Source organism: Sorangium sp. So ce204, assembly GCF_051526795.1.
Classification (GTDB): domain Bacteria; phylum Myxococcota_A; class Polyangia; order Polyangiales; family Polyangiaceae; genus Sorangium; species Sorangium cellulosum_B.
The window spans coordinates 6,356,959-6,414,033 of sequence record NZ_CP150317.1 but is presented as its reverse complement, the minus strand read 5'-3'; the positions used below and the strand labels follow the sequence as shown (position 1 = coordinate 6,414,033).

45 protein-coding genes (1 of these 45 only partly in view) are annotated in these 57,075 nt (G+C 72.9%); 14 read left to right on the top strand and 31 right to left on the bottom strand.

Annotated features, from left to right (window positions below; translation table 11 throughout):
• Positions 1-5: 5 nt before the first annotated feature.
• From WMF22_RS23830 to WMF22_RS23800, 7 genes are all read right to left on the bottom strand, one after another.
• Positions 6-674: a hypothetical protein gene (locus WMF22_RS23830; protein ID WP_438037133.1), complete on the bottom strand. Its 669-nt coding sequence runs from the start codon at positions 672-674 to the stop codon at positions 6-8.
• Positions 675-1,135: 461 nt separating this feature from the next.
• Positions 1,136-2,422 carry an endolytic transglycosylase MltG gene (gene mltG, locus WMF22_RS23825; protein WP_438037132.1) on the bottom strand — a complete coding sequence of 429 codons (1,287 nt, stop codon included), beginning with the start codon at positions 2,420-2,422 and terminating at the stop codon, positions 1,136-1,138.
• Positions 2,423-2,528: 106 nt separating this feature from the next.
• Positions 2,529-4,094: a vWA domain-containing protein gene (locus WMF22_RS23820; protein ID WP_438037131.1), complete on the bottom strand. Its 1,566-nt coding sequence runs from the start codon at positions 4,092-4,094 to the stop codon at positions 2,529-2,531.
• A gap of 45 nt (positions 4,095-4,139) precedes the next feature.
• Positions 4,140-6,659, bottom strand: coding sequence for an NAD(P)-binding domain-containing protein (locus tag WMF22_RS23815; protein WP_438037130.1), 2,520 nt, complete (start codon positions 6,657-6,659; stop codon positions 4,140-4,142).
• On the bottom strand, positions 6,643-8,379 hold the full coding sequence (locus WMF22_RS23810; RefSeq protein ID WP_438037129.1) for a DUF4215 domain-containing protein: 1,737 nt from the start codon (positions 8,377-8,379) through the stop codon (positions 6,643-6,645). Before WMF22_RS23810 ends, WMF22_RS23815 begins: the two co-directional genes overlap by 17 nt.
• The gene (locus tag WMF22_RS23805) at positions 8,361-11,432 is read right to left on the bottom strand and encodes a vWA domain-containing protein (RefSeq protein WP_438037128.1); all 3,072 of its coding nucleotides are present in this window, start codon (positions 11,430-11,432) and stop codon (positions 8,361-8,363) included. Before WMF22_RS23805 ends, WMF22_RS23810 begins: the two co-directional genes overlap by 19 nt.
• Positions 11,433-11,737: 305 nt before the next feature.
• Positions 11,738-14,011, bottom strand: coding sequence for a cyclic nucleotide-binding domain-containing protein (locus WMF22_RS23800; protein WP_438037127.1), 2,274 nt, complete (start codon positions 14,009-14,011; stop codon positions 11,738-11,740).
• Between the two features lie 530 nt (positions 14,012-14,541).
• Between WMF22_RS23800 and WMF22_RS23795 the strand changes: the two genes are divergently transcribed.
• On the top strand, positions 14,542-15,360 hold the full coding sequence (locus WMF22_RS23795; RefSeq protein WP_437301370.1) for a hypothetical protein: 819 nt from the start codon (positions 14,542-14,544) through the stop codon (positions 15,358-15,360).
• A gap of 181 nt (positions 15,361-15,541) precedes the next feature.
• Here WMF22_RS23795 and WMF22_RS23790 read toward each other — a convergent pair whose 3' ends face one another.
• Both WMF22_RS23790 and WMF22_RS23785 read right to left on the bottom strand, forming a co-directional pair.
• Positions 15,542-18,769 carry a serine/threonine protein kinase gene (locus WMF22_RS23790; protein WP_438037126.1) on the bottom strand — a complete coding sequence of 1,076 codons (3,228 nt, stop codon included), beginning with the start codon at positions 18,767-18,769 and terminating at the stop codon, positions 15,542-15,544.
• Positions 18,766-20,064, bottom strand: a complete 1,299-nt coding sequence (locus tag WMF22_RS23785; protein ID WP_438037125.1) for a serine/threonine protein kinase — start codon at positions 20,062-20,064, stop codon at positions 18,766-18,768. Before WMF22_RS23785 ends, WMF22_RS23790 begins: the two co-directional genes overlap by 4 nt.
• A 229-nt stretch (positions 20,065-20,293) precedes the next feature.
• Here WMF22_RS23785 and WMF22_RS23780 point away from each other — a divergent pair, with 229 nt between their 5' ends.
• The 5 genes from WMF22_RS23780 (at position 20,294) to WMF22_RS23760 (ending at position 23,447) form a co-directional block, all read left to right on the top strand.
• A complete protein-coding gene (locus WMF22_RS23780; RefSeq protein WP_438037124.1) occupies positions 20,294-20,887 on the top strand; it encodes a hypothetical protein in 594 nt (197 codons plus the stop codon).
• 72 nt (positions 20,888-20,959) lie between these two features.
• Entirely contained in the window at positions 20,960-21,193 is a 234-nt protein-coding gene (locus WMF22_RS23775; RefSeq protein WP_012236968.1) for a hypothetical protein, read from the top strand.
• 277 nt (positions 21,194-21,470) lie between these two features.
• Positions 21,471-21,665: a hypothetical protein gene (locus tag WMF22_RS23770; protein WP_437301366.1), complete on the top strand. Its 195-nt coding sequence runs from the start codon at positions 21,471-21,473 to the stop codon at positions 21,663-21,665.
• A 276-nt stretch (positions 21,666-21,941) separates the two neighbouring features.
• Positions 21,942-22,640: a DUF2914 domain-containing protein gene (locus WMF22_RS23765; RefSeq protein ID WP_438037123.1), complete on the top strand. Its 699-nt coding sequence runs from the start codon at positions 21,942-21,944 to the stop codon at positions 22,638-22,640.
• Positions 22,641-22,658: 18 nt separating this feature from the next.
• Positions 22,659-23,447: a hypothetical protein gene (locus WMF22_RS23760; protein WP_437301598.1), complete on the top strand. Its 789-nt coding sequence runs from the start codon at positions 22,659-22,661 to the stop codon at positions 23,445-23,447.
• 54 nt (positions 23,448-23,501) lie between these two features.
• On the opposite strand, the gene WMF22_RS23755 is transcribed toward WMF22_RS23760, so the two are convergent.
• From WMF22_RS23755 to WMF22_RS23730, 6 genes are all read right to left on the bottom strand, one after another.
• Positions 23,502-24,545 (bottom strand): hypothetical protein, encoded by a 1,044-nt coding sequence (locus WMF22_RS23755; protein ID WP_438037122.1) that lies wholly within the window; start codon positions 24,543-24,545, stop codon positions 23,502-23,504.
• Entirely contained in the window at positions 24,545-25,576 is a 1,032-nt protein-coding gene (locus WMF22_RS23750; RefSeq protein WP_438037121.1) for a hypothetical protein, read from the bottom strand. Before WMF22_RS23750 ends, WMF22_RS23755 begins: the two co-directional genes overlap by 1 nt.
• The gene (locus WMF22_RS23745) at positions 25,573-27,000 is read right to left on the bottom strand and encodes a serine/threonine-protein kinase (protein ID WP_437301362.1); all 1,428 of its coding nucleotides are present in this window, start codon (positions 26,998-27,000) and stop codon (positions 25,573-25,575) included. Before WMF22_RS23745 ends, WMF22_RS23750 begins: the two co-directional genes overlap by 4 nt.
• A gap of 303 nt (positions 27,001-27,303) precedes the next feature.
• On the bottom strand, positions 27,304-28,161 hold the full coding sequence (locus WMF22_RS23740) for a 1-acyl-sn-glycerol-3-phosphate acyltransferase (RefSeq protein WP_437301361.1): 858 nt from the start codon (positions 28,159-28,161) through the stop codon (positions 27,304-27,306).
• Between the two features lie 339 nt (positions 28,162-28,500).
• On the bottom strand, positions 28,501-29,430 hold the full coding sequence (locus WMF22_RS23735; RefSeq protein WP_438037120.1) for an SUMF1/EgtB/PvdO family nonheme iron enzyme: 930 nt from the start codon (positions 29,428-29,430) through the stop codon (positions 28,501-28,503).
• A 291-nt stretch (positions 29,431-29,721) separates the two neighbouring features.
• Complete coding sequence (locus tag WMF22_RS23730) at positions 29,722-31,137, bottom strand: hypothetical protein (RefSeq protein ID WP_437301359.1); 1,416 nt, start codon at positions 31,135-31,137, stop codon at positions 29,722-29,724.
• Positions 31,138-31,266: 129 nt separating this feature from the next.
• Between WMF22_RS23730 and WMF22_RS23725 the strand changes: the two genes are divergently transcribed.
• Entirely contained in the window at positions 31,267-32,118 is an 852-nt protein-coding gene (locus WMF22_RS23725) for an MBL fold metallo-hydrolase (RefSeq protein ID WP_438037119.1), read from the top strand.
• 39 nt (positions 32,119-32,157) lie between these two features.
• Here the strand turns inward: WMF22_RS23725 and WMF22_RS23720 are convergent, their stop codons facing one another.
• Positions 32,158-32,904 (bottom strand): DUF192 domain-containing protein, encoded by a 747-nt coding sequence (locus WMF22_RS23720; RefSeq protein WP_438037118.1) that lies wholly within the window; start codon positions 32,902-32,904, stop codon positions 32,158-32,160.
• 66 nt (positions 32,905-32,970) lie between these two features.
• Here WMF22_RS23720 and WMF22_RS23715 point away from each other — a divergent pair, with 66 nt between their 5' ends.
• The gene (locus WMF22_RS23715) at positions 32,971-33,768 is read left to right on the top strand and encodes a peptidylprolyl isomerase (protein WP_437301356.1); all 798 of its coding nucleotides are present in this window, start codon (positions 32,971-32,973) and stop codon (positions 33,766-33,768) included.
• Between the two features lie 61 nt (positions 33,769-33,829).
• Here the strand turns inward: WMF22_RS23715 and WMF22_RS23710 are convergent, their stop codons facing one another.
• On the bottom strand, positions 33,830-34,810 hold the full coding sequence (locus WMF22_RS23710) for a lamin tail domain-containing protein (protein ID WP_438037117.1): 981 nt from the start codon (positions 34,808-34,810) through the stop codon (positions 33,830-33,832).
• A gap of 235 nt (positions 34,811-35,045) precedes the next feature.
• Here WMF22_RS23710 and WMF22_RS23705 point away from each other — a divergent pair, with 235 nt between their 5' ends.
• Together WMF22_RS23705 and WMF22_RS23700 are read left to right on the top strand one after the other, a co-directional pair.
• Complete coding sequence (locus tag WMF22_RS23705; protein WP_437301354.1) at positions 35,046-35,507, top strand: hypothetical protein; 462 nt, start codon at positions 35,046-35,048, stop codon at positions 35,505-35,507.
• Positions 35,498-37,165: a putative metal-binding motif-containing protein gene (locus WMF22_RS23700; RefSeq protein ID WP_438037116.1), complete on the top strand. Its 1,668-nt coding sequence runs from the start codon at positions 35,498-35,500 to the stop codon at positions 37,163-37,165. Before WMF22_RS23705 ends, WMF22_RS23700 begins: the two co-directional genes overlap by 10 nt.
• Positions 37,166-37,223: 58 nt before the next feature.
• Here WMF22_RS23700 and WMF22_RS23695 read toward each other — a convergent pair whose 3' ends face one another.
• The 8 genes from WMF22_RS23695 to truD form a co-directional block, all read right to left on the bottom strand.
• Positions 37,224-38,210: a hydroxymethylglutaryl-CoA lyase gene (locus WMF22_RS23695; protein WP_437301352.1), complete on the bottom strand. Its 987-nt coding sequence runs from the start codon at positions 38,208-38,210 to the stop codon at positions 37,224-37,226.
• Positions 38,211-38,242: 32 nt separating this feature from the next.
• A complete protein-coding gene (gene purF, locus WMF22_RS23690; RefSeq protein ID WP_437301351.1) occupies positions 38,243-39,682 on the bottom strand; it encodes an amidophosphoribosyltransferase in 1,440 nt (479 codons plus the stop codon).
• A 257-nt stretch (positions 39,683-39,939) separates the two neighbouring features.
• Positions 39,940-40,626, bottom strand: coding sequence for a hypothetical protein (locus tag WMF22_RS23685; protein WP_437301350.1), 687 nt, complete (start codon positions 40,624-40,626; stop codon positions 39,940-39,942).
• 116 nt (positions 40,627-40,742) lie between these two features.
• The gene (locus WMF22_RS23680; RefSeq protein WP_012236950.1) at positions 40,743-41,216 is read right to left on the bottom strand and encodes a cyclic nucleotide-binding domain-containing protein; all 474 of its coding nucleotides are present in this window, start codon (positions 41,214-41,216) and stop codon (positions 40,743-40,745) included.
• A 68-nt stretch (positions 41,217-41,284) separates the two neighbouring features.
• On the bottom strand, positions 41,285-42,304 hold the full coding sequence (locus WMF22_RS23675; protein ID WP_437301349.1) for an energy transducer TonB: 1,020 nt from the start codon (positions 42,302-42,304) through the stop codon (positions 41,285-41,287).
• Between the two features lie 19 nt (positions 42,305-42,323).
• The gene (locus tag WMF22_RS23670; protein ID WP_437301348.1) at positions 42,324-42,827 is read right to left on the bottom strand and encodes an ExbD/TolR family protein; all 504 of its coding nucleotides are present in this window, start codon (positions 42,825-42,827) and stop codon (positions 42,324-42,326) included.
• Positions 42,827-43,594 (bottom strand): MotA/TolQ/ExbB proton channel family protein, encoded by a 768-nt coding sequence (locus tag WMF22_RS23665; RefSeq protein WP_012236947.1) that lies wholly within the window; start codon positions 43,592-43,594, stop codon positions 42,827-42,829. The genes WMF22_RS23670 and WMF22_RS23665 overlap by 1 nt, the downstream gene beginning before the upstream one ends.
• A 59-nt stretch (positions 43,595-43,653) precedes the next feature.
• The gene (gene truD / locus WMF22_RS23660) at positions 43,654-44,916 is read right to left on the bottom strand and encodes a tRNA pseudouridine(13) synthase TruD (RefSeq protein WP_438037115.1); all 1,263 of its coding nucleotides are present in this window, start codon (positions 44,914-44,916) and stop codon (positions 43,654-43,656) included.
• A gap of 148 nt (positions 44,917-45,064) precedes the next feature.
• Here truD and WMF22_RS23655 point away from each other — a divergent pair, with 148 nt between their 5' ends.
• The gene (locus WMF22_RS23655) at positions 45,065-45,856 is read left to right on the top strand and encodes an SUMF1/EgtB/PvdO family nonheme iron enzyme (protein WP_438037114.1); all 792 of its coding nucleotides are present in this window, start codon (positions 45,065-45,067) and stop codon (positions 45,854-45,856) included.
• 43 nt (positions 45,857-45,899) lie between these two features.
• On the opposite strand, the gene WMF22_RS23650 is transcribed toward WMF22_RS23655, so the two are convergent.
• Together WMF22_RS23650 and WMF22_RS23645 are read right to left on the bottom strand one after the other, a co-directional pair.
• Entirely contained in the window at positions 45,900-46,223 is a 324-nt protein-coding gene (locus tag WMF22_RS23650; RefSeq protein ID WP_438037113.1) for a hypothetical protein, read from the bottom strand.
• A 49-nt stretch (positions 46,224-46,272) separates the two neighbouring features.
• A complete protein-coding gene (locus WMF22_RS23645) occupies positions 46,273-47,832 on the bottom strand; it encodes an HAD-IG family 5'-nucleotidase (RefSeq protein ID WP_437301344.1) in 1,560 nt (519 codons plus the stop codon).
• A gap of 313 nt (positions 47,833-48,145) precedes the next feature.
• Between WMF22_RS23645 and WMF22_RS23640 the strand changes: the two genes are divergently transcribed.
• Positions 48,146-49,153 (top strand): ferritin-like domain-containing protein, encoded by a 1,008-nt coding sequence (locus WMF22_RS23640; protein WP_438037112.1) that lies wholly within the window; start codon positions 48,146-48,148, stop codon positions 49,151-49,153.
• A 182-nt stretch (positions 49,154-49,335) separates the two neighbouring features.
• Positions 49,336-51,195: a response regulator gene (locus WMF22_RS23635; protein ID WP_438037111.1), complete on the top strand. Its 1,860-nt coding sequence runs from the start codon at positions 49,336-49,338 to the stop codon at positions 51,193-51,195.
• Between the two features lie 18 nt (positions 51,196-51,213).
• Here the strand turns inward: WMF22_RS23635 and WMF22_RS23630 are convergent, their stop codons facing one another.
• Positions 51,214-52,032, bottom strand: coding sequence for an SDR family NAD(P)-dependent oxidoreductase (locus WMF22_RS23630; RefSeq protein ID WP_437301341.1), 819 nt, complete (start codon positions 52,030-52,032; stop codon positions 51,214-51,216).
• A 334-nt stretch (positions 52,033-52,366) separates the two neighbouring features.
• A complete protein-coding gene (locus WMF22_RS23625; RefSeq protein ID WP_012236939.1) occupies positions 52,367-52,681 on the bottom strand; it encodes an Mpo1-like protein in 315 nt (104 codons plus the stop codon).
• Between the two features lie 128 nt (positions 52,682-52,809).
• Here WMF22_RS23625 and WMF22_RS23620 point away from each other — a divergent pair, with 128 nt between their 5' ends.
• Positions 52,810-54,822, top strand: coding sequence for a sigma 54-interacting transcriptional regulator (locus tag WMF22_RS23620; RefSeq protein ID WP_438037110.1), 2,013 nt, complete (start codon positions 52,810-52,812; stop codon positions 54,820-54,822).
• A 75-nt stretch (positions 54,823-54,897) separates the two neighbouring features.
• On the opposite strand, the gene WMF22_RS23615 is transcribed toward WMF22_RS23620, so the two are convergent.
• Positions 54,898-56,439 (bottom strand): Glu/Leu/Phe/Val family dehydrogenase, encoded by a 1,542-nt coding sequence (locus WMF22_RS23615; RefSeq protein WP_438037109.1) that lies wholly within the window; start codon positions 56,437-56,439, stop codon positions 54,898-54,900.
• A 213-nt stretch (positions 56,440-56,652) separates the two neighbouring features.
• Positions 56,653-57,075: the 3' portion of a hypothetical protein gene (locus WMF22_RS23610; protein ID WP_437301338.1), read on the bottom strand. 384 nt of this gene lie beyond the right edge of the window; the window shows 423 of its 807 coding nt (coding positions 385-807); the start codon falls outside the window, past its right edge — the gene reads right to left on this strand; the stop codon is at positions 56,653-56,655.

Sequence of the window (57,075 nt, the reverse complement as noted above, 5' to 3'; positions counted from 1 at the left end):
CCCTGTCACGGGGTGAACCGGAGCGAGTAGCTCACCACGGTGGGGCCTTTCCTGGGCTTCAGGAAGTCGATCTGCTCGAAGACGCCGACGACGCACTTCGTGAACGCCTGGCCCTTGAGCGCCGTCCGCGGCTTGCGCACCTCGGCCTTGCCGCCGTCCTTCTCGATGCGGAGATCGATGCCGAAGTCGCCGCCCTTGGTCGGGTCTTCGGCGAGCGCGAAGCAGCGGCGGAACTCGTCGAAGTGGGGCGCGACCGAGCGCTTGATCGGCTCCTTGGTGAAGTCGTCGTGCGGGCCGCCGCCGATGTGCATGCCGATGTTGGCGACCTTGACGTTCGGGAGCGGCCCGGCGTCGGCCGGCGCCGCCGCATCGGGCGCGGCGCCGGCGGCTGGCGCGGCGCTGGCGGCAGGCGCGGCGCTGGCGGCGGCCGTCGCCTCGGCGGCGGGCGTGGCGCTGGCGGCGGCCGGTGCTGCACTGGCGGGGGCAGCGCTGGCGGCGGGAGCGGCGCTCGGGCCCGGAGCGGCGGGGTCGGGGGGAGCTGACGGCGCGGCGGTCGCGGAGGCGGCCTGCGTCACTTCGGCCGCGGGCGCGGTGCGGGGCGAGCAGCCGGCGACAGCGGCAGCGAAGGCGAGGGGAGCGGACAGCGCGAGGAGGAACGGAGCGGGGCGGCGCATGATGGCGCGCGAATCTACACGGCGGCGCGCGCAGATCCAGGAAGCGGGGCGCGGCGCGAGCGCGGCCGAGGCAACGCGAGGAACGACGATCCGATCGCTGCGCGCGGAGAGCCGCCGTGATGCGCGCGAGGGACTCCGTTGCCTGAGGGAAGGGGTCCGTCGCGCGCGAAGGCTTCCGGCGCCGGCGCGAAGGCTTCCGGCGCCGGCGCGAAGGCTTCCGGCGCGCTCCGGAAGCTTCCGGCGCGGGGCGGGATGCGGAATTTGCCGGGAAATTCGTCCCCCGGCGGGCGCCGGATGGCGCCGACGGTGCGGCCGGCGCCGCTAAGTCCGCGAAATCTCGTGCTCCGGAACGCGCGGGAAGGCTTCGTTACCGCGACGGAAGCTTCCAGAGCGCGTCGGAAGGTCTCCGGCGCGCGCCGGAAGCCGTAGTTTGTGTGCTGGATTGCGTTCGTGTCCCGCGCCTAGGGCGCCGTCGCGTCCCGGCGCTTCTGCACGGCGTTGTTGTGGTCGTCCAGGCTCTCGCTGAACCGGTGGCGGCCGCCGCCCGCGGCCACGAAATAGAGGTACTTCGTCGCCGCGGGCGCCAGCACGGCCGCGATCGACGGCGCCCCAGGGTTGGCGATCGGCCCGGGCGGCAGCCCCGGGTGCGCGTAGGTGCTGTAGCGGTTCTTGGGATCCCGCACCACGGCGGGCGTGGCCTTGCCGCTCCACTCGGCGCACGACGGCGCCTCCTCGGGCCAGGCGACGCAGCCGTAGAGCGCCGTCGCGTCGGACTGCAGCCTGCGAGAGCGGAAGCTCGGATCGAGGAGCCGGTTCAGGAACACGCTCGCGATGAGCGGCCGCTCCTCCTCGACGACCGCCTCCTTCTCGATGATGGAGGCCAGCGTGAGCACCTCGCGGCGACCCCAGCCGAGCGTCGCCTGGAGCGCCGCGAGCCCGTCCTTGCCCTGCGCCGCGAGCGCGCCCCACCGCCGGTCGGACTCGGCGACGAGGCGCCGCGCCACGTCGCGCGCGTCGGTGTCCAGCGCGATCTCGTACGTCGCCGGGAAGAGGTACCCCTCCGCGCTCTCCGCGCCCACGGCGCCGCCGCGCTCGATGCCGAGCGCGTCGAGGAACGCGCCGTCGGCGGTGGCCGCGAGGAACGTCTTGCGCCCGGCGATGCGCAGCTTCTCCAGCCGGGCGGCGATGTCGAAGCGGCTGAAGCCCTCGGGGATCGTGAGCTTCGCCGTGGGGCGCCCCTCCGCGCGCGCGAGCAGCTGCCGCAGCTCCCGCGGCGTCGCGCCCTCGAAGAGCAGGTGAGGGCCCGGCACGAACGCCTCGGTGCCGCCGGTCGCGCCGAGGTAGAGCGCCATGGCGCGCTCGCTCTCGACGAGCCCCTCGGCCGCGAGCAGCGCGGCCGCCTCGCCCGCGTCGAGCCCGTCAGGCCAGTTGATCTCCACGACGCGCCCCCGGTCCGGCGCCCTCGCGCGCCCGAAGCCGAACACAAGCGCGAGGAGCGCGGCGCACGCCACCGCGACCGCGGCCGCGAGCCCGAGGAGCAGCGCGCGCCCGGCCCGGGGCTGGGCAGGTCGTCGCGACGCCGGCGAGCGCTGCCCCGCGGCGCGCGCGCGCCGCGCGGGGGTCGCCTTCCGGGTCGACGGCGGCTCGCGCGGCGGCGAGCCCTGCGCGCCGTCGCCACCCGTCCGGCGGTTGCCGTCGCCACCCGTCCGGCGGTTTCCCGGCCGGCTCGCCCTAGGTCGAACGCCCACCGCCGGGAGTCAAAACCCGAAAGCCCGACGCGTGTCAACGCCCCGCGCCGCCGCGGGGCAGGGGCCGGAGCGCGCCGTCCGCGCCGCCCGCGCCGAGCGCCGCGCGTCAGCGCGCCAGATCGAAGGCCTCCGCCTCGTTGCGGCGGACGGCGCTCTTGCCCTGGCGGGACTGCGCCGCGGCGGGCCGCGGCGGCGCCGCCGCCGGGGCCTGCGCGAAGCCGCCCGGCCCCGCGGCGGTGGCGGGCGGCGGCGTGGCGAACGCCGGCGGCGTGGCGAAGTCCGTGCCCGCGCGCTCCAGCGCGGCGAGCTGGCCCTCGAAATCGGACGCCACGTCCTTCGCGCGGTTCGCCGGGGCGCTGCGCTTCGCCTTGTCGGCCGCCTTCTTGAGCGACGCCTGCTGCGCGTCGAGCTTGCTGCGCGCCTCGTCGAGCCGCCCCTGCTCGAACAGGAAGTTGGCCTGCTTCAGCGCCGCCGCCGTCTCGCTGCGCTGCACGCGCCCCGCGACGAGCGCGTCGAGCTCGCTCGCGTCGGCGTCGCGGTCCGCGATCGCGACGCCGAGCTTGCCCACGCACCGCGCGTCGGTCCTGGCGACGAGGTCCCGGTAGGTGAGGCCCACGTCGGCGACGGGGGCGTCGTCGCCGGGGCCGGCGAGGCCGCCGAGGCGCACCTTGAGCAGGACCGTCTTCACCTCCCCCGCCGCGAACGCGCCGAGCGGCACGATGACCTGATCGCCGGCCCGCCGGAACGAGCGATCGAAGACCCTGTCGAGCTCCACGCCGGGCGCGAGGTCGATCGCGAGCTCCGCGCCGCTCGCGACCGACGCCGTGAGCTGCTCGGCCTCCGCCTCGAAGATGCGCGCGAGCGCGGCGTCGTTCTCGACGAAGTAGTGCCGGCCGTTCGAGTCGAGCGCGATCGCCGACAGGATCTTCTCGTTGTAATCGACGTCGACCCCGATGGTCGTGATGGCGACGCCGCGATCGCGCGCCCGCTGCGCCATCGCGCGGAAGCCGGGGACGTCGCGGACCCCGTGGTTGGCGTCGCCGTCGCTGAGGACGAGCATCCGGCTCACGCCGGCGCTCGTCTGGCCGAGCAGCGAGAGGCCCTCCTCGATGCCGCACGAGATGCACGTGTCGCCGCCGAGCGAGATGCCGCGGACGCTCGCGAGGATGCGGCCGCGCGTGTCCGGCCCGACGGTGGTGGGCGGCACGACCACGCTGGTCCTCGTGTCGAAGGTGACCACCGACACGACGTCGCCGTCGTTCATGCGGCTCACGGCGGTCGTCGCCGCCTGCACGGCGTTGGTGAGGCGGGTGCCCTTCATCGAGCCGGAGCGATCGATGACGAGCGAGAGGTTCGCCTGCGCCTGCGACCTCGCGGGCGCCCCGTCGCCGCGGACCTCGAACATCAGGAACGTCTCCTGCGCCGAGCGAGGCAGGCGCGCGTGACCGACGCGCCCTTCGAGCATCAGCCTCGATCCGGTGGTGAAGCGGCTCGGATCGACCGCCGCCACGGCGCCGCCCGTCACCTCGGGGACCAGGCGGGGCGGCTCGGTGATCACCTCCGGGACCGCCGTGACGGAGCTCCCGCCCCCGGACGGAGCCAGGGAGTAGACGGAGAGGCTCGTGAACATCATGCCGAGGGCGGAGAACAGGGCGACGTGGGTCGGCTTCATGGCTCCTCCAGAGAACGGCCTGGGCCCCCCGAGCTTACGATGGACTCACGGCGCGGGGACCGCGGGCGTGGTCCCTTGTACGTCGCCGAGCTCGGAACGATCTGACGGCTCCGCGGTCGGCCGGACGCCGGCGGCGCGGAGGGCGCTCCACGGCGGGATGCTCCCGATCAGGACGAGCACCGCGTCGCAGGGGTGCGCCCGGCCCCCCGAAGGCGACGCGAGGGTCGCCACGAGCGCGCCGCCCGGATCTGCGGCGAGGGCGGAGACGTCGGTCTCGAGCAGGAGCGAGAGGCGGGACGCCGCCGCAAGCCTGCGTAACTCCTCGATGTTTCGGGTCTTCCCGCGGCGGAACCCGGCGCCCCGGTAGACGACGGTGACGTCGGTGGCCGGCTGGCGGGACAGCGCGATCGCGGCTTCCATGGCGACATCGCCGAGGCCGACGATCAGCACGCGGCTGCCGGCGAGGCTCCGGGCGTCGGCGAGGTGGTAGTACACCCGACCTTCCACCTCGGCGGATAGCTCGAACGGAAGCCGGCGCGGCGAGCCGCGCTGGCCGATGGCGAGCAGCACGCGCCGCGCACGGCGCTCGGTGCGCGGTCCGCCCTCGCGCGGCTCGGTGACGACGACGAAGCCGGCCGTCGCGTCGACAGCGTCGACAGCGGGCGCGCCTCTGCCGGCCGTCGCGCCGACGGCGGGCGCGCCGGCGCCGGCCGCGCGGGCGACCGACACCATGCGGGTGTCCTGCAGGATCGGGAGCCGCTCCTTGCGCACGATGCGGAGCCAGTGGGAGAGCAGCTCCTCCTTGGTCGACTCCTTCAGCCACAGCTTCCCGGTCATCGGCAGGTCGAGCGGCTGATCGAAGACCAGCTTGCCGCGCGGGAAGCTCTGGATGCTCTGCGCCACGCTGCCCTGCTCGATCACCTCGAACGAGAGGCCGAGCTCCCTGGCGCGCAGCGCGGCGCTGATCCCGGCGGGCCCCGCGCCCACGATGATCAGATCGAGCTCCTGACCGCTCGCGCCGCGCGGGCCGGCCTGCCGCAGGTCCTCCGCGATGCGCGTCGCGGCGTGCGCGCCCTGGTGGATGGCGTTCTTGATGAGGGGGAGCCCGGTGACGTCGCCGGCGAGGTGCAGGCCCGGCACGTCGAGGCTGCCGAGGTCGTCGCCGAGGCGCGGGCGATCGGCGATCGGCGCGCCGCCCTCGATGGTGAGCGACCCGTTGGGGCAGCGCTGCTCGCACAGGGTGAGGCCGCAGCACGCCTCCGGGCGGGCCACGACCGCGACGTACTTCTCGACGGCGAGCACGTCGTACGGGCACGCGTCGACGCACGCGTAGCAGCCGAGGCAGGTGGTCGTGTCGATCCGGGGCAGGCGCACGCGCGCCGCGGGGCGGAGCATCGCCTCGGCCGCCGCGGCGTCGCGCCCCGCGCCCCGCGCGCGCTGGTCGCGCAGCGCGCGGCGGCCGCGGGAGCCCGCGAACGCCAGCGCGCCGGCCGCGAGCCCCGCGCCGAGCCAGAGCAGCGCGCGCGCCGGCGTCGCGGCGCCGCCCGCGGCCGCGCCCGTCACGACCGGCATGGCCGCGGCCGCGTCGCGCGCTGCGTCCCACGCGAGGGCGCGATCCTCCGTGTGCTGGCCGCTGCAGACGCCCCCGCTGACGGCGCCCGTGCCGGGGCCGCTGCCCGCGCTCGTTCCTGCGCGGCGGCCGCTGCCGCCTATGCCGCCGCGGCCGGCGCCGATGCCGCCGCTGCCGGCGCCTTGCGCGGAGCCCTCGGGGAGCGCCGGGCGGTGCTCGTCGAAGCAGGTGATCGGCCGGGCGTCGCCGAGCGGCGCTTGCGCCGCGACGAGGCAGCGCGCGATCGGGTCGCGCGGCGCGCCGAGATCGTGGCACGGCGCGCAGCTGCCGGCGGTCACGATCGGGACGGTGGCCAGCTGGCTCGGGCGGAAGGCGGAGCTCGCGAGCTCCACCTCGGCGCCCGGCGCGAAGCGCAGCGGGGGCCTCGCCGGATCGAACACGACGCCCTGATCTCCGCGGTGGATGGGGTGGCAGGTGGCGCAGCTCAGCGCGCCGCTCGCGAGCAGCCGCCCGTGGCTCCTGCGGGTGGAGCCGTGGGCGCCGTGGCAGCCCACGCACACCTGGTCGAGCGGGCGCGCGGCCGTCCGGCCCCCTCGCGCGTCGTCGGGCTCCCGCGCGCCCTCGGTCGCCTGCTCTGCATGGCACGACGCGCACGCGAGCCCCGCGCGGGCGTGGGGCAGCGAGAGCGGCCCCGGCGCCGCGTGCCCCCCCGCCGGCGGGAAGAGCAGCGCCGCCGCTCCGGTCGCGACGGCGCCCGCCAGCGTGGCCGGCAGGACGCCGCGGAAGCGGGTGACGTCGGACGTCGACTCGGCGCGGCGCGCGGCCCGCCCCCGCAAGACCTCGCGCGGCTGCGCGGCGCGCTGGCGCGGATCGGACAGGTCGGCGCGGTACAGCGTCCTCGAGGCGTCGGGAGCGCGCGCCGCCTCCTCCGCGGCGCCGCCGGACGGCGCATCGTTCCGGCTCTTCCCGCCCGACGGGCTAGAGGAGCGTGACATTCAGTCGATAGAAGAAGGTCGCGTCAGGTACGATGTCCGCGGCCCTGATCTTCACGTAGACCGTGCCCGCGGCGAGGTCGCTGACCGAGGCGAAAGAGCAGTAGCCGACCCCCGAGTCGTCGTCGGAGGCAAGCACGGTGGACCCGTCGCCGCCCAGGATCTGCACGAACGTGTCGAGCTGCCCGTTCGTGCACGCCCCGGTGTCGCCGTCGTCGATGTTCACGGCCAGGGTCGAGCGCGGCCCTGGCACGCTCACGGCGATCACGTCGACGTCGCCCGCCGGAGCGATCTCCGCCATCCACGGCGCGGCATACGGATTGGCCTGCGCGGAGGTGTTGTTGGGCTCCGTCTCGCCGAGCTCGAAGCGGCAGGCGGCGCTGCACCCGTCGCCGGGCGCCGTGTTGCCGTCATCGCACTGCTCGCCGGCGGTGCGGTCCCCGTCCCCGCAGACCACGGGGACGAGCGTCACGTCGAGCCGGTACGGGAAGGTCGGCACCGCCGCGCCGCTCCCCGCCCGCACGCGGACATAGTAGTCGCCCGCCGCGAGCCCGGGCGCGACGGCGCGGGCGCAGAGGCCGGTCCCCCCGTTCTCGCTGAGGACGAGGCGCGCGCCGCTGTGGTCCAGGATCTCGATGGCGCTGTCGAGGCGGCGATCGAGGCAGTCGGAGCCCGTGATGTCGGCCGTCTCTGCGACGAGGTCCACGGGGCCGTCCGGCACCGTGACCAGCACGATGTCCTCGTCGTCGGCCGGGTCGATGGCGGCGTAGAACGGCGCGGCGTGGGGGTTCGCCGTGGCGAGGGTGCCGTTCGGCTCGACCTCGGTCGCGTCGAGCCGGCACTCGTCGGTGCAGCCGTCGTCCGGCTGGCCCAGCGCGTTGTCGCACTCCTCCGTCGGGTCCTGGATTCCGTCGCCGCAGACCGTCTCGCGGCTCCTCACGGCGAGGTTGAACGCGCCGGTCTGTCCCTCGTCGGTCCCGGTGACCACGACGGTGAACGCGTCGCCCGCACGGACGGGCACCGTGAGCCGGTGATCGATTCCCGTGCCGGCGCTCACGGGGCCACACGCGCGCTCCGTCCCGTCGCGGCAGGTGCCTCGCAGCAACGCGACGAGGGCGGCGTCGGCGCGCGGGGTGAGCACGACGTCGAGGAACCCGGTCGTCGTCGCGGTGAACGTGTAGGCGACCCCGGGGGCTCCCAGCGTGCACTCGCTCTCGACGACCGCGTGGCCGGTCGTGTCGCCGGTGACGAGCGCGGGGTCCGGGAGCGCCACGGGCGCGGCGCACAGGTCCGCGCACGCCGCATCACACGCCGTGTCGTCGCAGTCGACGCTGAGATTGCCGTCGTTGTCCCGGCCGTCCTGGCAGACCTCGACGCCGGAGCAGCGCGAGGTATCCATTCTGCAGGCGGGGCTGCACCGGAGCTCGCCGCTGTCGAACCCGAGGCTTCCGCAGTCGGCGCCCCGCAGATCGGAGCCGTCGCACAGCTCGCCCACCTCGGCGACGCCGTTCCCGCAGTCGCCGGGGGCGCCGCCCCCGCCGCCTTCGTCACCGCCGGCGCCCGAGCCGCCGCCGTCCTCGCCTCCGCCGGCGGCCGTGCCAGAGGACGCCGAGGGCCGCGGCGATCGCCTGTCATCGTCTCCGCCGCACGCCCCGGCGACGCCCGCGGCGGCGCAGAGCAGGGTGACCGCCGCGACGCCGCGCCTCATTCGGTATCCGGACATGAATAGGTGACCTCCCAGTCCTGCACTTGAACGCCGCCCCCGCCGGTGCTCGTCGGATTGAGCGTCATCCGGACCTCCAGGTAATCCTGCCGCGCGTCCGGCAGCTCCCCGAGCACGTCGAAGAGATCGACCGCGCACGGCGGCGCCGAGGTCTCGTCGCACACCCGGGTGTCGGTCGGCGTGGCGTGGGCCGTGGCGGCGAGCCGCACGGTCGCCGAGCCGAGGTCGGCGGGCGTGTCGGCCGCGCGCACGTAGAACTCGACGCTCGAGTCGCCCGGGGTCACCGTCCTGTACCGGAGGAAGCCCCACTGGACCTTCGTTCCCGGCGGGCAGACGCCCTGGTACCGCTCCCAGCTCGTCGGGAGGGACGTGAGGCCCGTGGACTCGCACGGCACGATCGCCCGGACCTTGCCGCCCGGGTTCTCGCGGACGGTGTCGCAGGTTTGCGGGCACAGCTTCACGCGCGTGCTCGCCGCGTCGGCGAAGTACCAGCCGTTGCCGCACGTGCTGGCCTCGGCCACGTGGGGCAGGGTGGTCTGCGTGCCGGCGCTGTCCACGTGGACGACGGACACCTGGGTGGGATCCGCGGCCCCGGCGACGGGGACCGTGACGTCGCAGGGCAGCGCGTCGCCGCGGATCGAGGAGAGCGCGTCGCGGAGTCCGGTCTGCAACGCCGTGCCGGTGCTGAGGTTGTAGGCCAGCCCGCCGCCCCGATCCGCGATGAGGCTGATGATCTGCGAGCTCGAGTCGCCGAAGCCGACCGCGTGCACGCGGACGCCGTGGTTCTGGAAGGCGTTCCCCGCCAGGTTCGCGATGCTGTTGGGGGCCGTGATGCAGGGAGAGGGGACAGAGGGGATGCCGTCGGTGATGAACACGACCCCGACCTCCTCCTCGGGATGGGCGTTCTTGTAGTTGATCGCCCAAGTCGTGGCGCCGTTCAGAGCCGGGTACATCGGCGTGTTGCCGGCGGCGGTCGTGGAGTCGATCACGCTGATCAGCGCGAGCTCCTGCTGATCGAACGGCGCCGGTTCGGCGGTCAACCGCCGCGCCATGCTGCCGTCGAACGGAACGATCGGCAGGGCGCAGCCGGAGGACTGGCAGACGCCCAGAGTGTCGCTGCAGGGGCCCGGGTTGTCGTACGGCCAGAACCTGAACGCGATGCCGAGCCCGGCCGACGCCGGATCCTGGAAGAACGCCTTGAGGGCGTTGGTCGCCGGTATCCACCGGTCGTTGGAGACATCGACACCCGTCCCCGTCACGACCATCGAGCCGGACCGGTCGAGCGCCACGAACAGGGTGACCGGCCTGACCGTCGAGACGCTGGCGGTCGCGATGCAGCCAGGGGACTCACACATGGCCGATTGATAGATGCTCCCGTTGTTGGCGCACTGGCACTCGGTGATCTGCCCGGCGCCCGGCGGGTTGACGAAGAGCTCCATCCCATCCGTGAGGCCGGTGCAGCCGGTGACGCTGATGCACTCGCCCGGCGCGATCGGCTGCGCCGTCGTGCACGCGAGGGTGCCTCCGGTCGGATTGCACGTCCCGACCCGGCTCGGGGCCGAGGAGGGGAGCTGGCCCGCGCCCGCGGGGTACCGGTAGATCTCGATGCCCGCGGGGGCAGCCGTGGTGCCGCGGTTGCAGACGGGGACCGTTCCGCCGCAGGGCACGCCTATCGTGAGGTCCGGGTCGCTGCAGGCGGGGTCCGTCTGGTTCGGCAGGTAGGATTTGCAGAGGCCTTGCTGGGGGCAGTCCTCCCCGCAGACGCTCTCCACGAGGTCGACGCAGCTCTCGGTCCACTCGGTCAGGCAGCAGCTCGGCCGCACCGCGCAGACATTCTGGACGCACGTGTTGCAGCTCGCGCTCAGCCTCGGGCCCGTGTAACACTTGTCGTGCGCGCAACCCATATCGGTGTCGCAGTTCGCGCCGCAGATCGACTCGGCGAGGCCGACGCAGCTCGCGTCCCAGATCGGGGGCGGTCCGCCGCACGTCTTGCCGGGGCACTGGGTGGGGACGAGGGCGGCGCACGCTGGGCCCCAGACCCCCTGGCATCGGGTGCTAGTCCAGGTGGTTCCCGGGGGGCAAGCGCCGGAGGTGGGCAGGCTGCACCTGCCGCCGGACAGACACACGCTGCCCGGCCCGATGAGCGCCTCGCAATCCGCCGCGGGGCAGTTGATCTCGCAGCAGAGCGGGTTCGCCGCGCAGATGCTCGCGATGCACGGGTCCCCGCAGGTCGGGTTCATGCCCGTCGCGGCCACGGAGCTGCCGGTCGACTGGCAGGCGTCGCGCGCGCAGTTGCTCGGCACGAGCGTCTGGGTGCAGCAGCTCGACTGCGCTTGGCAGACCTTCGTGACGCAGCCGCTGCAAGTCGATAAGAGCGACACGCCGGTCGCGCAGACATCGTGAGAGCAAGCGCCGCTCGCGGGGTTATCGCAATACTGGTCGAACTGGCAGTCTTCGCCGGTCGTGCAGGGCTGGTGCGTCCCCTGCCGCGCCACGGACTCGGGGAGCTCGTTGATGTCGCCGACCGACCATGAATACGTGACGCCGGTCGACGAGAGGTCGATCGGGCCGCCGTCCGGCGTCTCCTCGAACGACTGGCACGTCGGGTCGCACGGGTTGGTCGCGCACAGGCCGCCATCGGAAGCCACCGAGTTGGCGAGGGGGCGCCAGCCACCGCTCTCGCCGCTCCCGCCGGGCGCCGCCCCGAACGGCGATCGCTTCATCGTGATCGTGCCGTCGCAGGCGCCGAAGTGCCCGTCCTCACACCGCCGGATCCCATCCATGCACGTCAGCACGCCCTCGTGCTCGCCGACGGTGATGTGACACTCCACCTCGTCGCCGTCGGTGCACGGGTCGCCAGTCCCCGGCCCGGCGTCGGGCCCGCTCGTCCCGTCCTGCGGGCCCGGCGGGCCCATCCCATTTTCGCTGCACGCGGCGGCGATGAGCGCCGAGGCCGCAAACAGCGTGACGAGCAGCAGCGCTCTCGGCGCCCACACCTCGGCGGAGCCTGATCGGGAGAGCGCTCCCATCCACTTGGTCGAGGGACCAGCCATCGGCTTCTTCACCTTCCACTAGGGTGCTGTGGGGAAAATTGTACCTGGGCGCAGAAGGCAAAGTCCAGGCCTCTCGCCCGCGCGCGGCGGGACGCGTGAAACGCGGTAGCAACGCGCCGCGCGCGGTTCCCGCGAGCGCGCCGGGCGCCGGGCGTCGCTGCCGGCGACGCACAAAGAAATGCTGCGCCTTGCAATTGTTTCATAGCGAGTGCGACCGGCGGCCGATGATTCAGCGCGCGCCGCGGCTGTGGGTGTGAGGAGCGCCGTGTGTGCGCCCGGCCCGGCGCGCGCCGCGCGTCCCTCGCTCATCGGGGCACGCTCGTCGCTGTGATCGCGTGGAGCACGAGCAGCGCGACGGCGACGCCGAAGGTGACGATGTGCACCGGCAGGCCTGCGCGGAGCGCGCGGAGGAGCCCGCGCTGGGCCGGGAGCGCGCGCAGCTCCACGGCGATGCGGGTGAGCTCGGACAAGCCGGCGAGCCGCTCTGCGCCGCGCCCCTCGAGGACCGCGTCGATGCGGGCGCGCAGCGCGCGTTCCTCCTCGGCCAGCCCGCGCCCCGAGGCGAGGAGCGCGAGCGGGCCGAGGGGGTTTCGCAGGTAGGGCAGCAGGATCTTCTCGACGAGCTTCTTCACGAGGTCGCTGCGCCCGCTCACCGCGCGGTAGAAGCGGTCGAGGAGCTCGCGGCGGGCGGCGTCGAAGTCCTCGGGGAGCGCCGCGGTGCGCTCGATGCGCGCGAGGCGCCGCGGTGCGAGCCGGTAGGCGGTCGCCGTGAAGCCGCCGGCCGCCGCGGTCGCCCAGAAGACCAGGTGCAGCGCGGCGCCGAGCGTCGGCCGGCCGGACCGCGGCCACGGCGCGTGCGCGAGCGCGAGGCCGGCCGTGACGAGGCCGATCGCGAGGTGCCCGGACAGGTGCGGCCGCAGCCGGCTCCGCACCGGCGCGGCGTCGCCGGCGTCCGCGGGCGCGCGGCGCACCCACAGCCATCGCGCCGCGCGCTTCGGAACGGCGTACAGGAGCAGCAGCGCCATGCCCGCGGCCGCGGCGACGCCGGCCGCCCAGGCGGCGCCCTCCCCCGGGCGGGCCCCGCCGTCCGCCTGCGCGAGGAGCCCCGCCGCCCCGATCCCGACCGCGGCGAGCGCGCTCCCGGCGAGCAGCGCCGCATCGCTTCGCGGCGCGGCGGCAGCGCGCTCCTGCTCGCGCCGCGCCCCGCCGAGCAGGTCGCGCACGTCGGCGATCTCCTCCGCCGGGTTGATGCGGAAGATCGACCCCGTCGGACAGGCCTTCACGCACGCGGGCCCGTCATGATCGCGGCAGAGATCACACTTGACGGCGATGTCCGGGAATCCGGCGCCGCCCGGGCGCGGCGCGGACGCCGGGCGCGGCGCGATGGCGATGTTCTCCCACGGGCACGCCTTCGCGCAGGCCCCGCAGCCCGTGCAGAGCGCGTCCCGGATGAACACCTCACCCCCCGTGTCCTTGCCGATCGCGCCTGTCGGGCAATCGATCATGCAGGCCGGGCTCTCGCAATGCTGGCAGGAGTTCGGCAGGAGCAGGCTCTGCGGCGCCTCCGGCCGAACGGCGTGCCCGCTGCCTTCCGCGACGCGCGCGAGCACCTTGTCCCCACGGCGGACGAGCCGCGACACCCCGTGGACGTCGGCGCACGACCACGCGCAGTGGCCGCAGCGGGCGCACGTCTCCAGGTCGATGACCAGCAGCGACCGCGCGACCTGTAGCCGGTAGAGGTCCCGGAAGACATGCGCGGTGACGTGGCGCGCGTGGCCGGCGACGACCGCTTCCTGGGCCGCGTGCTGCTCGCCGGCGATGCGGCGGAGCCGAGGGATCAGGTCGGGGTGCTTGCGCGCGAGGGCCGCGAACGCCTTCGAAGGGACGGACAGGAGCGTGGCCGGGCCGCTCGCCACGGCGCTCGCAGCGCGGCAGCGGCCCTCGTCAAGCTCGACATCGCCGAAGAAATCGCCCCGGGTGAGGTAAGCGCGCACATGGATCCTGTCGCCGTCCTCGGTCTGGATCTGCACCATCCCCTCGGCGATGAGCCACAGCTCGGTCGCCGGATCCCCGGCGCGATAGACGGCTTGCCCGCGCTCGAAGCGCCGGTGGCTCACGGCGTCGAGGAGGATCTCGATGTCTTCCGGATCGAGGTCGCGCGTGAAGGCGAGGGTGCCGAGGAGGTCGCGCGTCGCGCTTCTCCGCAGGGCGCGCTCGAGCCTCTGGGCGACCTCGGCCCCGCCGGAGCGGCCCGTGGCGCGGCGGAAGAGGTGGACCGGGATCTCGGCGACCACGCTCCGCGCGAGCGCAACCGCGGTGGTCCGGCGCGGCGTGCCCACGACCGCCTCCTCGCCGAGGAGTTCGCCCTGGGCGGCGGCGCGTACCTCGGTGTCGCGGTCGTCTCCGCGGCGCCTCGCGTGGAGGCCGATGCGCCCGGAGGCCACGACAAAGAAGGCGTCTCCCGCGTCGCCCGCGCGATAAACGACCTCGTCAGGAGCAAGTGTGAGGAGCCTTCCCGCCTCGGCGAGCTCGCGTCGGGCGCGCTCGTCGAGCCCCCGCAGCAGAGGGGCATCGAACACTCCTGCTGGCCATGTGTGGCTTTGGTGAAATTCTACGCCGCGCGCGCTGCCGTGTGTGTGGTCTGATGAGGGCATCAGCAGCGCTCCCGGTCGCCGCGCAAGGCCAGCGCCAGCCGCGCCGCGGCCGCCGCGCCGATTTCGAGGCCTGCGCCGGCCCGCGTTGCCAGCGTAGCAGGCGCGGCAGGAGGCCCCTGGGTCATGGCGCAGGACATCGTCGCTCTATACCACCTCGCATCCGCGGTCTCGAGGGACGACATGGTCTTACTTCATGGTTAAAAAAACGCCACAATACGCCAAGCCACGCCAAGCCACGCCAAATAACGCCATAACACGCCAAAGAAACGCTGGAGCGCCCGAAAAAACCTTGACACCTAACCCGATTATAGGGAATATCCATCCTGCTAGACTCGGCATCTTGAGCGCCAGGGTTCGTTTCGGGGTTCAGCAAGAAATGACTAGCATCTGTTCCTGAGTGCACATGCAAGGTCATTCGAAATCTACGAGGTAATATGAGCAGGCGCACGACGAGTTTGGCTGTTGCATCCCTGGCCGCGGCATCGTTCATCACGCTTGGTTCGGCGTCCGCGAGCGCCAAGGACCACACGGACTGGGCCCTCGAGTACGTCGATCGCGCGACCAGCGACGTGTGGGGCTCCGACCCCTGCCAGCTCGACTGGACCACCATGACGGGCAAGGTCAAGGCCGCGTGCTTCTTCACGCTGACGCTGGCGAAGGCGAAGGGATACACGGACCAGGATTTCCTCGCCATGTGGGGGATGAAGAGCCCTACGTCGAATTACTATTTCGACCTGATCGACACGAGCCCGCCGGTCGGCGGTGCCCCTCCCGTGGGCGAGACGTACTTCCGCCGCGTCGACAGGGCGATTGACATCCAGAAGGGCGACATCTTTGCCGTCGGCGCCGTGATCGACCCTGGCGAGGATCCGAATAGTGAGGAAGATGATACGGTGGTCTACGCCGGCCACACGATGATGATCACGGGCGCGCCGACGGTGATCCTCCCGCAGGTCAATCCGCGCTACTCGGGGACAACGCAGTATGCGGTGCCGATCGTGGACTCGACCAACTCGACGCACGGCTGCAACGCGGCGTACCCGGACAGCCGCTGGACCGGCACGTGCAAGGACGGCTACGGTACGGCGGGCGCCGGGACGGGCTTCATCCGCGTGTACACCGACTCGCTGACGGGCGTCATGCTGGGTTACACGTGGAGCGTCACGTCGTCGATGACGAGCTACTACGCGCCCTCGAAGCGGCCGTACCGGATTGGCAGGTTGTTCAAGTTGCCTGCGCCGCTCCCGACCGAGCCGCCGCCGCCCCCTCCCTGATCTCCTGACACGTTCTTTCTGAGCGTGGCGAGCTGAGCTACCCAGCCCCCGAACAGCGAACCCCTTACCCCGCAGGCCGGGGTAGGGGCTCGCCCCTTTTTGTCGGCCGTCATGTCGAGTCCCCTGGTTCGCCGGCCGGACCACCGCGCGCCCCGCCGACCCGTCGCGGAGACCTCGGGCGTTATGGGATCTCGACCTCGGCCCGCGCGAGCTCGACGATCTCGAGGCGTTCGAGCATCGCGTCGGTGACCAGCGGGCCGGTCGGCCGCAGGCCGCGCCGCGCCTGCTCCCGCTCGTACGCGGCGAAGGCACGGATCAGGAACGGGGGAAACGCCCGGAAGAGCAGCCTCGCCTCGGCCCGGAGCGGGCCGCGCCGCTGGCCGGTGCGGACATCGTAGGTGTACCGGATCGGCACGCCGGGCGGCACGGAGCGCGTATCGATGATCGCGTCCGGCCCTTTGACGACGCCCCGGCTCGCGTCCAGCGCGCCGACCGGAAAATAGGTCTCGAGAAAGGCGTTCTGCCCGGAGAGGTTCGAGCCGCAAGCGCCGGTGTCCAGGTCGTAATCGCCGTCCGTGAACCGATCGGCGTGGTGCAGCCCCTGGCCGGGCCCGGCCTGGCAGGTGCCGTCTGCCGCCACGACGCCGATGCATCGGACACAGCGCAGAAAGCCGTTCTGAAAGTTGATGAGCCCCCGCCCCCGGAACGAGGTGCCGCCGAGCCGTGGGGGTGGGGTCCAGACGGGGACATCAGGCCCGTCGCGCACGTCCGCTCCGAACAGCCCGCCTTGAGCGCCCGCCGGCGCGAAGGGGTTGTTCGCGTCTGGATCGGTGGTCACCCGGGCGAACACCTTGTCTCTCAGATCCTCGTCGGCGCGGTCGATCCGGCCGACCTCGTAGATCACCCGCCCCTCGCCATCCCTCACCACGAGGTGAACCCAGAACTCGCGCTCCTGGCTGAAGCCGGCCGGCACCTTGTGCCCGGCGCCGGTGTTCTCGATCTCGACCGGGATCTCGACGCGATCCCCGGCCGCGCCGGCGCGGCGCGCGGCGCCGAGCTCGAAGCGGAACGTGTGGCGGAGCAAGAGATCGCGGCGGCGGCGCGCGCCCGCGGGAATGCCGTGCACGTCGAGCGACGGCTCATCGATGAGCGCGTCGGGGAACTCGTCCGACAGCGGGACATCCACGCCGGAGAAGTAATGGGTCGCGACGTCCGCCAGAGCGGCGGAGTGATCCGCGATCCGGCCCCGCGGGCGGGCGCCGGGCCTCCGCGGGGCGAAGCGCGTGCCGGGCGGGCACCCGGGATCTCCCGGCGACGCCTGCGCGGCGCCCGCCGCCGGGGCCGCCTCGCAGACGCCCGGGTAGGTGCTCATGTGGCAGTCCTGGCAGGTCGCCGCCGGACGGCCCGCGCGCTCCTCGGACCTCGCCCAGTCCGACCACTCGGTGTAGGCGTTGCGCAGCCGCTTGAAGTGCTCGCCCCGCGCCGCGGCGAGGCTGTCGCTGCCGAAGAGGCGCACGTCGTGGCAAGCCCCGCAGAACTCGCTGGAGCGCAGGTACGCCCTCGCGCTCGCCGACGGGCGACCGTGCACCACGGGCTCGACAGCGCCCGCCGATCCCGCCGGCTGGAGCCCGGCGCGCGCGGCCGCGCCCTGACCCGAGGGGAGCAGCAGCTCCTCGGGGCGGAGGTCGTAGCCGCTGTTGGCGATCCCGAACAGGCCGCGGCCGTCCTCGGGACGCGCGGCGAAGACGGCGCCCGTCACGAAGGACGTCCACGTGGGGTTGCCCTGGTACCCGGCGCGCCCGCGCGGGCCGACCGGGCCGTGCACCTGATGGCAGAAGCTGCAGGAGATCCCCTCCAGGCCGCGCCGGGTGAGCAGGTCGCGCACGGGGAGGCGCGCGCGGGGATCGCCGCCGGCGCGGCCGTCCCACGCGGGCATCGCGGCGTCGAGGTTCTCCGCCGGGCTGTGGCAGTTCACGCACCAGTGCTCGCCGCCCGAGCCGGTGACGGCGACGCCGCTCCGCCCGTCGCGGCAGGCGCGCGCGGGATCGGCCTTGCGCAGGATGCCCGCGCCGTTCGGGCAGTCGGCGGTGCGCCCGACCTGCTCCTCGATGAGGCTCTCCAGCGCGTTGAAGAGCGGGCTCTTCACCGAGTGCGCCATCACCGAGCGGCGCCACTCCGCGGCCTGGCGGCCATGGCACGCCGCGCAGTCCTCCGCCGCCGTCCGCGCCTGCGCGAGCGGCACGACCGGCGCGACGGCGACCGCGCGCGGCGCCGCTGGGCCGGGCTCACCCCGCGAGAGCGCGAGCGCGGCCGACGCGATCAGCGCGCCGGCGCCGAGCGGCGCGATCCGCCACAGCCGCGACGCGGCGCCGGCTGGGCCGCGCGGCGGGCGGTCGTCGCTCGCGCCGCCCGCGCCGCCCGGGCGCGCGCGATCGCGCGGCGCGGGGCCGGTCCTCGCCGAGGTGGCCGCGCCGGCGCGACGGGAGTTCCGGGCGGCGTGCGCCGGAAGCGCCGGCCGGCGCTCGTCGAGGAACCCGCTCAGCGCATCGGCGATCTCCTCGGCGCGCGGCGGCCGCTCCGACGGGTCCGGATGGAGCAGCCGCAGCACGTAGCCCTGCAGGCCCGCGGGGAGCGAGGTCGCGACGCCCTCGATGAACGGCGGCGGCTCCGCGCGGGCGGCCTCGCCGAGCGCGTGCCGCAGGCCAGCGCCCGCGAACGGGTGCTCTCCCGCGAGCAGGCGGTAGAGCACGAGCCCGAGCGCGTACCGGTTCGCGGCGCTGTCCCAGAGCGCGCCGTCGGCCTGCGCGGGCGGCGTCCAGAGCGGCGGGATCTCCGAGGACACCCGCGCGCCCTCGGCGCGGGGCGCCGTGGCGGCGCCGCGGCTCGCCGACCCGCCGACGAGGGCGGCGACGAGCGCGCTCGCGGGCAGCGTCACGCGGCCCGCGTCGTCCACGAGGACCGCGTCGGGCGAGAGCGGACCGGGGAACAGGCTGGCGCGCTCGCACGCCGCGAGCGCGCGGGCGACCTGGATGGCAAGCCCGAGCGCCTCCTGGAAGGGGACGGGCCCGCGCCGCGCGCGCATCCAGTCCGAGAGGGGCGCGCCCGCGAGCCGCCGCGCGAGCCAGACCCGCGCGCCGTCCGGGCTCGCCGCGGCGGCGCGCTCGCCCTCGGCCGGCGGGGCGACGCCGCCGTCGATGAAGCCGCCGACGCCGGCGCTCCCGAGCGACAGGAGGCGCGCCGCGACGGCCTCCTGGTGCTCGGGCCCTGCCGGAGCGTCCTGGTCCGCCGCGCCGAGCCGCCATAGCTCTTCTCCGGAGCCCGCGCCGCAGCGCCATCGCGCGGCGCAGCCCACGGCCGGGAGGGGCGCGCCTTCCGTGTAGCCTGCCTGCTCCGGCGGCGCTCGCCTCACCGCGCCCCCTCCGGGGCGGCCGGCGTCGCGCTGCTGGCGGGCGGCTCCGGCGCGTCGTTCGTCGAGCGCAGCGCGCAGGTCCCGAGGCCCGCGAGCGCCGACAGCGTCGCGATGATCGCGATCGCGAGCCGGGTCGGGACGTCGCGCGGCCGGTCGATCTGCTCGACGAGCGCGATCGTGTCGGCGCGAGGCGCGTCCGCTCCGCCGGTGACGCGCGCGGCGCCCGGCGAGCTCGCGCGGTCGTCGGCGCGGTGCGGCACGCTCGCGCGGTCGCGATCGCCGGTGCGGAGCGGCGCGCTCGCGCGGTCTCGGTCACCGGTGCGGAGCGGCGCGCTCTCGCGGTCTCGGTCACCGGTGCGGAGCGGCGCGCTCTCGCGGTCTCGGTCACCGGTGCGGAGCGGCGCGCTCTCGCGGTCGTGATCGCCGGCGTGGAGCGGCGCGCTCGCGCGGATGCGATCTCCGGCGCGGAGCGGCGCGCTCACCGCCGTCTGGAACGGCTCCAGCCGATCCACGATGTCCTGAGCGAGGTACGGCCGATCCTCGGGCGCCTTCTCGAGCAGCTGGAAGAGCAGCTGCTCGACGCCGCGGGGCAGCCCGCTCCGCACGTCGTCGCCGAGCGGCGGCGGCTCTGCCGTGCATTGCAGGTTGAGCAGCTCCCGCGGCGACGCCGACTGGAACGGCGGGCTGCCGGAGAGCGCCTCGTACAGGATGAGCCCCAGGCAGTAGAGATCCGAGCGGTGATCGATGGATCGCGCGTCGATCTGCTCCGGGCTCATGTACTGCAGGGTGCCGACGCTCTGCGTGTTGGTCTGGTTCATCGCCTCCACGACCTTGGCGATGCCGAAGTCCATCACCTTCACGCCGCCATCCCGCTGCACCATGATGTTCTCGGGCTTGAGATCGCGGTGGATCACCGGCGGCTGCTGCCCGTGGGCCGCCGCGAGGGCGCTCGCCACGCTGGCCGCGATCCGCACCGCTTCCGGCCAGGGAAGGCGGCCGGCGGCGCCAAGGACGGACCGCAGCGTCTGGCCGTCCAGGTACTCGAGCACCATCACGAGCTCGCCGGAGGCCTCGATGCTGGCGAGGCTCCGGACGATGTTCGGGTGCTCGAGGTGCGCGAGGATCTGCATCTCGTTCAGGAAGAGCCGGCGTCCCTGCTCGCTCCGGGCGAGCTCGGGGCGGAGCACCTTCAGCGCGACGCGCCGGCGCGACAGGCGCTCCTCGCCCTCGTAGACCTTGCCCATCCCGCCCTCGCCGACGAGGCGTCGAACGAGGTACTCGCCGATCTGATCCATGCGCGCCGTCTCCTCTCCCTCTCCCTGACCGGGGCGTCTCTTCTACGTGCGAGCAGGGCCGATGGCTTACACCCGAGCCCGCGCCCGGATCGCGGCCGGGCCCCTCCAGCGCGCGCGACGTCCCCCGCTCGGGCGGCTCGTCGCCCGGGGAGAGGATCGCGGTTCCCTGCCGCGCGCGGTATCGAAATCTTGCGCCTCGATGGAGGGCGCGGTGGTAGAACCGCCCCCCATGCTCCCACGCCGGGTGTCGTTCGCTCGGGCGGCGATGATGGCGCTCGCGGTCTCGGCCTGCTCGAGGACCCCGGCGGAGCCGGAGCCGCCGCCGGTCGTCTCCAGCGCGCCGTCCGCCGCGCGGCTCGCGTGGGACGTTCCGGGGAGCTGGGCCGCGCTCGACGTGCCGCGCGCCGGCCCGCGCAGGGCCCTCTACAAGGTGCCGAGGGCGGCGAACGACAAGGAGGACGCCGAGGTGCAGGTCCTCTCGTTCGGTCTGGGGAGCAAGGGAGACGTCGACGCGCGCTTCGACGAGTGGTTCGCGCAGTTCGATGGCGACGTCGGGGCGAAGGCCAGGCGCGCGTCGCTCGAGGTGCGCGGCATGCCGGTCGAGCTGGTCGAGGTGGCCGGCACCTACAAGATCGCGCTCGGGCCGCAGTCCGGCGCGCGCAAGCGATCGCCCGTGGAGATGGTGAAGGACAACTACCGGCTCGTCGGCGCGGCGGTGAGGACGCCGGATCGCGGAAACTGGTTCTTCAGGATCGTCGGGCCTGACGAGACCGTGCAGTCGGCGCGGTCGGCGTTCCGGAGCATGATCGCGTCCGCGCGGTGAGCGAGCGAGAAGCCGAGCGGCTGCGAGCGCGGCGCTCGCAGCGCGCGCCGAGCACATGATACGTTGCGCGCCATGGACGACCGAAAGCGAGAGGCGCGCACGCCGGCCGAGATCTTCCGCGTCGAGGCGGAGGCCGAGGCGGAGCAGAGCCGGCTCTGCGAGGAGAGCAAGCACCAGCTCGCCAACCGCTGCCCGGAGTGCGGCAGCCTCGGTAGCATGGAGCTCGTCGACGGGCTCATGCGCTGTATCGATTGCGACGAGGTGGTGGCCGCAACCCGCCAGCTGCCCGGCTTCGGCCGCCGCTGAATCCCTGTCGCGCAGCCGCCTGACCTCCCGCGGAAATCCCGATGAAATCTCAATAGATCCCCGTTGAAACGAAAACCGACGCCTGAGCCTCCGCCGGAGAGAACACACCGGGCGAGGCGCTTTCCAGGTGATTTTCGGTCGGATTCGTGACTATTCTGCGAACATTGGCGTTCTCGCGCCCGGTTCAGTTTTCGCCCCAGACGCGGTGCACGGAAGTTCACTCAGGTTCGCCGGCCGGGGCGTGAACAGCAGGACTGAAGTCTTGAAGGAGTTGGAGATGAAGCGGATCTCAGCGGAGAGCTCGGATCACCCGTCGCGGGAGACAAGCCAGGGATCCCGGGCGAGGACGGCACGAGGCGCGAGCGGGGGCCTGCTCATCCTGAACATCGAAGACAGCGCGATCATCAGCTTCGCCACGACGCCAGAGGGCGAGTCGACCAGCGGTCCACGCCGGTCCCGTCCGAAGCACTGACCCGGAGCGCCGCGAGGCGCCTTGCGGACGTGCGCTCCCACCGGAGCGCCGGCACATCGCGACGCGGTGCTGCCACACATCAGGATTTCCCTGATGAGATCTCGGAACCTCGGGATGGCTGCGCCCCGGACCCCACGTCCAGCGTGAGGCGGCGATCCCTCGTGAGCCTGGCGCGCGCCGCCGGGTCGCTGGCCGTCGGGTTGCCGTTTTTTCGCCCCCTCCGCTGAATCGTGGCACCTCGTCGGTGTGGACACCCGGGGAACGACACGGAAAACCATGGTCCTGGCGCTCGCCGCCGCCGCTCTCGGCGGGGCGGGGCTCGGTTGCAGCGATCCGAGCGAGGCGATCGCGCGGATCTCCCGGGAAGAGCTTCCCGCGTTGAGCCGCGCGGCGGAGGGGAGGCCAGGCGGCGGATCCGAGGGGCAGGCGAGCGCGGCGGCGGCGCCGGCGATCCGGGCCGCCGCGAGCGGCGCTGCCGCGGACGAGGGCCGCAGCGACGCAGACCGCCTCGACGCGGCGGACGCGTCGCCCGCCCGCGGCCCGGGTCGGGAGCGCCGCCGCAGGTCGGGCTCGGCTCAGGAGGCGCGCACCGGCGCGGGCGCGGCGCAGGGCGGCGTGGGAGAGGGCGCCGCTCGGGCGCCCGAGCTCCAGGTGCTACGGCTCGTCGTCTCGAAGGGCATCGCCGGCCGCGAGCCGATCGAGCCGGCGAGCTCGTTCGCGAGCGCGGAGATCGACCGCCTCTACGCGTTCGTCGAGCTCTCGAACAAGGACCAGGCCACCTCGGAGATCCGCGTCGCCTTCACGCCGCCCGATGGCGGCGCGCCGCTGCGCATCCCCCTCGCGGTCGGCGCGCAGCGGCGCTTCCGTACGTGGGCTGCCACGCGGAAGGCGCGCGCGGCGGGGATCTGGTCGGTGACGGTCAGCGACGCGGCGGGCAAGGAGCTCGCGCGCGCCTCGTTCACGATCACGAAGTAGGAGGCGCCCGTGACTCGCATGTCGTGCTCGCGCTCCTCCGCTCTCCAGGGCGCTCGCCGCGCCGCCCTCATCGCCCTCGCGCTCGCCGCGGGAGGCTGCGTCTCCCGGGCCGCGCCGGCGCCCGAGCCTGTCGGGACGCCACGCCCACCTGTCACCGTCCCCGCCCCCGGCGCGCGGGCAGGGTGGTTCGGCTTCTGGGTCCCCGACCGTCCCGCGGCCCGGGTGCTCTCGCTGCACGTCCAGGAGAGCGACGAGGTCGAGCCCCCCGACGCCGAGCCGCCCGCGCGCGCTCCGGCGCCCGGCGTGACGCCGGCGGAGGCCGACGAGGAGCGCCGCTACGTGGTCCTGCCTGGCGTCGAGCTCGCGCCCGCCGTGGAGCAGAAGGTCGCGGAGCTCGCGTCCGCCTACTTCCGGCGGACCGGAAAGGAGCTCGTTGTCACGAGCGGCACGCGGGATCCCGCGCGGCAGGCCGAGGCGATGCACGAGCTCTTCCGGCACGGCGCCGATGTCCTCGGCCTTTACAAGGACAAGACGGCGGCGCGCGAGATCAAGAGCGCCTACGAGGAGGGGCGCTCGGCCGAGCACGCGCCGGAGGCCACGATCGCCGCCCTCGAGCGGGTGATCCGCGCCCAGATCGATCGCGGCGTGTTCATCTCGGCGCACCTCCGGGAGGGCGCCGTCGACATCCGGAACCGGGACATGACACCCGCGGAGAAGCGCGCCTTCCTCGAGGGCGTCGACGAGGTCGGGGGCGTGTTCGCGCTCGAGGAGTCTCGGCCGCCCCACTATCACCTTCAGATCGATTGAGCCCAGGAGGGCTCAGCGGCCGCGCAAGGCGGCCGTCAGGCTGGCGGCTGCGCGTCACTCGTCGTTGAAGCGGACGATCTGCCCCGAACCGGAGTTCGTCCAGTAGACGCCCGTCCCGTCCGCGGCGATGCCTGTCGGCCCGCCTTGATTCGCCGCGATCAGCTCCGGAGCGCCGGCGGCGCCGTCCTTGCGGAGCCGGTAGACGCTCCCTGCCTCCTTGACGGTGATGTAGAGGTAGTCCCCGTACGTCGCGATCCCGGTAGGAGGGCTCGGGAGTCCATCCTTGAGGAGGGGCACCTCGACGTCTCCGTCCGCTCCGCTCCGCGCATACCGCATGACGTTGTCTCCGGTGAGCCAGTAGAGGTTGGCTTCATCCAGCACGAGCAGCCCCGGGTCGGTGAGGTTCGAGAGGAGCTCCTCCACGAGCGGCTCGCTGCTCGTGTCGATGACGGAGAGCGTGTTCTCCGCCGGATCGGTCCAGTAGACGAGGGGGCCGTCGGTCGCCACGCCGCGCGGCTTGCCGCCCGCCTCCGTCAGGTCCCTTCGCGTGCCGCCTCGCTTGGGGACCCACGTGATGCGGTCGGCGTTCGGCCGAGCGCTGTAGACGTTGTCGGCGCTCAGCGCGATCGCCTCCGCGGCGCCGCAGCTGCCCCACAGCAATTCCCCGCCAGCCGCGGGGACCGGCGCTGCTTTCGGTAGCTTCCACAGCTTGTCCCGCTCGTCCCCCTCGGCGCTGACGCATTCGCCTTCGAAGGCGGTGTCGGTGCTCGACCAGTAGACGTGCGTCGCGTCCAGCGCGATCACATCGGGCACCTCGCTGGAAGGCGCGAGCAGATCGACGACCTCCCACTCATCCTTGATCTGCCTCCGGAGCGCGCCGCCCGTGGAGCTCCCCTGCGCCCCGTCGCTCCGCCCGTTGGTCCAGTAGATCGCCTCCTCGTCGAGCGCGATGGCGCGAGGTTCTGCCTGGTTCTGGGCGATCACGAGCAGCGGGATCACCTGGCGATCCTCGAGCCCCGCGATCTCCGCGCAACCGTTGAGGCCCGGTGCGAGCGCGGCGAGCGCCAGCGTCACGGCAGAGCCCTTCGAGCTTCGCATCACCAATGGCCTCCGAGCACCACGCGCCCTCCGTCCGATGCGACGCTGGGCGCGACCCACACGCGGTCTACCGTGGCAGCCTGCTCCGGCGAACGAGGCGACATCAGCACCATCGCGACGCCGGCCCCGAGGCACACAAGCCCGGCGCCGAGCGCGATGTTGGAGACCATCGCGGTCGTCCGGGCGCTCTCGTTCGCCTCGACGTCCGCGCGGCTGCAGCGGAAGCTGCCGCTGCACCCCTCCTCGACATCCCCGGCTTTCTGTATCGTCATCACCCCGAACACCGCCCCCACGCCGATCCCGGCGATCCCGACGCCGCCAGCGACGAAGCCGAGCGCGCGCATCGGGTTGCCGGTCGCCTCGGGCTTCGCGGCCTCCGGACGGGCAGGCGGCGGGGCAGGGGGAGCCGCCTTCGCCTCCTGAACGGCGACGTCCGCGAGCGGCGGGATGGTCACCCGCGTCGTGCTGGGCCCGGGGTCGAGCGTCACCCGCTGCGACCAGGGCTGCTTGCCCGCCGCCTTGGCCTCGATCGTCGCCGTGCCAGGATCCACGGGGATGCCCGAGCCCGTGGCCGCGGCGGCGCTCAGCTCCTTGCCGTTCAGCGTGATCGTCATCGCAGGAGCCGCCTGCGCCGCCTGCGCCGCGTCGAGGACGAGGCGCGTCAGCCTGGCCTCCAGCTCGGACGCGCGCTTGGCCGCGAACTGGGCGCGATCCTGCTGCCCGGCGCTCGCCGCGAGCGAGGACGCCTCCGTGAACTCGGCCCATGCGCTGGCCGTCTTGCCCTCTTTCTCGTGGCAGACCGCCAGGTTCAGCAGCGTCCCGACCGTGGGATCCACGCGCTGGCTCTCTGCGAGCTTCGGGCAGGCCTCCTGGAGCTTGCCCTCGTCCATGAGCCTCTTGCCGTCCTGGAACAGCCCCTCGGCGAGCGCCTTGTCCGCCGCGGTCGGCTGCGCCAGGAGCGGTGAGGTCAGGCTGGTCCCACAGAGCAGCGCGAGCCATGCGCCCGCGTGTCGCGCTCGTAACGATCTCAATGGCGGCTCCTCAGCATCTCGTCCTCGCTGATCGACCTCGGCGGTCTCGGCGGGTGGCCCGGCTTGAGCGGTGCTCCGGAGGCGGTCGCCTTCGGGCGCGCGTCGGCCGCAGCGCTGCCCGTGGGAGCCGCGCTCGGCGCAGGGACCGGCGGCGCCGCCGGGCTCGACGCCTCGGTCGTGGCGCTGGCGGTCGCGGCCGGAGCGCCCGGCGCTGCAGCGGGGGACTCGGGCCCGAGCGCGTCGACCGCGGCGCGCTCGGGCTTCTGTGACACGGCGGCGCCCGGCGCCTGCGGCGCCACGCGCACGCTCGCGAGCAGCCACACGCCCGCCCCGGCCGCGCTGGTCAGCAACGCGGCCACGCCGGCGGCGACGAGCAGCCTGCGCCGCGAGCGGCGCCGGTTGCTCGTGTGCGACCATGACGCGCCGGACAGCCTGTCGCTGTCCTCGGCCGCCCTCGAGTTGAGCAACGTCTGTCCGGCCGGCGACGCCGCGCCGATCGCGCTCTGGATGCGCGAGGTCGAGAGCTTCGCGAAGCTCGACCCGAGCGGCTCGAGGGCCTGCGCGAGCTTGCCGACGTTGGCGTACCGCTCGCTCACGTCGCGCTCCAGGCAGCGCGAGACGATCCGCTCCAGCGTGGCCGGCGCGTCGCTGCGCTTGTCGCGGAGCCGCGGCACCGGCTGGTGCAGGATGTTCGCCATCACCGCGGCGACCGTCTCGCCCTGGAATGGCGGCTCGCCCGTCACCAGCGTGTAGAGCAGCACACCGAACGACCAGACGTCGGCGCGCCCGTCGACGGTCCTCGGCGCCATCATCTGCTCGGGCGACATGTACCCGGGCGAGCCCATCACCTGCTTCGTCGACGTGAGCCCCGGCTCCGCGGGCGAGTCGAGGCCTTGCCCCTTCGAGATGCCGAAATCGAGGACCTTGATGTGCCGTGTGCCGTCCGCGTGCTCGGCGAGGAACAGATTCGAAGGCTTGATGTCCCGATGGACGACGCCGGCCGCGTGCGCCTCGGCCACGGCCTCGAGCGCCTGCAGCACGTAATCGACAGCGTCCTGGATGGACAGCGGACCGTGGGTATCGATGACCTGCTGGAGATCGAGCCCGGTCAAGAACTCCATCACCATGAAGGGCACGCCGGTCTCGGTGGTGCCGACGTCGAACACGCGCGCGACGTGCTCGCCCGACAGGCGCGCCGCCGTCCGCGCCTCCCGCAGGAAGCGCGTGACGGCCTCCTGGTTCGCGAGGGCGTCCTGGCGCAGGATCTTGATGGCGACCTTCTGGTCGAGATGCTCGTTGCGCGCCGCCAGCACGACGCCCATTCCGCCGATGGCCACGACCCGCTCGACGCGGTACTTGGCTGCGATGAGCTCTCCCGGCTGGGCCAGCGGTGCGAGGAGCTGCGCGGTGCGATCGGGGGTCACGGCTGGCGTTCAAGCCTACATGAACGGACTCGGTTTTCCGAGCGCCGCGCGAGGCCCAGCGCCCTTTGTCGCGCGCCCGCTGGTTTTGGAGCGCCGCGCGCCGCCCGCTCGGGCCATGGGCGCGCTCCGGACCTCACCGCGCGCCACGGCGCCGCCATTCTCCTGCGGTTCGCCTGTCAACCGCGCAGCCGATCAACCACGCGGAAAGAGACCACGCGGCCCATCAACCACGTGGCCCATCAACCACGCGGCCCATCAACCACGCGGCCCATCAACCACGCGGCCCATCAACCACGCGGCCTATCAACCACGCGGAAAGAGACCGTGCCTGCCCGCCGCGCGGAGCTCGTCGAGCCCGGCCTCCATGCGCGCGACGATCCGCGCGAATGCGCGCTCGACCTCGTCCGGGTCGCTCGCGGCCTCTCTCGGGAGCCCGAGGTGCAGCGGGCGGAGCACCCTCGTGTGGATCTTCACCGGCAGGGGCACATGGGGGATCGGGATGCCGACGATGAGCCCCCACGGCAAGGCGAGGCCGAGCGGCGCGACGTTCGAGCGCGCGAGCTCGGGGAGGCGGAGCCACCTGGCCAGCCTGCTCCCATCCGTGGCGATGTAGAGGGACTGGTGCGCGCCCACGCTCACGATGGGCACGATCGGCACGCCCTCGCGGATGGCGAGCCGGACGAAGCCGCGGCGCCGGCCGAAGCGGATCGAGTACTGCGCCGAGGTGGGCTTGCACGCGTCGAGATCGCCGCCCGGGAAGACCAGGACCGCCGCGCCGCGGGCGAGCGCTCGCCGCCCGTTCTCCGGGCTCGCGGCGATGGCGCCGCAGGCGTTGAGCCAGGCGCCGGCCTTCGGGACGTTGAACGGGAGGTCGTGCATCAGCCCGTAGGACGGCCGCGAGGGCCCATAAAGGCGCCAGAACGCCGTCATGTGGCAGTACATATCGGGCATTCCCGTCATCGCGTTGTGGTTGCTCACGGCGAGGAAGGGGCCGTCGGGCAGCTGCTCTTCGAGCTCTGTCTCGCAGCGGAAGTAGTCGTCGTAGAGGAAGCCGAGCAGCGGGAGCACCCGGGCGATGAACGCCGGGTCGCGCGCGTCGAGATCATCCGGGCGGGCGCGCCCGCGGCCCTTGAGCGCGAACGCCGCGATCGCGTCCTTCACGAGGTCAAGGCTGGGGCGAGGCTCTCTCGGTAAGGTCAGCACCGTTCACGGTGCCCTAGCGTGCGGTCGAACCGAGGGGAAGCGGTTCGTTCAGGACGCCTGCCGCGAGGCCTCGGCGCTGGATCGCGTCGGCCACCCCCGGCGCGCCGCTTGCGGTCGCGCCGAACGTCCAAGACGCGCCGCTTGCGGTCGCGCCGAACGTCCAAGACGCGCCGCTTGCGGTCTCGCCGAACGTCCAAGACGCGCCGCTTGCGGCCGCGCCGAACGCCCGCTGCGCGCCGCGCGCTCAAGCCGCGCGCGTGTGGGCCGGATCGCCGCCGCCGGCTCGCTCACTCGACGTCACGGCAGCACCGGAAGCCGGTCTCGTAGTAGCGGAACCCGTCCCCGTGCGCCGGGTTCGTGGAGCCGCACCGCGGCTTCGCGCCGCCGAAGCAGGCGGACCAGTAACAGCCCTTGAGGACGTGAGGATACTCGTTGACGTGGTATCGGGTGCGCACCACCCACGTCCTCGACGTTTCCCGTCATGTCGTGGACGCCGAACGCGCTCGCGCACCCGGGTCGCGAGCCGCTCGGCTCGGCCTGGTACAGCGCCTGGACCTCGGCCAGCGCCTCGTCGGAAGGCCAGGAGCCGAGCGCGCCCTCGTCGGGCGCTCTCCACGTCTTGTTGTCGTTGCAGCGCTCCGCTTCGTGGGTGTTCCCGTACGGATAGACGAACGCCTCGGGGCCCTGGCACGCCGTGTCCCACTCGTCCTCGGTGCAGAGGCGCTTTCCGCGCGCTTCGCACCAGGCGCGCGCCGAGACGGCGCTCTCCATGACGAGCGGCAGGGCGCCTTCCACGTTCGGCGCCTCGAAGCGATCGACGCAGTATCCCTGGACCTCCGCCATGTCGGGCGGGCAAGGCGCCGGGGGCGTCGTGTCGAGGGGGAAGTCCTGCTCGTCGGTTCCGCCGCTGCCTCCCCCGATGCCGCCTTCTCCGGAGCCCCCGCCGTCTCCCGCGCCGCTGCCTCCGCCCGATGTCACGGAAGCCGACGAGGAGGACGAGGACGACGCCGCCGCGCCCCCGCCGCCCGCGCTGTCGTCCATGCCGGCGCCGAGACCGCCGTCGCAGGCAGCGCTGACGACCGCCACGAGCCCTAGCAGCGAGGTGAGCAGAGCGGCGAGGGGCAGAGCTCCAGAGCGCATTGCGGGCTCCTCATCGAACAACGTGTCAGGGCGGCCGTCGCGCGTCGAGCGTGCGCCGCGCTTCCCGTGCTCCGCGCCGTGGTTCATCGCGTCAGATCGTCCTCGACATCGACATTCGTCCTCCGCCTTCCTCTCTCACCGATCCTCGCGGCGCTCGGACGGAGTCCAGCCGCAGGGGGCGGCAGCGCGCGACAGGGGTGCTCGGAAGCGAAAGCGCCGGGAAAAAGCAGTTCAACCGTCGAGCCACGACGGGGTACATTGAACGTCAGGATGGGAAAATTCCATGCCTGTTCGCTTCGTTGGTGAGGTGCCGGCGCTCTTCTCCCGGGATTCTTGTTTGGATCCGGGTCGCGGGACCTGGCGCGGCCGAGCTATCCGCTAGAAGCGGAGCTTACATCGGAGGATCGCGCTCGGCGTGACGCGCGCGGCGGTCAGCCGGCTCGCGCGCGCGTCGACGCGGACCTGGACCGCCACCGAGCCCGCGAGCGCGCGGTTCACCAGGTCGCGCGCGAGCAGCCCCACGGCGCCGGTCAGGTGCGACATCGCGGCAGAGCCAGCCAGGAGCGAGCAGGGGATGGATCCAGATAGATCCATCGCGATCGCGGCGTCCGCGCCGTTGCGCTCGACGGTGCCCGTTCCTTTGAGCTTCAGCGCGCCGGCGGCGACCTCCACGCCGCTCAGCGCGACGCGCTGGCGGTCCGCGGAGAGGCGCGCGTCCGCCTTGACGGTCGTTGTGTTGCCGAAGAGGAGCCCGTCGAGCTCCTTGGGGTGGGGCAGGGTGAAGCCCTTCACCGTGAGCGCGATCGGCCCTTCGAGCGGCGCCTTGGACAGGGCGGTCCGGTCCGCCCCCTCCGCGAGCCGCAGCTCGAGCGTTCCGGCGACGACCATCGTCGAGGCGCCGACGTCGACGCCGAGGAGCGCGCCCACGGCGGAGAGCGGCGTCGGCGCGAGCTCGATCGAGGCGCTCGGCGAGGGGCGCGGCCGGAGCTCGGCCCTGAGCGGCGCGGAGACGACGTCCTCGCCGCCGAGGCCCAGGGTGATCGACGCTGCGCCGATGGACCAGGCGATGTCGGTGCGCGCGATCTCCTTGCCGGCGACGAGCACGCGAGCCTGCTTCAGGACGCCGAGCTCCGGCCGCGGCGCGCCGGGCGGCGCGGCCGCGCCCTCGACCGGGGCGGCCGCGCGCCGCTCGAGGGCGCCGTCGGCCAGCGCGAGCACCTCCGGTCCGCCTTCGTGATCCCGGAGACCCAGGCGGACGCGGCCCGTGGTGAGCGGCAGCGCCGCCGCGCGCGGGCCGTACTGCGCGACCCACGCCGGCAGATCCTCCAGGGCGTCGGTCCCCACGAGGGTGAGCTCGACGCCTTCCGTCGCGATCCGCGCGGGCGAGAGCCCGCGCAGCTCGATGGTGGCGCGCGCGACGGTGCCCGAGATCCCGCGCACCCCGAGCAGGGAGAAGCGGCCGTCGCGCAGGCGGATCGAGCCGAGATCGACGTCGATCTTCCCGGGATCGAGCGCGACGCCGCGCGCGCGGGCCTCGGCGATGATGCGCCGGCGGAGCGCGGGAGGACCGAGCACGACGAGCGCGGCGACGGCGGCCGCGACGACGGCGACGACCACGAGCGCCGCGATCAGGGCGCGGCGGCGCCGCTTGCCGCGCGCGCCTCGCGGCGCATCGTTGTCGCCGGGGGCGCGCGGCGCACCGCCGCTCTCGCCGGCGGCGCGCGGCACGGCGAGCGGCACCTCCGCGTCGGTGTCGGGGGAAGAGGCTGAAGCGGGGCGAGGGGAGGGCGCCACGACGTGGGATCCCTGTAGCGTCGTTCGGGCGCGGTCGCGAGCGCTTCGCGCGGCTCCGCGCTTGCAGCCGGGCCCTCGCCTGCGCTACGGCTCACGGAGCCGCCTGTAGTCCGGTCCCCGGAGCCCGGTATGAAGATCACCATCATCGCGAGCGGGAGCGGAGGCAACGCCACGCTGTTCGCTTCCCGCGGCACGCGGGTCCTCGTGGACGCGGGCGTCGGGCCGCGGGTTCTCGAGCAGTGCCTCTCGGCGGCGGCCGCGGGCGGCGCGGACGGCAGGCTGCTGCCCGACGCGATCGTCATCACACACGCGCACGCCGATCACGTCGGCGTGGCCGCCAGGTACAACAAGAAGCACAAGATCCCGATCTACGCCTCGGAGGCGACCGCGCGCGCGGCGGAGCTCGGCGATCCCGAGCGCGTCCGGGCCTTCTCGTCGCGCGAGCCGTTCGCGGTTGGCGCGCTCACCTTCTCGCCGACGCCGCTGCCGCACGACGCGGCGCAGGTCGCGCTCGTCGTCGACGACGGCGCGCGGCGGGCCGCGCTCGTGACGGATCTCGGCGAGGTCCCTCCGGGGCTCCTGGAGCACGTCGCCGGCTGCGACGTGGTGATGCTCGAGTCGAACTACGACGCGGGGTTGCTCGAGGCCGGCCCGTACCCGCAGCACCTCAAGCGCAGGATCCGCTCGGCGCGGGGCCACCTGGCGAACGCGCAGGCGTGCGAGCTGCTCGCGGCGCTGCCCGGCGGCACGCACACGGTCGCGCTGATGCACCTCTCCGAGGTCAACAACCGCCCGGAGCTCGCGCTCGACGCCGCCCGCGACGCGCTCGTCGGCCGGCGCACGCGCCTCGTCGCCGCGCCGCCTCGGGGGCCGCTCGTCCTCGACGCGGCGGCGCCGCCGGCACCTCCGCCCGGCGCGGCGCGCTCGTCGCTCGGGTCGCCGGCTCCCCCGCGCCAGCTCGGTCTGTTCACCGGGATATAGAACGACGCTCCGGCCGAGGATCCGCCGCTCGGGCGCGGGTCAGATCCCCTCGAGCCGCACCTTCTGGCCCGCGACGACGCCGTGGCGCCGCGCCCAGCCGGCGTTCAGCTCGAGGACGTACGTCGACGGACATCCGACGTCGAAGGTCGAGTCGGTGAGCGTCGGGGTGTTCTCCTCGATACCGACGATCGTACCGTCGCTGTCGATGAACAGCATGTCGAGCGGGATGCACGTGTTGTGCATCCAGAACGAGTGATTGTTCCGCTGCTGGAAGACGAAGATCATCCCGCGGTTCTCCGCCATGCTCGTCCTGTACATGAGGCCGCGGGCGCGCTCTTGCTCTCTCCTGGCGATCTCGACGGTGACATCGGGGGCCTTGGCCTCGAGGAAGGTCACCTTGCCGGTCGCGAGCTGGAACGGGCCGGTCGGGTCCTCGGGGCACGCCGGATCCGGGCCGGTGAGCTTTGGAGACGGTCGCTCCGGCGTCGACGGCGTCGGCTGGATGCAGCGGCCGGCGTCCCGCTCCACGGTCGAGGCGGGCGGCGTCCCGGTCGAGGCGGGCGGCGCAACGTCGCCCACGTTGCTGCTGGGCGTGAGCGGGAGCGGCTCGTCGACGCGGCGCTCGCACGCGCCAAGGGCGATCCCGAGCAGCAGCGCGCCCAGGGCGGGAACGAGCGAGGCGAGCGCGGCGGGGATGGCCAGCGAGGTGGACGTGATGGACGTGATGGACGTGATGGACGTGATGGACGTGAACGGACGGGTCGCGAGGGCGCAGCGCGAGCTCATGGCGCTTCCTACCACGGCGACGCTCGTCCTTGACCGCCGGACCGCGACGCGGGAAATCGTCGCACGATGAACGCTCGAACCCTCGCCATTCAGTCCATCGCCACCCTCGCCACGCTCTCGGCCCTCGCGGGATGTTCGAAGACCCCCGAGCCCACGGCCGAGGAAGCGCCGAAGCCGAAGACCACGCCTGCGTCGACGGGGCTGGCCGGAGGCAAGGCGGAGACGGCAGCGAAGGAGCGCCCTCAGCCGCAGAAGCGCAAGGTCACCGCGAAGCCGGTCGCCGAGGTCAAGCCCAGCGAGGACGACCCGGTCAAGGGCAAGTGGACGCTCGACGACGCCACCAAGGGGCTCCCGCCGGGCAAGACGTTGACCGCGTCGATCGAGACCGATCTCGGCACGCTGTCCTGCAAGCTGCTGGACGACAAGGCCCCGATCACCGTCGCCAATTTCGTCGGCCTGGCGCGAGGGATCAGGCCCTGGAAGACGCCGGAGGGGACGTGGGAGAAGAAGCCCGCTTACGACGGCACCATCTTCCACCGCATCATCAAGGGATTCATGATCCAGGGCGGCGACGCGAAGAAGAACGGCACCGGCGAGGCCGGTTACGTCATCCCTGACGAGGTCTGGGAGGACGGCAGCCACGATCGCGCGGGGCTCCTGTGCATGGCGAACCGCGGCAAGAACACGAACTCCGCGCAGTTCTTCATCACCGACGCGGCGGCGTTCCACCTCGACAACGGCTACACCATCTTCGGTGAGTGCGGGCCCGAGGAGCTCGTCCACAAGCTGGCCGGCGTCGAGGTCAAGGGAGAACGCCCGGTCACCCCGCCGGTCATCAAGAAGGTGACGATCACCCGGCAGTGATCGGTTCGAGGCGCCCCGCGCCGAGCCCGGGCTCCCGCCGCCCCGCGGCGAGGAGCCGAGCTCACGGGCAATCGTTCTCTTCGCCGGGCGTCGGCGTGGACGCCACGGTGAAGCTGATGTCGAGCCACTCGCTCGTCTCGTCGTGCCCGCTGATGCCGTTGCCTTCGGTCAAGAGCTCGCCGGACTCGAGATCGCTACAGCGGACGATGCTCGACCTGCTGCCGGGGGCCGCGGCCGGCCGCTGGCTGCCGCGCGCGGTGTCATCGGCATAACCGGTCTTGCCTGTCTTGTACACCATCGCCGAGTTCCCCAGCTCCTCGCCCCAGATGACGTAATCGACGTCCTTGAGCGGGCTGCGCTCCGTGCCGTCCCACTCGAAGAGGATCACCATCTCTCCGCCGTCGGTGAGCAGCGCGCCGGATTGCGCCCCGAGGGCGCCGTTCGTGGGCGCGATCATGGGCGGCACGTCCCCCCCCTCGCAGGGGATGACCGTCTCGTCCAGGGCGAAGTCGGCGCACCGCTGGTACTCGAGCTCGAAGCCGTCATCGCTCGCCAGCACGAGGCGCGCGCCCGCCGCGATCATGGTCCCGGGGGGGAACTGGACGAGGAAGTCCGTCCCTGCGCTGCCGGTCGGCGCGAAGGCGGTACCCGTGGTGATGGCATAATAAACGCTGTTGTCCGAAAGGTAGTAGTTGGTGAGGTCGATCTCGGCGTCGGTCGGGTTCCAGATCTCGATGAACTCGCCCGCTCCCGGTCTGACGGCGACCTCCGAGATCAGCAGGTGGCCGGCGGGCTCACCGGGGACCACGCCGCCGCCGCCGCCGTCTCCACCGCCCGCGCCGCCTGCGCCGCCCGCGCCGCCTTCACCGCCGCCGCCGGCCTCACCGCCGCCGCCGCCTTCGCCGGAGCTGCTCGAGGTGGTGCTGGAGGAGCTCGCTCCACCTCCTCCCGCCTCGTCATCGCCGCCGCACGCCATGAGAGGGGCGAGCGCCAGAGGGGGAGCTGCGAGGAGTGCGATGGTGAGCAGGTTGCGCGTGTGCATTGTTGAGAGATACATCAGAGCGCCGGCCAACAGGCAAGTGGGATTGCAGCCTGGGGGAAACGATCCACCGCTCGTCGTGGCGTCAGGACACTGCCATCGCTGCCAAATGCATGGCGGGCGCGCGAGGAATCGATAGCATGGCGACATGCGACGGTGCTCCTCGCTCCTCCTGACACTCCTCTGCGTTCCGCTCCCTGGGCTCGGTCTCGCTGTCGGTTGCGGCCAGACAGTCATCGTGGACGATCCGTCCGCGGACGGCGGGGGCGGCGGCGAAGCCGGCGCTCCGCCCGTCCCGACCGGCGGGGGAGGCGGCTCGGACCCGGGGAGGGACCCGCTCGAAGAGTACGAAGACCCCGGCTGTCCCGACACCGGGCCGCCGATCACCGATTTCGCGTGCGATCCGTACGATCAGTCGAGCGGCTTTTGCGCCTCGGGAGAGGGGTGCTTCATCTACGTGCAGTATCCGGACGAGCCGTGCGGGCAGGAGATCTACGGCGCGTACTGCGCGCCGGCCGGTCCAGGCCGACAGGGCGATCCGTGCAGCGGCGGCAGCCAGTGCGGCGCCGGGTTCGCCTGCGTGGTGACCGGCTCGGGCACCCAGTGCGTCGAGCTCTGCGCGCTCAGCGGCGACGACAGCTGCGATCCGGGGTTCGTGTGCGAGCCGATCGACGTCGCGGGGATGGGCGGATGTCTGTGACGACGTACGCCCTGGGTCGGCGCGCGCGCCGGAAGGCGGCGCTGGCGGCGGCCCTGTTCGGGACGGTTCTCGGCGGCGGGTCGCTCTCGGGAGGGTGCGGGGCGCGGACAGGGCTGAACATCCCGCCGCCCGCGCCGGAGTGCGAGGTGGACGCCGACTGTCCCGGCATCGAGGATCTCTGCAAGCCTGTGTTCTGCCAGCTCTTCGAGGCGGGGCAGCCCGACGGCGGCGCGGCGCCCTCGCCCGAGGGCGCGGCCCCGCGGCGCGGCGGGGAGTGCGTCGCGCTGGAGCCGATGGATTGTGACGACAGCGATCCCTGCACCAAGGACACGTGCGAGAGCGCGACCGGAGCGTGCGTCTACGGGCCGTCGACGCTCGACATCGACGGCGACGGGTTCCGCGCGGCGCTGCCCGGCACGATCCCTGGCGAGCCGCTCGCGTGCGGCGACGACTGCGACGACGCGAGCGCCGCGGCCTTCCCTGGGGGGATCGAGATCTGCGACGGCGTCGACAACGACTGCGACGGCACGGTCGACAACGGGGCGCGCTTCGTGCCGCTCGACACCGACGCGACCCGCATCTCGGGCGACATCGCGCCGGCCGGCTCGGGCGGGCTCGCCTGGAGCGGGACGTCGTACGCGTCGCTCTACACAGGGACCACGCAGGGCTTCAACGTGTACCGCTCGATGATCAGCGTCGACGGGCGGCCGCTCGCGCCGGGCGAGGAGATCATCACGCCGAAGAACGGCGACGCCTCCGGCGGGCCGATCGTGTGGGTCGGCGATCGGTACGGCGCCGCCTGGCAGGACCGGCGCGACGGCGACTACGAGGTGTACTTCTCCCTGCTCGACGAGAAAGGCCAGAAGGTGGAGGGCGGGGATCGGCGGCTCTCGAGGGCGCCCGGCTTCTCCGTCAACGTGACGCTCACCTGGAACGACGCGGAGTTCATCCCCGTCTGGCAGGACGAGCGCAACGGCCTCTTCGATCTGTTCGCGCAGCGCATCGACATCGACGGCAACCCGATCGGCGACAACGTCCAGCTCACGGAGGCGTCGAACGGCCTCGGCAACGAGGCGCCCTCCGCGGCGGCCGGCCAGGGCGGCATCGGGGTCGCGTGGTCCACGGGCGACGCGACCACGCACTTCATCCAGTTCCGGACCTTCACCGCCGAGCTCGATCCGCGCTCGGAGGTCGTCACGCTGACGACCGGCGAGACGGACGCGGTCTATCCGACGGTGGTCTGGAACCGCGATCGCTACGTCATCGCGTGGTTCGACAAGTCGGCGACCCCCAAGGCCATCTACGCGGCGGCGGTCTCGGAGGACGGCGAGATCCTCACGCCGCCCACGCCCATCTCGGACCCTGGGCCCTTCCGCTCCAGGTACCCGTTCCTGCGCCCGCTCGGCGATCGGCTGCTCGCGATCTACTCGGACGACCGCGATCAGAACGACGGCTACGAGCTCTACGCGGTCACGGTCAACGCGGATCTCGCGCCGATCAGCGCGGAGCAGCGGCTCACCTTCGCGCCCCGCGACAGCATCAGCCCGGTCGCGACGTTCGGGCCGGAGGGCGACGTGGGCATCCTCTTCCGCGACGATCGCGAGGGCGGCGAGCACCACGTCTTCTTCACGCGCCTCGGGTGCATCGCGGGCGACTGACGGCGGCCTCGCGGGCCGGGCGCGGCGCGCCGGTCGACGCCGGCCCGGCGCCGCGCGCTCAGTCCCGGGTCGGCTGGCGGCGGAGCCGGAACGGGCCGGCGCGGTGGACCTTGCCCGGGAGCGGGCGGCCGATGACCTGCTCGGCGACGTTCCCCGCCTCGATCACCTTGTCGAGATCGACGCCGGTCCGGACGCCCATCCCGTGGAGCATGAACACGAGGTCCTCCGTCGCCATGTTGCCCGCCGCGCCCGGCGCGTAGGGGCAGCCGCCGACGCCGGCCACCGACGCGTCGAAGTCGCGCACCCCGAGCTCCAGGCCGACCAGGATGTTCGCGAGCGCCGTGCCGCGCGTGTCGTGCATGTGCAGCGCGAACCGCTCGGGCGGCATCGCGTCGAGGAAGCGGCGGACGATGTCGTGCGTCTGCCGCGGGGTGCCGACGCCGATCGTGTCGCCGAGGGAGACCTGGTAGCAGCCGAGGTCGATGAGCCGCTCCGCGATGCGCACGACCCGGGCAGGGTCGACGTCGCCCTCGTACGGGCAGCCCCACACGGTCGAGACGTAGGCGCGCACGGCGAGGCCCGCCTCGCGCGCCGGAGGGACGATCTCCGAGAACACCGAGAGCGTGTCGTCGATCGACTTGTTGATGTTGGCGCGGTTGTGCGCCTCGCTCGCGCTCAGGAAGACGGCGATCTCGCGCAGGCCCACCGCCAGCGCGCGCTCGAGGCCGCGCGCGTTCGGGCACAGGGCGCTGAAGGTCACGCCCCGCTCGGCCGGGAGCGTCCGCGCGAGCTCCTCGGCGTCGGCGAGCTGCGGCACCCACTTCGGCGAGACGAAGCTCGTGATCTCGATCCTGCGGAGGCCGGCGCCGACGAGCGCCGCGATGAGCCGCCGCTTGCCCTCGATCGGGATCATCGCCGCCTCGTTCTGGAGCCCGTCCCGCGGGCTCACCTCGTAGATCGAGACCTCGTCGGCGACGCGGGCGAAGAGCGGCGCCGAGGCGGCGGAGCGATCCGCGCTCTCGTGATCGGCGGTCCCCTCGGTCATCGGAGGACCCTCGGCGCCGGAGCGGGGCAGCGTCAACCGCTCACCATCCGGAGCTGCCGGTTCGGCGCGGCCGGCGTGAAGGGGATCGGGTAGCTCCCGGAGAAGCACGCGTGGCAGTAGCTCTCCGCCGACGGCCGCGCGCCCGAGGCGTCCACGGCGCGCGCCTCGAGAGACCGCACGCTCTCGACGAGGCCCTCCAGCGAGAGGTACCCGACGCTGTCGGCCGTCAGGTAGCTGGAGATCTCGTCCACCGAGTGGCTCGAGGCGATGAGCTCCGACCGCGTGGGCGTGTCGATCCCGTAGTAGCAGGGCCATCGCGTGGGCGGGCTCGAGATGCGGACGTGCACCTCGCGCGCGCCGGCGTCGCGGATCATCTTGACGATCTTCCGGCTCGTCGTCCCGCGGACGATCGAGTCGTCGATGACGACGACCCGCTTGCCCTCGATCACCGCCCGGTTCGGGTTGAGCTTGAGCCGGACGCCGAAGTGCCGGATCGACTGCTGCGGCTCGATGAACGTGCGGCCGACGTAGTGGCTGCGGATGAGCCCCATCTCGAAGGGGGCGCGCGCGCGGTCGGCGAAGCCGATCGCCGCCGGCACGCCCGAGTCGGGCACGGGGATCACGACGAGATCGTCGCCGGGCTCGACGGGCTGCTCGGCGGCGAGGCGCCGGCCGAACGCCTTGCGGACCTCGTAGACGCTCACGCCCTGGATGGTCGAGTCGGGCCGGGCGAAGTAGACGTGCTCGAAGATGCAGAGCTTGCGCGGCTCCTGCGCGAAGGGGAACTCGGAGCGCACGCCGTCGGCGCTGATGATCAGCATCTCGCCCGGCGCGACGTCGCGCACCTTGCGCGCGCCGATGAGGTCGAACGCCGTCGACTCGCTCGCGACCACGTGGGTGACGCCGCTCCCGCTCTCCATCTCGCCCAGGCAGAGCGGCCGGATCGCGCGCGGATCGCGCACGGCGATGAGCTCGCGCTCGGTCAGGAAGAGCAGGGAGTACGCGCCCTCCACCTGCGTGAGCGCCTCCGCGATGCGGTCGCGCAGCTCTTCCTTCTTGCTCATCGCGATGAGGTGGACGATCGACTCGGTGTCGCTCGCGGTCTGGTAGATCGAGCCGCGCGCCTCGAGCCGATCGCGCAGGGCCTCATGGTTCGTGAGGTTGCCGTTGTGCGCGACCGCCAGCGAGCCGCGCGCGTAGTCGACCCCGAGCGGCTGCGCGTTCTTCAGGTGCGAGCCGCCCGCGGTGGAGTAGCGGACGTGGCCGATGGCGCGATCGCCGGGCAGCGTCGCGAGATCGGTCGGAGAGAAGCCGGACTGCACCCGCCCCATGGCGCGGTGACCGAAGAGGCGCTCCCCGTCGCTGCTGACGATACCCGCGGATTCCTGCCCTCGATGCTGGAGCGCGTGCAACCCGAGGTAGGCCATGTTGGCCGCCTCGGGGTGGCCAAAGATTCCGAACACACCGCACATGCCGCCTATCTAGTACGAAAACGGTGCATGACCCACCGTCATGGTGATCCGTCGTCGAGGATGAGGCGGCCGAGCGCCGGCGCAGGATGGAAGTGGACGCTGGTGCGAGATCGGAGCGCAGGCAGGCCTCGAGGGCGCTCCTGCTGAAAAGTAAGGCAGTTAACGAACTTCCGGCGAGCAGAGCGATGAGGCTTCGCCGGATTCCGTCGTGCCCCGCCGCTGGACCGGCGCCTCGCGCGTCGTCCAGGCGGCACCCGTCATTTGGGGATGTTCCAGAGTTTCTCGATAATCTTGGTTTCCATGGCGTCGCCGTGACACGTGCCGCACTCCATGTCCTCCTTGTTCGCCCGGGAGACCTTGTTTTGGTACTCCTCCTCCATGAACGCCTGCAGGGCCTTCTTGTCCTTGCGGTTCAGGACGTGCTCGTTCCCGGCGTGACAGCTGTCGCAGAAGAGGGTTCCGCCGCTCTCGCTGCGGAGCGGCACCACGAAGTTGCGCCACATCTCGCGGGCGATCTTCATGTCCCGCGTCTCTTTCTTGAAGTCGCCCTCGACGTGGCAGCCCTCGCAGGTGTCGTAGCCGAGCGCCTTCTGGAGCAGCGGCATCACCTTCTTCTTCTGCCCCGCCGGGAGCTTCTCGAGCTCGGGGATCTTCTTGAGGTTGATCCCGATCTTCTTCAGATCCGCCTCGAACTTGGTCGTCTGGATCGGCGTCGACTTGGCGGGAGCCCCGTGCTCCTCCTCGTGCTCCTGCGCCTCCGCGGCCTTCTCCGGCTTCGCGGGCTTCGCGCCCTCGGCGTCGGCGGTCGCCTTGCCCTCGTCCGGGCTCGACTCGCCGTCGAAGTCGTTCTTGTCGGCCGCCGTCTCGGGCGGCGGTGTGCTGGGGCCACAGGCTCCTGCGAAGGCGCCCATCCAGAGCGCGAGGGCGAGCGCTGCGTGCTTCATTCTGGCTGCCATAGTCCTCCAAGGAACGTTGAGTTCGAGCCGGACGCCGCCCCCCGTGCGGCAGGCCGCGCCGCGCAGGCGCGCTCCCACGGTCGCCGGGCGATCTGGCCGGCACTCTACTCGAATTTGCCTGAGACGGAGAGGAACGTGAGCTTGTTGTTCGTCTCGCGGAGCCGCTGGACGAGCATCCGGACGACGTTCCAGAGGACCTCGTACGCGAGCTCCTTGTGCAGGAAGAGCAGGTCCTCGAACGCGTCCTTCGACACGGTGAGCAACCGGCAGCGCTCGTGGACGCGCGCGTCGGCGGAGCGGGGGGCCTCGTCGAGCAGCGCCATCTCGCCGAACACGGCGCCCGGGCCGAGCACCGCGAGCGCCTCCTCGCCGATCCCGGCGATCTCTCGGCTGATCCGGACCTTGCCTTCGAGCAGGATGTAGAGCTTGTCGCCCGGATCCCCGTGCTGAAAGATCTTGGTGCCGAGGGCGTGCGTCTCTTCGCTCGCGACGCGCGAGATGAGCTCCAGCGCGGCCGGGGTGAGGCCCTTGAAGAGGGGGACCTTCGAGAGCTGCTCGATCCGTTCGGGGACGATCACAAGCTGCCCCGGAGGATAGCCGAGGCGCCGGGCGTGACGCGAATTTAAAGGGAGCTCGCGGCGAGCAGCTAGCGCGTGAACGTCACCGTGATGGGCGGCGTCGTGGCGGCGATCGGAGCGCCCGAGCGATCTTTGCCGGGGTTGTAGCGACGGCCGAGCGCGCACATGCGCGCGGAGCGACCGAAGCCGTGTCCAGGATCACTGACGACCTTGACCGAGAGCGGGCTGCCGTCGGGGCGCACCGTGACCATGAGGACGACCTTCGCCTGGTCGATCTGGTCGACGTCGGCCTCCGGAGGGAAAGGACAGTTCCAGTTGCTGCTGCCGATCAGCCCGGGCGGCGCGGAGCGGTCCGGCCCTGCGGGGGGCGGGGGCGGGACGGGGTCACCCGTGCCCTTGCCGCCGACGACGCCTCCGACCTTCGCGTTCGGGTTGAACGTGGGGGTCTTCGCCGTGCCCGCGCCGGCCACCTGGCCGTAGCCGACGCCCTGCCCCTCGCCGCTCGCGATCCCCTGATCGGTCATGTCGAGGACCTCGTCCGGATCCGGCTCTTTCGTCAGGACCTTCGAGGCCTCGGCGGCGGCCGGGGGTGGATCGTACGGGTCGTCCTTGGGCGGCGGGGTGTTCGCCTGGGGAGGCGGCGCGACCTTGGGGACGGGCTCGGGCTCGGGCGCCGGCGGCGGCGGCTCGGGCTCCGGCGGCTTGGGCTCCTCGACCTTCGGCGGCGGGATGTCGACCTCGTAGATCGCCCAGAGGTAGTCGTGGATGCCGGTGCGCATCTCCTCGACCACGTGCCGCATGTCGCGCAGCGACCCCGAGACGATGGCCCGGGCCGAGGCCGCGCCGTGGCTCGTGACCGCCAGCGTGACCCCGAGAAAGGCGCCCACGCGCGACGCGCGGTCGCCGAGGGCGAGCACCGCGGCGAGCGGATCCGCGCCGCGCCGGCGATCGCCTGCGCGGGCAGGCGCCGGCGAGGCGAGGGGGGTCGAGGGATCAAGGGCGCCCCCGGGCTCAGCGCCGCTGCGCTTGCCCCGGCGGCGCCCGTCGTGGACCGCCCCCGCGGCGCGATCGCTCGTGACCTGGCTCATAAGGTCTCGCTCGGCGCGCTCACGGCGCGGGGCTCGGGGTTGCGGGCGCAGGGGCCGCCGGGGGAGGCGCGGCGGGGGAGCCCGGCGCCGTGCCCGGGGCCGCGCCGGCCTCGGGCGCGATCGGCGTCACGCCGAACGCGATCTTGGAGACGCCGGCCTGCTTCAGCAGATCGAGCGCGCGGATCACGCGGCCGTGCGGGACCGTCGTGTCGGCGCGGATGACAGCGCGGAGCTCCGGGTTCTTCGCCTGGGCCTCGCGCGCGATCGGCAGGATGGCGTCCTCGCCCGCGAGCTTCTTGCCGTCGGCGAGCGTGTCGCCGTTCGCGTGCAGCTCGAGCCCGAAGATGAGCTGCACCTCCTGCCCCTGCGCCGCCTTCGGCAGGTCGAGGGGGAGCGACTGCGAGACGATGATCTTCGCCGTCACCATGAAGATGATGAGGAGGACGAGGGTGATGTCGACGAGCGGCGTGACGTTGATGCCGCTGATCATCTCGTCATCGTCGTTGCGGCTCGTGGCGGCCATCAGCGCTCCTCCTCGCCCGCGCCGCCCTTCTTGTGCTCGTCCTGCCGCGACGCCCTCGCGGCCTTGCCGCGCGGCTGCTCGACGGCGGCGGCGGGCGCGGCCCCGGCGAACGCCGGATCGATCTTGAGGTGCGCGAGCAGGACGCGCGTCAGCGCCTCGGTGTTGGCGAGCGTCGACTTGATCATGCGCTGGAAGAAGTTGTTCGCGGCGACCGCCGGGATGGCGACCGCGAGGCCGACCGCGGTCGCGACGAGCGCCTCGGCGATGCTCGACATGACCGCCTGCGGCGCCATGGCCTGCGACGTGGCCTGCGCCACCGGCGTCTTCGCCGCCTGGCCGAGCGCGTCGAAGGCGCCGACGACGCCGATGACGGTGCCGAACAGCCCGATGAACGGCGCGTTGTTGCCGAGCGTGCCCAGGTAGGCGAGGCGCCGCTCGAGCTTCATGCGCTGGAGCGCCGCGGCGCCGGCCATGGCCTCCTCGGCCGCCTCGGGCCCCTGGTGCGCCACCGCGAGGCCGGCCGCGACGACCGCCGCCTCGGCCGAGGGCGAGGCGTCCATCCGCCGCCGCGCCGCCTCGATCGAGTCGTCGAGGGACGTCTTGAGGTCCCGCGCGAGGACGGTGAGATCGTCGCGGAGCGACCAGAAGAACCAGGCGCGCTCCAGGATGATGGCGACCGAGACGACGCTGAGGGCGATCATCAACCACATGACCCAGGCGGCCCCGAATCCGACCATGATGCGCTGCAGCCACTCGACGAGGTTCATCTTGTTCCTTGGTGCCTTTCCGATGGGGGGGTGGGGGGGAGCCGCGCTTCGAAGATCATCTACGGGTCGACGGCGGGCTGCCCTTCCTCGACTTCGTCCGCCTCCGGAGGAGGGGCGCTGCCCGCCCCCGGCCTGCCGATGGAGGGCCGGGGGGCGGAGGCGTCGACGAGCCGGAAGACTCGCCCAAGGACGGTCGTCGCGTAGCCGCCCTTCGGTAGCACAAATGAGACGACGATTCCGTGCCGTACATCCGGATCGTCCGCCGCTCCTGGCGTCGTGGCGCTCACCGCCGCCTCCCCGGCGGCCGCCTCCAAGGTGGATACCTCCAGGCCGTCCACCTCCAGGCGCAGCGGGCGCCGCGTGCCTTCTCCGGCGTGGGCGAACGCGTCGAGCCTGCGCGGGTCGCCGATCGCCGCGGTGAGCACCTCGCGCTCCAGCGCGCCCGGGGCGCCCTCGGGCCAGCGCATCTTCCGGCCGAACATCGGGCCCGTCGCCGAGATCGCGAGCGCGGCGGCGCGCGCCTCGGCGTCCGCGAGCTCCGGGCCCTCGAGCGGCACGAGGAACAGCCCGCCGCTGTCGCGCTTCTTGGCGAGATCGCCGGGGAGCACGGCGCTCCAGGTGCCGTCCGCCTCGCGGCGCGCGAGCACCTCGTTGAACCAGAGCGACTGGAGCGCCGAGAAGAGCAGCCGCTGCTCGCGCTTGTCGCGGGGCCCGCGCTCCCGGCCCGCGATCCACGCGAGCGCGCGCTCGGGGTTGTCGCCGTTCCTCCCGAACCGCTGGGGCCCGAACGCGTTCGGCACGCCGGCGCGGCCGATCTCGGCGAGGCGGCGCTCGGCGAGCGGGAGCGCCGCGGGTGCGATGCCCCGGAGCGCGATCCGGAACCGGTTGCCGAGGAGGTGCCCCGGCTTGAGCTTGTTGTCGTGCCGGGCGACCGCGAGGACCTCGATCCCGGGCAGCTCGGCCTTCTCGAGCAGGGGCGCCGGATCCTGCGCGAGGGGGAGCTGGAACGATGCGGTCTGCGTGGTGATCGCGTGCCGGTCCTTCATGCCGGCGAAGCCGGCGCTGCCCGGGTCGGCCCCGAGCGCGAGCGCGATGGCCCGGACCGCGTCGAGCGTGGTGCGCCCCGTCTTGCGGAAGGTCACGAACACGTGCTCGCCGCGGCCGCTCGGCGCGTAAGCGGGGAGCTCCTCGACGATGAAGTCGGCGGGGGAGCTCCGGAGCAAGGCCGTGGGAAGATCGCCGGGCGAGCCCGCGGGCGCGGGGAGGTCGCCGCGCGAGCCCGCGGCCGTGGCGCCGGCGGCGGGCGAGGCGGTGGCTGTCATGGGAGCGCCAGCGTGACCGAAATCGCCCGCTCGTCCAGCGCCAGCAGCGCGCGCGTCCGGGCCCGCCTCCGCCAGCTGCGGCGATTTGCCCGCGGCGCCGGGGATCGGCTATGGCCAGAGGCTCGCCCCGGGCCTGGGCCTCTCCGCGATGCGACCCCCTCTCCCGTCTCACCCCCTCGCGCGCCGGCCCGCCCTGTCGTTCGCGCGCTCGTCGGCCTTCGCCGCGGGCGTCGCGGCGCTCGGCCTCGCGGTCCTCGGGCTACCGAGCCCCCGGACGGCCGCCGCCGCGCGCGCCGCGTGCCCGGCGGGGATGGCCTCGGTGCGCGGGACGTTCTGCATCGATCGCTTCGAGGCGAGCACCGTCGAGCTGCTCTCCGGCGGCGGAAAGCGCCGGCACTCGCCCTTCGAGCCGGTCGGCAAGCTGAAGGTGAAGGCGGTGAGCCGGCGCGGCGTGAAGCCGCAGGCGTACATCAGCCGGGATCAGGCCGAGGCGGCCTGCCGGAACGCCGGCAAGCGGCTCTGCACGGACGACGAGTGGGTCACCGCGTGCAAGGGCAAGCGCGCCACGGTGTTCCCTTACGGGCGCGAGCGGGAGCGCGGCGCCTGCAACGACAGCGGCGTCTCGTCGTTCAACCGCTACTTCGGCCAGGGGGGCGAGGCCCCGCAGTCGGCGTTCACGTGGGCCAACATGAACGACGCCCGCCTGAACCAGCTCCCGGGCACGCTGGCGTCCTCGGGCGCGTTCCGCCGCTGCAAGAGCAGCTTCGGCGTCCACGACATGGTGGGCAACCTGCACGAGTGGACGAGCGCGCCGCGCGGGACCTTCCGCGGCGGCTACTACCTCGACAGCGCCAAGCACGGCGACGGCTGCGAGTACAAGACCACCGCGCACGCGCGCGGGTACCACGACTACTCGACCGGCTTCCGCTGCTGCAAGTGACGCGGCGCAGGCGCGCACGCAGGCCGCGCGCTGCGCCCCCAGGCTACTTCGGAATCGGGGGGCGCCCGCCGCCGGAGCTGCCGGACATGGGCCCCTGCGCGAAGCACTCCTCGTCGCCGGTGTCGACCGTGGTGACGTCGTAGCAGCAGAGCTCGCCGTCGAAATCCCCCTCGCTGTCGATGGAGTCGATGGAGCTCACGCAGCCTGGGTTCTCGAAGAACACGCGCGCCTCGTCGCTCGACGGGCACGCCCCTTCGAGCGCGGTCCAGTGAAAGCAGGCCCGCTTGCCGCAGCCGGCGGCGCCGGCGAGGAAGAGCGCGGGGGCGACGAGCGCGACGAACAGCGGGCGGGGGCGGGCGATGCTCATGGCGATCTCCTCATGCGGCGCCCGCGCACCGGCGCGGAGGCCTCGGCGATCAGAGCTCGTGCGGCATCAGGTCGCGCGGGCTCCGGAAGTACTGCAGCGGCGAGTAGGCGAGCAGGTTCGAGACGCGGGACGTGTAGATGCAGGCGTACTCCTCGACCTGATCGCCGAAGCTGGACGTCTCGTTCGCCTCCTTGAGCAGCGAGCCCCAGTAGGGGTGGAAGCGGCGGGCGATCTCGCGCTCCAGCTTGCCGACCTCCGCGTCGACGGCCCGGAGCTGGCCGCGGATGCGCTCGACCGCGCGCTTGGTGCGGCCCCGCTCGGCCTCGTAGAACGACGTCCTGTAGTCGATCTGGACGTGCTCGCCGTTCGCCTCCGCGAGCAGCGGCGCTCCGCCCCCGTTGGTCGCGCCGTTCCTCCTCTGCTGCTCCTCCTCGATCTTGCGGGTGAGGTCCTTGTAGCGCTGCTGGTAGAAGCGCAGCTGGTCCTCGAGCTCCTCGCGGCGCCCCTCGAGCAGGGCGCTCTCCATGTGCTCGCGGCGGCACGACTCGTGGGCGGCGACCTCCGCCTCCATCTCCTGGATGATCATCGCCGTGCGCCACGCGCTCTCCTTCTTGGAGCGGAGGATGTCGCCGTAGATGTGATCGCCGACGTAGAGGACCCGGTCGCCGGAGATGTTCAGGAACTTCTCGAAGTCGTTGAGGTTGCCGCCCTCGTAGATGGCGCCGCGCTCGAGCGGGGCCGTGGCGGGGCGGGGCTCGGCGCCGTCGCGGATGAGGAGCGGGCGGCGCTCCTGGAAGAACGCCGGCTTCTGCGCGGCGACGACGATGACGTCGAAGTAGTGCCGGAAGCTCGGGTACTCCGGCATCGCGTCCCCGAGCAGGTACGTCATCATCTTCTCGGTGAACGGCCAGCGCGAGTTCGTGAGCAAGAAGAGCTTCTTGCCCGCCGAGCGGAACTTGTGGAGCGTCTGCGCCAGGTTCGGGTCGCGCTCGACGAAGCGCGGCAGGTCGGACAGGACGACGTCGAGGATGGTGCCGTCCCGGTGCGCCTCGTCGATGCACTCGCGGATGTCGGTGAACAGCCGCGCGTAGTCGAGCGCGACGCCGCGCTCCTCGAGGGCGTCGACGATGCCGGCGTAGAGCGTGGCCTCGCTCAGCGCGTAGAGCGTGTCGATCCAGTGGTAGCGGGCGGTGTTCGGCCGGATCTTCCGGTGCTGGTAGAGCGACCGGAGCTCGTCCCTCGTGAGCTCCCGGAGGCCGTGGTACCCGCGCTGGACCACCTTGAACCGGTCCATCTTGAGCACGTGGCCGAAGCGCTTGTCGATCAGCAAGCCGCGGATCGGGAAGTGGATCGGATAGCGGAGGCGCCGCAGGATCTCCTCGGGGTAGCCTCGCGCGGCCAGCTTCGTGACGGTCCCCTGGATCGAGAGGTTGTCCATCTCGGTCTGGTTGTAGATCGCCAGGGTGTAGTCCATGTCGAAGCCGACCCAGTCGATCCCCGCCAGCTTGAGGTTGCGGTTGACGAAGACGCGCCGGGTCCGTGGGATGCGCGTGGGCTCGGTCTGGGGATAGAGCCCTCCGAGGGGGAGCTCGAGCTGCTCGAAGAACACAGTGGGTCGACTATGGTATCCCACCCGGAGGGGCGTACAAAGCGCGCCAGGGCGACGACCGACGCCCCCCGGGGTCGTCCGCCCGTCGTCGCCCCTCGTCGCCCGTCGGCCCGTCGATCGAGCGCGCAGGGATCCGTCGCCCCCGAGCGGGCTTCCGCCCTCGGCGCGCGCTCGGGCGCGCCGCGCTCCCGGGTGCGCCGCGCCGAACAACTGCGCTATGGTGCCGCCCGTCCCGTCCCGTCGTGTGCGATCGAGGAGACGGCTCCTCATCCGTCACATCCGTCACATCCGTCACCGACGGGGTCCTTGCCCGATGCTTTTCGCAGCGTCCCAGCCGATCTCCCGCAAGCCCCCCGTCCAGCGCGCCACCTCGTGGTGGCTCAGCATGCTGCGCCGCCGCGCGGAGCGGATGTACGACGAAGAGCTCGACCTCTCCCGGCCGATCCCGTGGGAGAGCGAGGGAGAGCGCCAGGCCGCGATCGCCTTCTTCAACGCCGCGTTCCGCGCCGAGGAGTCCGGCCTCATGCAGGCGCATGCGCTGGCGGAGGAGGTGAGCGGCTGGGACCCCGAGCTCGGCGAGTGCCTGCGGCTCTACGGCGACGAGGAGGGGTGGCACCGCGAGCTGCTCACGAAGTTCCTCGCGCACATCGGCGGCGAGGTCCGGCCCATGGGCCGCGTCACCGGCACCTTTTATCGCCTGTACGGCCGCGCGAAGCGGGTGGAGACGATCGTGCTCACGAACCTCATGTTCGAGACCATCGGCTCGACGACCTACCGCCTCGCGCTGCGGGAAGCCCGGTACCCGGCGGTGCGCCAGATGCTGACGATCCTGACGCGCGACGAGTCGTTCCACGTCCCGCTCAACGTCCACTTCCTGCGCGAGGCCCTGAAGCGCAGCCCGGCCTCGATGCGGATCAGGCTCCGCGCCATCTACACGACCCTCTTCGCGGCGCTGCTCGGGTCGGCGGCAGCGAGCCGCCGGCGCGCGCTCGCCTTCGACAGGATCCCTTTCCAGGTGCTCGCCAGCGCCTACGCCGAGCACCTCGGGCGGCTCTTCGTCCACGAGAGCGACCTCGATTTCGCCCCGCCGGAGCTGCTCCTGCGCCTGTTCGGGCACAGCCGGCGCGCGCTCGCGTCGTCCGAGGACCCGTCGGCCATCAGCGTGCTCTCGGCGGAGGCGGCGGTCGATCGCGAGCGCGTCGTCGTGACGGCGCTCGGGGACGCGCGTCGCCCCCATGGGCATCGCGAACCGTGGGAGACGCCGCCGAGCGCCCCCGCCGTGGCGCGGGGGCGGGAGCTGACGGACGCTGACATCGCGTGAATGGCGCGTAGATCACGCGTAAATCACACGTAAATCACGCGTGCTTGGCGCGCGCACGGCGCCGAGCGGTCGTCGCGGCGCGCACGGCGAGCTTCTCTCCGGGGCATTGTAAGCAGTACACTCGAAGCTCCGGCGTCGTGGGGCCCGCGTGGGGCGGGCGACCACGGCGTGGCGGGGCGTCGATGGCAGGCAAAGAGCAGCGCCGGAGCGGTCCAGAGAGCAGCCCCGGCACGAGGAGCAGCGAGTCCGCGGAGCGCGCGCTCACGCCGCAGGAGCCAGCCGCGCGGCCATGGGCGCTCGTCCCCGAGGAGGGGGAGGCGAGCGCGGTCGCGCAGATGCGGCACGAGATCCGGACGCTGCTCGGCGGGATCGTCGGGTTCAGCAGCCTCTTGCTCGACAGCGAGCTCGACCCGGAGCAGCGCGCCTGGGCGCGGCGCATCCGGAGCAGCGGCGACGCGGTGCTCTCGATGGTCGACGATCTCATCTCGCTCGACCAGCCGGACGGCCGCGGCCCGCACGTCGATCACGCCGACTTCGATCTGCGGCGGGCGATCGAGGACGCGGCAGAGCTGCTCGGCGATCGCGCGCATGACGAGGGGACCGAGCTCGTGCTCGACGTCGAGCCGGACGTGCCGGCGGCGGTGCGCGGCGACGCCGCGCGGCTGCGGCAGATCCTGCTGAACGTCGTGGCGACCGCGATCGGCGCGGCGCCCCGAGGCGAGGTGCTGGTGCGCGCCGCGCTGGACGCGGCCCGCAACGACGAGGCGAAAGGCAGGATCGACGGCGCGCCCGAGCGAGCGCGCGCGCGGGTGCGCTTCGACGTGCGCCTCGCGGGCGGCGCAGGGCGCGCGGACGGCGCGGAGGCGCCGGGGGCAGCGGGCGCGCCCGGCGGGCGAGCGCGGCCTGCGTCCGGGCGGGACCTCGGCGCGGCGTCCGGCATGGCCGTCGCGAAGCGCCTGGTCGTCGCGATGGGCGGCGAGCTCTGCGAGCCCGCGGACACCGATGCGCGCCGGCATGGGATCTCGTTCGCGCTGCCGTTCGAGCGGCGCGCGCGCGGCGCGGAGCGCGCGCTCATCCCGCGCATCGACCTGCCCGGGAAGCGGGTGCTCGTGGTCGACGACAGCGGCTCGGTGCGTCAGGTGGTGCGAAAGCTGAGCGAGGAGCTCGGGCTCGCTTGCCGCACCTCGGGCAGCGGCGCCGCCGCCCTGGCCGCGCTGCGCGAGGCGGCGGACGCCGGCGCCGCGTACGACATGGTGCTGATCGACCTCGAGCTGGCCGATCTCGACGGCCTGAGGCTGCTCCAGCGCATCAAGGTGGACCCCGCGATCGCGCCCGTCCGCGTCGGCCTCATGACCTACGCCGGCAGGGAGGCGCCCAGCCGCGCCGAGGTCGACTCCGTGCTCATCAAGCCGATCCGGCGCGCGCAGCTGCACTCGAGCCTGCGGCTGCTCGCAGGGCTGCCGCCGGAGCACGTGTCCGCCGGGGCGCGCGCGCACCCGCCGAGGTCGCCGCGAGGGACGGCCTCGTCGAAGCCGCCGAAACAGGACGAGGCCGACCGCGGACGGCGGCCTCCCGGCGCAGCGTCGCGGTCCGGCGCGTACGAGGCCGCCCACCCCGACGGCGCGCCGCCGAGCGTGGAGCTCGCTCCGCCGACCCTGGTCACGCCCTCGCCCCCATCGACGTCGAAGCGCGTCCAGCCCGCCTCCTCGCGGCCGCGGGGCGGGCTGCGCGCCGTCGAGCCCGACGTCGTCACCGAGGTGATCGAGCTCTTCCTCACGGAGGCCCCGACCCGGGTGGCCTCGATGCGCGAGGCCGCGGCGCAGGGCGCGCTCGGCGAGCTCGAGCGGCTCGCCTGGGCGCTCTACGAGAGCGCCGACGCGCTCGCGGCCTCCAGCTTGAAGGAGCTCTGCGCCCGGCTCGATCGCGAGGCGCGCGCGGGGACGCTCGAGAGCGCGACGGAGGCGGTGCGGGCCATCGGCCGGGAGGTCGAGCGCGTGCAGTCGTCGCTCGCCGCGGAGCTCAAGAAGCGGGGGTTCCGGTGAGCCGGGGGGCCCTTCCGTTCAGGTGAAGCCGACGAGCCTCGAGCTCATCTCCCAGAGCCGCGAGGCCGCCTCTGCGTCGGTCGCCATTCCCTTGAGGGGCCTCGCCCTTGTCCGCTCGAAGAAGGCGGGGCTCCCGGCGGGCGCCGTCTCGGCCAGGATCGCGAGGAGGTTCGCGGCCGCCTGCGCCGGCGTCGCGCCCACGACGTCGATCAGCGCCTTGAGGACGCGCGAGGTCCCCTCGAACAGCCCTGAGCGCACGAGGCCAGGGTAGTAGCAGAGCACCTGGGCACCTGTGCCCGAGAGCCTCTCCGCGAGGCGGCGCGCCGAGAGCACGAGCGCGAGCTTCGACCGCGCGGAGGCGGAGAGGAACGAATACGAGCGCTTCGACATGAGATCATCGAAGTCGAGCCGGATGCTGTCCACCGGCGCGACCAGGTTGACAACGCGCGCGTCGCGCGCGGCCTTGAGCCGGTCGAGCAGCAGGTTCGACAGCAGGAAATGCGACAGGTAGTTCACCTGGAACGTCATCTCGAGGCCGTCGGCCGACTCCGCGCGTTCGCGCAGGAACACGCCCGCGTTGTTCACGAGCAGGTGAACGACCCCGCACCGGTCGGCCACCTGGCGGGCCGCCGCGCGCACGGACGCGAGCCGGCCGAGGTCACACTCGACGAGGTTGACCTCGCCGAGCACCTTCAGCGCGGCGAGCTTCCTCGCGCCGTCGGAGCCGGTCCGGCGGCAGAGCACGGTCACCCGGGCGCCCTGCCGCGCCAGCGCGGATGCCGTCGCGAGCCCGATCCCCGAGGTGCCCCCCGTGATCACGGCGACTTTCCCCCTCATGCTCCCCATCCCCCGTCTCCTCGTCCTCGTCCATCTCATCGCCTGCGGCGGGCCGGTCCCGACGCTCCGGGAGCTCGTCGGGACAGAGGCACGGGCGGACGGACGTCGATGCGCCGGCGGGCACGGTGCCTGCCGAGGACCCCAAACAGGAAGAGTCATCGCCCCCGCTGGCGACACAGGTACGACCGTGCGTGCATCACGTCAAGAAAGCTTTGCGCAATGCAGCACAGTGGCAAAGAAAACCATGTTCCAGGTTTTCTGATGCAGGAAGCCGATCTGTCCACGTCACAGCCGTGCACGTGGACGGCGCCCGGGAAGCGCCTGGCGAGGAGCGTCAGGGGGCGGGCGTCTCCTCGAAGACGCGCAGGCCGTACTTCTCGAGACACCAGAGCACGCCGATGATCAGGCTCCGCTTGTCGTCCACGAACGACGGCTTCTTCCCCTCGAAGCAGTGGCCCGCGAGCTGGAAGCCCCAGCCGGTCGCGAACATCGCGGCCGCGAGCGGGAGGCCGATGAGCGTCGCGCCCACGGGGAAGCTCGCGACGATGAGCGGTATGCCGACCTGGTGACACGCCTGGTTGCGTGGATCCTGGTGGTCTTCCTTGTACCGGCGGAGCACCTGTGTCCATTCGGCGTTGAGACGGAGCATCCGACCTCCTTACCATGCGGACGCCCCGCGCGCGCTTTCGTCGAAGACCGGGGCGTCGCCGCTTCCCGGTTGCCGTTGGGAGGAATGAGGCGTAGTTGGGCAGTGTGAGCGGTTACAGGACCGGCCCCATGGCGACGACCGCGCCACTGTCCATCAAGACAGGGGAGCTCCTCCAGGGCGCGCGCTCGGAGAAGCGGCGTGTGCTCCTGCTCGTCTATCATCATGACGGCGTCGAGATGGCCCCGATGAGCCCCGGCGTCGGCGTCGTCGTCGGCAGGGAGGCCCCGGCCGACGTGGTGATCCGGGACAGGAGCATCTCGCGGCGGCACGCGCGCTTCACGCTCGTGGGCGGCGAGGTCGTTGTGGAGGACCTCGGCTCGCGCAACGGGACGCGCATTTCAGGGCAGCGGGTCGAGAGCGGTGTGGTCAAGGCCGGGGACGAGGTGCTGCTCGGCGGCATCGTCGCGTCGGTCCATGTGCTCTCCGGGGGCGAGATGCCCCCGTTCGGCCTGGAGGGCTCCGACGCGCTCCGCTTCGCGCTCCAGGCCGAGATCGTGCGGTCCAGGTTCTTCGGCCGCAAGTTCGCGCTCGTCGTGGTCCGCTCGCTCGGCGCGCAGGCGAGCCACCTCCGCCACTGGGGGCTCCGCGTGCGCGAGGCGCTGAGGCCCGTCGATCGCGTCGCCTTCTACAGCGCCGACGCCCTCGAGATCCTGCTCCCCGAGGTCACCCCCGAGCTCGCCGAGGAGCTCGCGAAGGCGATCGTCGCGCGCCGCGAGGGCGAGCCCGTGCTGGTCGCGGGGGTCGCCGTGTCCCCCGACGCCGCGACGTCCATCGACAAGCTCATCGAGGTCAGCCACGAGGCGTCGCGGAGCGCCACCCCCGCCGAGCCCGTGCGCCTCGCGCCCCCGGAGGGCGCGCTGGTCTACGTCACGCCGAAGGTCGACAGCACCCGGCCGCCCGACGAGGCGGGCCCGCCGGGCGCGCCGCCGGAGAGCCAGTGGGAGGCCGACGGCCACCTCCTCGCGACCAAGAGCCCGCTCATGCGATCGCTCGTCGAGGTGGCGCTGCGGGCCGCGCGCTCCTCGATCCCCGTGCTCCTGCGCGGCGAGACCGGGACGGGCAAGGAGGTGCTCGCGAGGTTCATCCACGACGGCAGCCCGCGCCGCGGCGAGCCGCTCATCTGCGTGAACTGCGGCGCGATCCCGGCGCTGCTCGTCGAGAGCACCCTCTTCGGCCACGAGCGCGGCGCCTTCACCGGGGCGAGCCAGCAGCACAAGGGCGTCTTCGAGGCGGCCGCCGGCGGCACGGTCCTGCTCGACGAGATCGGCGAGCTGCCCGCGGCAGCGCAGGCCGCGCTCCTGCGCGTGCTCGAGACCAAGCGGGTGACGCGCGTCGGCGCGACGAAGGAGCTGGAGGTCGACGTCCGCGTGATCGCGGCGACGCACCGCGACCTCGACGCGATGTGCGACGCGGGCACGTTCCGGCTCGATCTGCTCTACCGGCTGAACGCGATGACGCTGAACATCCCGCCGCTCCGCGCGCGCCGCGACGACATCGCGACGCTCGCGGCGGGCTTCCTGGCGCAGGCGAACTCGGCGAACATCAGCAGGGTCCAGTCGCTCGCGCCCGAGGCGCTGGCGCTCCTGAAGTGCTACTCGTGGCCCGGCAACGTGCGTGAGCTCCGGAACGCGATCGAGCGGGCGGTGGTGATCGCGGAGGGCGACGCGATCATGGCGCGCGATCTCCCGGAGCGCATCCGCCTGGCGGTGACCTCTCCCAGCTCGCCGCCCACGCCCTCCCGCGCCGTGGGCGTCTCGCGCTCGTCCGAGCCCGGCGTCGCGCCGGCCCTCTCCCAGCGCCCGTCCGAGCCGCTGCCCTCGCGCCCGTCCGAGCCGCTGCCCTCGCGCCCGTCCGAGCCGCTCCCTCCGCGCGCGTCCGAGCCGGGGCAGGCGGCGGCCCCCGCGGTCGGCCTCAAGACGCGTCTGGAGCAGATCGAGGCCGAGCTCCTGCTCGAGGCGCTGCGCGCGTCCGACTGGAACCAGACGGAGGCGGCGCGTCGCCTCGAGCTGCCGCTGCGAACGCTCCAGCACAAGATCAAGGTCTACGGCATCAAGAAGCTCGGGTACGGCGTCGCTCGCTAGGTCCGCCCGCCGCCCGCCCGGAGCCCGGCCAGCGGATGGCCTGGCTCCGGCGCCGCCCTCGTCGCTTTGCCGAGATCACTGGGAGAACCCTTCCAGCATGTAGTGCGCCTCGATCCGCTTGAGCGCGAGCACCATCGCGGCGAGCCGCATCGGCAAGCGCTTGCCCAGGACGAGCCCGGTCGAGTCGTGATCTTCCGAGCGGCGCGGCCGGTCCTCAGCGATGTCGCAGATCAGGCGGTAGTTGCTCTTGATGGCGCGCTCCAGCCGGGTGTTCACCTCGCCCGCGGTCCAGTGCTCCATGCGCTTGTTCTGGATCCACTCGTAATAGGAGACGGTCACGCCCCCCGCGTTGCCGATGATGTCGGGGATGACGCTGATGCCGCGCTCCGCGAGCACCCTGTCGCCCTCGGTCGTGGTCGGGCGGTTGGCGCCCTCGGCCACGAGCTTCGCCTTCAGCCGCTCGGCCACCTCGCCGGTGATGGCGTCGCCGAGCGCGGCCGGGATGCAGATGTCCGCGTCCACGCTCCAGAAATCGTCCCGCGCGATCGCCTGGGCGCCGCTGTAGCCGGCGACCGACCGCCGGAGGTTCTGCGGGTTGTCGTTGACGTGCGCCATCAGCGCGCCCACGTCGATGCCGTTCGGGTCGAAGATCGCGCCGTCGGCGTCCTGCACGGCCACGCACCGCGCGCCCATCCGGCACAGGATCTCGGCGGCGGCGGAGCCGACGTTGCCGAAGCCCTGCACGATGAAGCGCGCCCCCGCGAGGGGGGCGCCGCGCTGCGCGTACCACTCCTCGATGCAGTACGCGAGCCCCTGCCCGGTCGCCTTGACGCGCCCCTCGGAGCCGCCGATGCGCACGTCCTTGCCCGTGACGACGCCGCGGTGGTTCACCCGCTCGCGCTCGCCGTCGCTGTACTGGCGCAGGAGCCACGCCATCACCTCGGCGTTCGTGCCCACGTCGGGCGCGGGGATGTCCACGTTGGGCCCGATGAGCTGCTTCAGCCGGTACATGTACCGGAGCGAGATCGCCTCGAGCTCCTCCTTGCTGTGCTCGCGCGGGTCCATGCGAATACCCCCCTTGGCGCCGCCGAACGGGACATCGGCGATGGCGGTCTTCCAGGTCATCTCGGCGGCGAGCGCGTTGAACAGGTCGAGCGACACGGCCTTGTGGAAGCGCAGCCCGCCCTTGTAAGGCCCTCGCGCCTGGTTGTGCTGGACCCGATAGGCCTTGAAGCGCACGAACGCGCCGGGCTGGATGCGGTAAAGGCCCTGATCGGCGAGGCGGATCGTCCCGTCCTGCACGTGGATCGAGCCGCTCCGGAGCGCCTCGGGGCGGAGGATGAGCTTGCCGTTGAAGAGCGGGGTGATCGCGGCCCGGTTCGGGATCACCGACGCAGGGAGCCGCTCGTAGGCCGCGGCCGCCTCTCCGCGGAAGGGGACGAGGCGGTCCTGGAGCTGCGTGGTGATGTAGAAGATGTGCTCGTAGTCGGGCTGCTCGAGCTCCAGCCGGATGCGGGGAGCCAGGCCGATGAGGTCCGCGGCGGTGTGAAACACCACCATGGATTCGCCGAAGATGTTGGTCTCCGGTTCGCGCTCTAGGAGGGGGGCGTCTTCCATCGCCGTATGCTGCCTCGACCGCGCGGCGGGGGTCCAACGTTTCGCGGGTCCCGCGCTCGACGGAGGGCGCCCGCTCTCGAGAGGCCGGTCGACGGACGGGCCGCCCGCCTCGCGGGGAGCTTCTGTGACTCTCCCCGCAGGTTCCGGCGGACCCTCGTACCGATTCACCACGGCGCGCGGCGGCAGCGTGGCCGTCGCGCCCGGGGAACGACGTCAGGGAAAGAGCGATCCAGGGAAGGCGCCTCCAGGGAAGCCGCCGCCGCAGCACCCCGCGCCGCCGAAGCCGCCGAGCGGCACGCCGAAGCCGCCGGGGAAGCCGAAGCCGCCGTACGGATAGCCGCCCATGCCGAGCGGCCACCCGAATCCGCCCATGCCCGGGAAGCCGCCGAGGCCGGGGATCCCGCCCATCTGCCCGACGGGGCCGCCGGGCACCTGCCCGACCTGGCCGACGGGGCCGCCGGGGCCCTGGAGCGGGCCGCCGCCCTTGATGGGGCCCTGTCCGATGTCGCCAGGGCCCTGGAGCGGGCCGCCGGGGCCCTGGAGCGGGCCACCGGGGCCGCCGAGGCCGCCCTTGATGGGGCCCTGTCCGACGCCGCCGGGGCCCTGGAGCGGGCCGCCGGGGCCGCCGAGGCCGCC

Excerpts from the sequence above, each read along its gene's own strand:
- WMF22_RS23635 (WP_438037111.1), top strand. The coding sequence starts at position 49,336 with ATGGCAGGCAAAGAGCAGCGCCGGAGCGGTCCAGAGAGCAGCCCCGGC.
- WMF22_RS23735 (WP_438037120.1), bottom strand. The coding sequence starts at position 29,430 with ATGAACCACGGCGCGGAGCACGGGAAGCGCGGCGCACGCTCGACGCGC.
- WMF22_RS23640 (WP_438037112.1), top strand. The coding sequence starts at position 48,146 with ATGCTTTTCGCAGCGTCCCAGCCGATCTCCCGCAAGCCCCCCGTCCAG.
- WMF22_RS23620 (WP_438037110.1), top strand. The coding sequence starts at position 52,810 with ATGGCGACGACCGCGCCACTGTCCATCAAGACAGGGGAGCTCCTCCAG.
- truD (WP_438037115.1), bottom strand. The coding sequence starts at position 44,916 with ATGACAGCCACCGCCTCGCCCGCCGCCGGCGCCACGGCCGCGGGCTCG.
- WMF22_RS23780 (WP_438037124.1), top strand. The coding sequence starts at position 20,294 with ATGCTCCCACGCCGGGTGTCGTTCGCTCGGGCGGCGATGATGGCGCTC.
- WMF22_RS23665 (WP_012236947.1), bottom strand. The coding sequence starts at position 43,594 with ATGAACCTCGTCGAGTGGCTGCAGCGCATCATGGTCGGATTCGGGGCC.
- WMF22_RS23760 (WP_437301598.1), top strand. The coding sequence starts at position 22,659 with ATGTCGTGCTCGCGCTCCTCCGCTCTCCAGGGCGCTCGCCGCGCCGCC.
- WMF22_RS23700 (WP_438037116.1), top strand. The coding sequence starts at position 35,498 with ATGTCTGTGACGACGTACGCCCTGGGTCGGCGCGCGCGCCGGAAGGCG.
- WMF22_RS23630 (WP_437301341.1), bottom strand. The coding sequence starts at position 52,032 with ATGAGGGGGAAAGTCGCCGTGATCACGGGGGGCACCTCGGGGATCGGG.
- WMF22_RS23615 (WP_438037109.1), bottom strand. The coding sequence starts at position 56,439 with ATGGAAGACGCCCCCCTCCTAGAGCGCGAACCGGAGACCAACATCTTC.
- WMF22_RS23820 (WP_438037131.1), bottom strand. The coding sequence starts at position 4,094 with ATGAAGCCGACCCACGTCGCCCTGTTCTCCGCCCTCGGCATGATGTTC.
- WMF22_RS23775 (WP_012236968.1), top strand. The coding sequence starts at position 20,960 with ATGGACGACCGAAAGCGAGAGGCGCGCACGCCGGCCGAGATCTTCCGC.
- WMF22_RS23725 (WP_438037119.1), top strand. The coding sequence starts at position 31,267 with ATGAAGATCACCATCATCGCGAGCGGGAGCGGAGGCAACGCCACGCTG.
- WMF22_RS23695 (WP_437301352.1), bottom strand. The coding sequence starts at position 38,210 with ATGACCGAGGGGACCGCCGATCACGAGAGCGCGGATCGCTCCGCCGCC.
- WMF22_RS23650 (WP_438037113.1), bottom strand. The coding sequence starts at position 46,223 with ATGAGCATCGCCCGCCCCCGCCCGCTGTTCGTCGCGCTCGTCGCCCCC.
- WMF22_RS23675 (WP_437301349.1), bottom strand. The coding sequence starts at position 42,304 with ATGAGCCAGGTCACGAGCGATCGCGCCGCGGGGGCGGTCCACGACGGG.
- WMF22_RS23785 (WP_438037125.1), bottom strand. The coding sequence starts at position 20,064 with ATGGATCAGATCGGCGAGTACCTCGTTCGACGCCTCGTCGGCGAGGGC.
- WMF22_RS23765 (WP_438037123.1), top strand. The coding sequence starts at position 21,942 with ATGGTCCTGGCGCTCGCCGCCGCCGCTCTCGGCGGGGCGGGGCTCGGT.
- WMF22_RS23810 (WP_438037129.1), bottom strand. The coding sequence starts at position 8,379 with ATGTCCGGATACCGAATGAGGCGCGGCGTCGCGGCGGTCACCCTGCTC.
- purF (WP_437301351.1), bottom strand. The coding sequence starts at position 39,682 with ATGTGCGGTGTGTTCGGAATCTTTGGCCACCCCGAGGCGGCCAACATG.
- WMF22_RS23655 (WP_438037114.1), top strand. The coding sequence starts at position 45,065 with ATGCGACCCCCTCTCCCGTCTCACCCCCTCGCGCGCCGGCCCGCCCTG.
- WMF22_RS23755 (WP_438037122.1), bottom strand. The coding sequence starts at position 24,545 with ATGCGAAGCTCGAAGGGCTCTGCCGTGACGCTGGCGCTCGCCGCGCTC.
- WMF22_RS23685 (WP_437301350.1), bottom strand. The coding sequence starts at position 40,626 with ATGAAGCACGCAGCGCTCGCCCTCGCGCTCTGGATGGGCGCCTTCGCA.
- WMF22_RS23710 (WP_438037117.1), bottom strand. The coding sequence starts at position 34,810 with ATGCACACGCGCAACCTGCTCACCATCGCACTCCTCGCAGCTCCCCCT.
- WMF22_RS23715 (WP_437301356.1), top strand. The coding sequence starts at position 32,971 with ATGAACGCTCGAACCCTCGCCATTCAGTCCATCGCCACCCTCGCCACG.
- WMF22_RS23670 (WP_437301348.1), bottom strand. The coding sequence starts at position 42,827 with ATGGCCGCCACGAGCCGCAACGACGATGACGAGATGATCAGCGGCATC.
- WMF22_RS23805 (WP_438037128.1), bottom strand. The coding sequence starts at position 11,432 with ATGGCTGGTCCCTCGACCAAGTGGATGGGAGCGCTCTCCCGATCAGGC.
- WMF22_RS23815 (WP_438037130.1), bottom strand. The coding sequence starts at position 6,659 with ATGTCACGCTCCTCTAGCCCGTCGGGCGGGAAGAGCCGGAACGATGCG.
- WMF22_RS23830 (WP_438037133.1), bottom strand. The coding sequence starts at position 674 with ATGCGCCGCCCCGCTCCGTTCCTCCTCGCGCTGTCCGCTCCCCTCGCC.
- WMF22_RS23770 (WP_437301366.1), top strand. The coding sequence starts at position 21,471 with ATGAAGCGGATCTCAGCGGAGAGCTCGGATCACCCGTCGCGGGAGACA.
- WMF22_RS23720 (WP_438037118.1), bottom strand. The coding sequence starts at position 32,904 with ATGAGCTCGCGCTGCGCCCTCGCGACCCGTCCGTTCACGTCCATCACG.
- WMF22_RS23625 (WP_012236939.1), bottom strand. The coding sequence starts at position 52,681 with ATGCTCCGTCTCAACGCCGAATGGACACAGGTGCTCCGCCGGTACAAG.